This is a genomic window from Peribacillus sp. NPDC097295, from assembly GCF_044761665.1.
Lineage (GTDB): Bacteria > Bacillota > Bacilli > Bacillales > DSM-1321 > Peribacillus.
Map to the genome: position 1 here is coordinate 57672 of NZ_JBIWCW010000008.1, position 57671 is coordinate 115342.

Annotated in this window: 56 protein-coding genes (2 of these 56 cut by a window edge); all 56 read left to right on the top strand. The window is 41.7% G+C overall.

Features of this window, described 5'->3' with window-relative positions; translation table 11 throughout:
- On the top strand, window positions 1-3333 hold the 3' portion of the coding sequence (gene smc, locus ACIQXN_RS14555; protein ID WP_402967773.1) for a chromosome segregation protein SMC. The gene continues 231 nt to the left of window position 1, outside the view; only the last 3333 of its 3564 coding nucleotides appear in the window; its start codon lies beyond the left edge, outside the window; it ends in the stop codon at window positions 3331-3333.
- 26 nt (window positions 3334-3359) lie between these two features.
- Entirely contained in the window at window positions 3360-4412 is a 1053-nt protein-coding gene (ftsY, locus tag ACIQXN_RS14560; RefSeq protein ID WP_402967776.1) for a signal recognition particle-docking protein FtsY, read from the top strand.
- A gap of 134 nt (window positions 4413-4546) precedes the next feature.
- The gene (locus ACIQXN_RS14565) at window positions 4547-6928 is read left to right on the top strand and encodes a hypothetical protein (protein WP_402967779.1); all 2382 of its coding nucleotides are present in this window, start codon (window positions 4547-4549) and stop codon (window positions 6926-6928) included.
- The gene (locus ACIQXN_RS14570) at window positions 6925-7860 is read left to right on the top strand and encodes an ABC transporter ATP-binding protein (RefSeq protein WP_402967782.1); all 936 of its coding nucleotides are present in this window, start codon (window positions 6925-6927) and stop codon (window positions 7858-7860) included. The genes ACIQXN_RS14565 and ACIQXN_RS14570 overlap by 4 nt, the downstream gene beginning before the upstream one ends.
- A complete protein-coding gene (locus ACIQXN_RS14575) occupies window positions 7857-8708 on the top strand; it encodes an ABC transporter permease (RefSeq protein ID WP_402967785.1) in 852 nt (283 codons plus the stop codon). The genes ACIQXN_RS14570 and ACIQXN_RS14575 overlap by 4 nt, the downstream gene beginning before the upstream one ends.
- On the top strand, window positions 8705-10252 hold the full coding sequence (locus tag ACIQXN_RS14580) for a hypothetical protein (RefSeq protein WP_402967788.1): 1548 nt from the start codon (window positions 8705-8707) through the stop codon (window positions 10250-10252). The genes ACIQXN_RS14575 and ACIQXN_RS14580 overlap by 4 nt, the downstream gene beginning before the upstream one ends.
- A gap of 7 nt (window positions 10253-10259) precedes the next feature.
- Complete coding sequence (locus ACIQXN_RS14585) at window positions 10260-11264, top strand: AAA family ATPase (RefSeq protein ID WP_402967791.1); 1005 nt, start codon at window positions 10260-10262, stop codon at window positions 11262-11264.
- Window positions 11261-12124: a DUF58 domain-containing protein gene (locus tag ACIQXN_RS14590; RefSeq protein ID WP_402967794.1), complete on the top strand. Its 864-nt coding sequence runs from the start codon at window positions 11261-11263 to the stop codon at window positions 12122-12124. Before ACIQXN_RS14585 ends, ACIQXN_RS14590 begins: the two co-directional genes overlap by 4 nt.
- 9 nt (window positions 12125-12133) lie before the next feature.
- Entirely contained in the window at window positions 12134-13900 is a 1767-nt protein-coding gene (locus ACIQXN_RS14595; RefSeq protein WP_402967798.1) for a vWA domain-containing protein, read from the top strand.
- Entirely contained in the window at window positions 13890-16676 is a 2787-nt protein-coding gene (locus ACIQXN_RS14600; protein WP_402967801.1) for a VWA domain-containing protein, read from the top strand. The genes ACIQXN_RS14595 and ACIQXN_RS14600 overlap by 11 nt, the downstream gene beginning before the upstream one ends.
- 107 nt (window positions 16677-16783) lie before the next feature.
- Window positions 16784-17116 carry a putative DNA-binding protein gene (locus ACIQXN_RS14605; RefSeq protein WP_402967804.1) on the top strand — a complete coding sequence of 111 codons (333 nt, stop codon included), beginning with the start codon at window positions 16784-16786 and terminating at the stop codon, window positions 17114-17116.
- An 11-nt stretch (window positions 17117-17127) separates the two neighbouring features.
- Window positions 17128-18468, top strand: coding sequence for a signal recognition particle protein (gene ffh / locus ACIQXN_RS14610; RefSeq protein WP_402967807.1), 1341 nt, complete (start codon window positions 17128-17130; stop codon window positions 18466-18468).
- A gap of 150 nt (window positions 18469-18618) precedes the next feature.
- Window positions 18619-18891: a 30S ribosomal protein S16 gene (gene rpsP, locus ACIQXN_RS14615; RefSeq protein WP_053345299.1), complete on the top strand. Its 273-nt coding sequence runs from the start codon at window positions 18619-18621 to the stop codon at window positions 18889-18891.
- A 13-nt stretch (window positions 18892-18904) separates the two neighbouring features.
- Complete coding sequence (locus ACIQXN_RS14620; RefSeq protein WP_402967810.1) at window positions 18905-19135, top strand: KH domain-containing protein; 231 nt, start codon at window positions 18905-18907, stop codon at window positions 19133-19135.
- A 219-nt stretch (window positions 19136-19354) separates the two neighbouring features.
- Complete coding sequence (locus ACIQXN_RS14625) at window positions 19355-19741, top strand: YlqD family protein (protein ID WP_402967813.1); 387 nt, start codon at window positions 19355-19357, stop codon at window positions 19739-19741.
- Window positions 19742-19751: 10 nt separating this feature from the next.
- Window positions 19752-20270, top strand: coding sequence for a ribosome maturation factor RimM (rimM, locus tag ACIQXN_RS14630; RefSeq protein WP_402967816.1), 519 nt, complete (start codon window positions 19752-19754; stop codon window positions 20268-20270).
- A complete protein-coding gene (gene trmD, locus ACIQXN_RS14635; protein ID WP_402967819.1) occupies window positions 20270-21004 on the top strand; it encodes a tRNA (guanosine(37)-N1)-methyltransferase TrmD in 735 nt (244 codons plus the stop codon). The genes rimM and trmD overlap by 1 nt, the downstream gene beginning before the upstream one ends.
- 130 nt (window positions 21005-21134) lie before the next feature.
- Window positions 21135-21482 (top strand): 50S ribosomal protein L19, encoded by a 348-nt coding sequence (rplS, locus tag ACIQXN_RS14640; RefSeq protein ID WP_402868296.1) that lies wholly within the window; start codon window positions 21135-21137, stop codon window positions 21480-21482.
- A gap of 210 nt (window positions 21483-21692) precedes the next feature.
- A complete protein-coding gene (lepB, locus tag ACIQXN_RS14645; protein ID WP_402967823.1) occupies window positions 21693-22247 on the top strand; it encodes a signal peptidase I in 555 nt (184 codons plus the stop codon).
- A gap of 17 nt (window positions 22248-22264) precedes the next feature.
- Window positions 22265-23140 carry a ribosome biogenesis GTPase YlqF gene (gene ylqF / locus ACIQXN_RS14650; protein ID WP_402967826.1) on the top strand — a complete coding sequence of 292 codons (876 nt, stop codon included), beginning with the start codon at window positions 22265-22267 and terminating at the stop codon, window positions 23138-23140.
- A 206-nt stretch (window positions 23141-23346) separates the two neighbouring features.
- Window positions 23347-24129, top strand: coding sequence for a ribonuclease HII (locus tag ACIQXN_RS14655; protein WP_402967829.1), 783 nt, complete (start codon window positions 23347-23349; stop codon window positions 24127-24129).
- A gap of 21 nt (window positions 24130-24150) precedes the next feature.
- Window positions 24151-26274 (top strand): hypothetical protein, encoded by a 2124-nt coding sequence (locus tag ACIQXN_RS14660; protein ID WP_402967832.1) that lies wholly within the window; start codon window positions 24151-24153, stop codon window positions 26272-26274.
- Window positions 26271-26543: an EscU/YscU/HrcU family type III secretion system export apparatus switch protein gene (locus ACIQXN_RS14665; protein ID WP_402967835.1), complete on the top strand. Its 273-nt coding sequence runs from the start codon at window positions 26271-26273 to the stop codon at window positions 26541-26543. The genes ACIQXN_RS14660 and ACIQXN_RS14665 overlap by 4 nt, the downstream gene beginning before the upstream one ends.
- Window positions 26544-26982: 439 nt before the next feature.
- Window positions 26983-28143: an ADP-forming succinate--CoA ligase subunit beta gene (gene sucC / locus ACIQXN_RS14670; RefSeq protein WP_402967838.1), complete on the top strand. Its 1161-nt coding sequence runs from the start codon at window positions 26983-26985 to the stop codon at window positions 28141-28143.
- An 18-nt stretch (window positions 28144-28161) separates the two neighbouring features.
- Window positions 28162-29064 (top strand): succinate--CoA ligase subunit alpha, encoded by a 903-nt coding sequence (gene sucD, locus ACIQXN_RS14675; RefSeq protein ID WP_402967841.1) that lies wholly within the window; start codon window positions 28162-28164, stop codon window positions 29062-29064.
- 138 nt (window positions 29065-29202) lie between these two features.
- The gene (gene dprA / locus ACIQXN_RS14680) at window positions 29203-30078 is read left to right on the top strand and encodes a DNA-processing protein DprA (protein WP_402967844.1); all 876 of its coding nucleotides are present in this window, start codon (window positions 29203-29205) and stop codon (window positions 30076-30078) included.
- A 256-nt stretch (window positions 30079-30334) separates the two neighbouring features.
- Window positions 30335-32410 (top strand): type I DNA topoisomerase, encoded by a 2076-nt coding sequence (gene topA, locus ACIQXN_RS14685; protein ID WP_402967847.1) that lies wholly within the window; start codon window positions 30335-30337, stop codon window positions 32408-32410.
- A 391-nt stretch (window positions 32411-32801) separates the two neighbouring features.
- Window positions 32802-34124 (top strand): FADH(2)-oxidizing methylenetetrahydrofolate--tRNA-(uracil(54)-C(5))-methyltransferase TrmFO, encoded by a 1323-nt coding sequence (trmFO, locus tag ACIQXN_RS14690; RefSeq protein ID WP_402967850.1) that lies wholly within the window; start codon window positions 32802-32804, stop codon window positions 34122-34124.
- Window positions 34125-34184: 60 nt separating this feature from the next.
- Window positions 34185-35087 (top strand): tyrosine recombinase XerC, encoded by a 903-nt coding sequence (gene xerC / locus ACIQXN_RS14695; RefSeq protein ID WP_402967853.1) that lies wholly within the window; start codon window positions 34185-34187, stop codon window positions 35085-35087.
- A 20-nt stretch (window positions 35088-35107) separates the two neighbouring features.
- Entirely contained in the window at window positions 35108-35635 is a 528-nt protein-coding gene (gene hslV, locus ACIQXN_RS14700) for an HslVU peptidase proteolytic subunit (protein WP_402967856.1), read from the top strand.
- Between the two features lie 13 nt (window positions 35636-35648).
- Window positions 35649-37058: an ATP-dependent protease ATPase subunit HslU gene (gene hslU / locus ACIQXN_RS14705; protein WP_402967860.1), complete on the top strand. Its 1410-nt coding sequence runs from the start codon at window positions 35649-35651 to the stop codon at window positions 37056-37058.
- Between the two features lie 106 nt (window positions 37059-37164).
- Window positions 37165-37944 carry a GTP-sensing pleiotropic transcriptional regulator CodY gene (gene codY, locus ACIQXN_RS14710; protein WP_402967863.1) on the top strand — a complete coding sequence of 260 codons (780 nt, stop codon included), beginning with the start codon at window positions 37165-37167 and terminating at the stop codon, window positions 37942-37944.
- 1076 nt (window positions 37945-39020) lie between these two features.
- On the top strand, window positions 39021-39416 hold the full coding sequence (gene flgB, locus ACIQXN_RS14715; protein ID WP_402967866.1) for a flagellar basal body rod protein FlgB: 396 nt from the start codon (window positions 39021-39023) through the stop codon (window positions 39414-39416).
- On the top strand, window positions 39416-39874 hold the full coding sequence (gene flgC / locus ACIQXN_RS14720; protein WP_402967869.1) for a flagellar basal body rod protein FlgC: 459 nt from the start codon (window positions 39416-39418) through the stop codon (window positions 39872-39874). Before flgB ends, flgC begins: the two co-directional genes overlap by 1 nt.
- Window positions 39875-39895: 21 nt before the next feature.
- Window positions 39896-40204: a flagellar hook-basal body complex protein FliE gene (fliE, locus tag ACIQXN_RS14725; protein WP_402967872.1), complete on the top strand. Its 309-nt coding sequence runs from the start codon at window positions 39896-39898 to the stop codon at window positions 40202-40204.
- A gap of 94 nt (window positions 40205-40298) precedes the next feature.
- Window positions 40299-41900, top strand: coding sequence for a flagellar basal-body MS-ring/collar protein FliF (fliF, locus tag ACIQXN_RS14730; RefSeq protein WP_402967875.1), 1602 nt, complete (start codon window positions 40299-40301; stop codon window positions 41898-41900).
- A 6-nt stretch (window positions 41901-41906) separates the two neighbouring features.
- Window positions 41907-42932 carry a flagellar motor switch protein FliG gene (fliG, locus tag ACIQXN_RS14735; RefSeq protein WP_402967878.1) on the top strand — a complete coding sequence of 342 codons (1026 nt, stop codon included), beginning with the start codon at window positions 41907-41909 and terminating at the stop codon, window positions 42930-42932.
- Entirely contained in the window at window positions 42925-43686 is a 762-nt protein-coding gene (gene fliH, locus ACIQXN_RS14740; protein WP_402967881.1) for a flagellar assembly protein FliH, read from the top strand. Before fliG ends, fliH begins: the two co-directional genes overlap by 8 nt.
- A 2-nt stretch (window positions 43687-43688) precedes the next feature.
- Entirely contained in the window at window positions 43689-45014 is a 1326-nt protein-coding gene (gene fliI, locus ACIQXN_RS14745; protein ID WP_402967884.1) for a flagellar protein export ATPase FliI, read from the top strand.
- The gene (gene fliJ / locus ACIQXN_RS14750) at window positions 45011-45454 is read left to right on the top strand and encodes a flagellar export protein FliJ (RefSeq protein WP_402967887.1); all 444 of its coding nucleotides are present in this window, start codon (window positions 45011-45013) and stop codon (window positions 45452-45454) included. Before fliI ends, fliJ begins: the two co-directional genes overlap by 4 nt.
- Before the next feature lie 8 nt (window positions 45455-45462).
- Window positions 45463-46077 (top strand): MotE family protein, encoded by a 615-nt coding sequence (locus tag ACIQXN_RS14755; RefSeq protein ID WP_402967890.1) that lies wholly within the window; start codon window positions 45463-45465, stop codon window positions 46075-46077.
- A 28-nt stretch (window positions 46078-46105) separates the two neighbouring features.
- On the top strand, window positions 46106-47500 hold the full coding sequence (locus ACIQXN_RS14760; protein WP_402967893.1) for a flagellar hook-length control protein FliK: 1395 nt from the start codon (window positions 46106-46108) through the stop codon (window positions 47498-47500).
- Window positions 47501-47508: 8 nt separating this feature from the next.
- Window positions 47509-48144, top strand: a complete 636-nt coding sequence (gene flgD / locus ACIQXN_RS14765) for a flagellar hook assembly protein FlgD (RefSeq protein WP_402967896.1) — start codon at window positions 47509-47511, stop codon at window positions 48142-48144.
- A gap of 11 nt (window positions 48145-48155) precedes the next feature.
- Window positions 48156-48536 (top strand): TIGR02530 family flagellar biosynthesis protein, encoded by a 381-nt coding sequence (locus ACIQXN_RS14770; RefSeq protein ID WP_402967899.1) that lies wholly within the window; start codon window positions 48156-48158, stop codon window positions 48534-48536.
- 77 nt (window positions 48537-48613) lie between these two features.
- Window positions 48614-49795 (top strand): flagellar hook protein FlgE, encoded by a 1182-nt coding sequence (locus tag ACIQXN_RS14775; RefSeq protein ID WP_402967902.1) that lies wholly within the window; start codon window positions 48614-48616, stop codon window positions 49793-49795.
- Window positions 49796-49845: 50 nt separating this feature from the next.
- Complete coding sequence (locus ACIQXN_RS14780) at window positions 49846-50061, top strand: flagellar FlbD family protein (protein WP_402967991.1); 216 nt, start codon at window positions 49846-49848, stop codon at window positions 50059-50061.
- Window positions 50058-50486, top strand: coding sequence for a flagellar basal body-associated protein FliL (gene fliL / locus ACIQXN_RS14785; protein ID WP_402967905.1), 429 nt, complete (start codon window positions 50058-50060; stop codon window positions 50484-50486). Before ACIQXN_RS14780 ends, fliL begins: the two co-directional genes overlap by 4 nt.
- A gap of 53 nt (window positions 50487-50539) precedes the next feature.
- On the top strand, window positions 50540-51538 hold the full coding sequence (gene fliM / locus ACIQXN_RS14790; protein ID WP_402967908.1) for a flagellar motor switch protein FliM: 999 nt from the start codon (window positions 50540-50542) through the stop codon (window positions 51536-51538).
- Window positions 51528-52748 (top strand): flagellar motor switch phosphatase FliY, encoded by a 1221-nt coding sequence (fliY, locus tag ACIQXN_RS14795; protein ID WP_402967911.1) that lies wholly within the window; start codon window positions 51528-51530, stop codon window positions 52746-52748. Before fliM ends, fliY begins: the two co-directional genes overlap by 11 nt.
- A gap of 17 nt (window positions 52749-52765) precedes the next feature.
- Window positions 52766-53128 carry a chemotaxis protein CheY gene (gene cheY / locus ACIQXN_RS14800; protein WP_063231856.1) on the top strand — a complete coding sequence of 121 codons (363 nt, stop codon included), beginning with the start codon at window positions 52766-52768 and terminating at the stop codon, window positions 53126-53128.
- A gap of 19 nt (window positions 53129-53147) precedes the next feature.
- Window positions 53148-53822, top strand: coding sequence for a flagellar biosynthetic protein FliO (locus ACIQXN_RS14805; RefSeq protein WP_402967914.1), 675 nt, complete (start codon window positions 53148-53150; stop codon window positions 53820-53822).
- A complete protein-coding gene (fliP, locus tag ACIQXN_RS14810) occupies window positions 53819-54484 on the top strand; it encodes a flagellar type III secretion system pore protein FliP (RefSeq protein WP_402967917.1) in 666 nt (221 codons plus the stop codon). The genes ACIQXN_RS14805 and fliP overlap by 4 nt, the downstream gene beginning before the upstream one ends.
- A 14-nt stretch (window positions 54485-54498) precedes the next feature.
- Window positions 54499-54768 carry a flagellar biosynthesis protein FliQ gene (gene fliQ, locus ACIQXN_RS14815; RefSeq protein WP_402967920.1) on the top strand — a complete coding sequence of 90 codons (270 nt, stop codon included), beginning with the start codon at window positions 54499-54501 and terminating at the stop codon, window positions 54766-54768.
- A gap of 3 nt (window positions 54769-54771) precedes the next feature.
- Window positions 54772-55548, top strand: coding sequence for a flagellar biosynthetic protein FliR (gene fliR, locus ACIQXN_RS14820; protein ID WP_402967923.1), 777 nt, complete (start codon window positions 54772-54774; stop codon window positions 55546-55548).
- Window positions 55549-55550: 2 nt separating this feature from the next.
- A complete protein-coding gene (gene flhB, locus ACIQXN_RS14825; RefSeq protein WP_402967926.1) occupies window positions 55551-56633 on the top strand; it encodes a flagellar biosynthesis protein FlhB in 1083 nt (360 codons plus the stop codon).
- Between the two features lie 37 nt (window positions 56634-56670).
- On the top strand, window positions 56671-57671 hold the beginning of the coding sequence (flhA, locus tag ACIQXN_RS14830) for a flagellar biosynthesis protein FlhA (protein ID WP_402967929.1). The gene runs 1036 nt beyond the window's last position; 1001 of the gene's 2037 nt are visible here — the first part of the coding sequence; the start codon lies at window positions 56671-56673; its stop codon lies off the right edge, out of view.

Consider the following 57671-nt stretch of genomic DNA (forward strand, 5'->3'; position numbering starts at 1 on the left):
GCAGAGGTTTCTTTGACTTTGGATAATGAGACAAACACGCTTCCGATTGACTTTCATGAAGTTAGTATCACAAGAAGGGTATACCGTTCGGGTGAAAGTGAGTTCTTCATTAATAACCAAGGGTGCCGCCTGAAAGATATCGTCGAGCTATTTATGGATTCAGGTCTTGGACGTGAAGCGTTTTCCATCATCAGTCAAGGGAAAGTGGAAGAGATTCTAAGCAGTAAGGCGGAAGAAAGACGGGTCATTTTTGAAGAGGCCGCCGGTGTTTTAAAGTATAAAACAAGAAAAAGAAAAGCGGAATCAAAACTGACGGAAACACAAGATAACCTCAATAGGATTCACGACATTCTTCATGAATTAGAAGGTCAAGTGGAACCTCTCAAGATTCAATCTTCCCTTGCCAAGGAATATCTGGATAAAAAAGAGGAGCTTGAAAAAATCGAAGTGGCCTTAACCGTTTTTGAAATTGAAGAACTTCATGGCAAATGGGAAAGTCTCACCCAAGAACTCGAGAAACATAATGAGATGGAGCAGCAATTGGCTGGACGGCTTCATGAACGCGAAGCCCATCTTAAAGAGGTCCGCGAAAGCATTGCAGGACTCGAAACATCGATTAATGAGCTTCAGGGTGTGCTCTTGAATGCCAGTGAAGAACTGGAGAAGCTCGAAGGTCGTAAAGAAGTATTGAAAGAACGGAAAAAAAATGCTGCCCAAAATAAGGCACAGCTAGAAAAGGCGATTATAGAGGGCAAGGAAGCAGTTGAACGTCTTTCTTTACAAAAGGAAAGAGAAACGGTAATTCTTGACGCGTTGAATTCCGAAGTAAAAGGGCTCCAGGAACTTTTGCATGAAAAACAAAAAAGCTTGGGCCTATTCAACACCGACATCGAAGCGTTGATAGAAGTGAAGAAAAGTGACTATATCGAGTGGTTGAACAAGCAGGCTGCCGCCAAAAACGAAAAGCAATACCTTTTGCAGCAGCTTACTCAGCAGGAACATAAAAATTCCAAGCTGGATCACGAAAATGAAAAATTCCTAACGGAAAGAACGGAAATAACCGCTAAGAAACTGGAATTTTCACAGCGGATGGAAAAATTGAGCCAGCAGCTTGAAGAGCATGTCACTTCTTTCCGAAATCAACAGAACAAGTTAAATACAGCAAAAGATACGTATCAAAAACAAGAAACAACCCTTTATAAGGCATATCAATTCCTCCAACAAGCTAAATCCCGCAAAGAACTGCTTGAAGAGATGGAAGAGGATTATGCAGGCTTTTTTCAAGGTGTTAAAGAAGTGTTAAAAGCAAAAGGAACATTAAAAGGCATTGAAGGTGCAGTCGCAGAATTGATCAAGGTCCCAAAGGAATATGAAACGGCGATCGAAACGGCATTGGGCGGAGCGATGCAGCATATTGTCGTGGAGAGAGAAGAACATGCCCGTGAGGCCATTTCCTTCTTGAAAAAAAATCGTTATGGCCGTGCGACATTTCTGCCTTTATCGGTCATCAAGGGAAGAGAAGTTTCTTCAACTCAGTTATCGATGCTGAAGAACCATCCTGCTTTTGTAGGTACAGCTTCCTCGTTGATTCGCTATGATGAGAGGCATGCTTCCATCGCAGCGAACCTGCTTGGCACCGTCATTATCACCAAGGATTTAAAGGGAGCCAACGAGCTTGCAAAAATGGTGCAGCACCGTTTCCGCTTTGTAACCCTTGAAGGGGATGTTGTCAACCCAGGTGGTTCGATGACAGGTGGAACGATTAAACAAAAGTCCACATCATTGCTTTCACGGAAAACGGAGCTCGAAGAATTACATGAAAAGCTTGCCGGTATGGAAGCGAAAACGAATCAGCTCGAAAAACAGGTCAAGCAGCTTAAAGTGGATGTCGGTGTTCAGGAGCAAACGCTTGAACAAACGAGGAGAACAGGTGAAATGCTTCGCTTACAGGAGCAATCCCTAAAAGGTGAGCTTCGTGAAGTCGAGCTTCAGGAAAGAAATGTGAATGACCGTCTGCACCTTTATGATTTGGATAAAAACTCCTATTTAGAAGAGCAACAGCAAAAGAAAGCAAGGCTTGCCGAATTGGAAGAGCTCTTGAAATCTTGTAATATGGAAATTGAAGAACTTGATCGTCTGATAGCGGAAATGACAGAACAAAAACAATCCCAGCAATCGTCAAAAGAAAGTCTTGCGGAAGAAACTAGTGAGTTGAGAGTTACTCTGGCCTCAAAGCGCGGCCAGCTTCAAAACCAAAAAGAAAAGATGGAGCGGCTTGAAGCGGACTTGGCAAAAGAAACGAGTAACCTGAATGAAAATAAGGATGACTTGGGACTTTTGACAAATGAAATGACGGACAGTTCGAGTGGAGAAGAAACGCTTGAAGACTTGGCCCAACAAAGATTGCTTGATAAGAATGGAGCCATCGAAGCAATTTCCGCCAAAAAACAGGAAAAGACCGAAATGCACACTCAACTTGAAACGCTCGAAATAGCTTTGAAAGAGGAAAACCGTCTTTATAAAGGCATTGTTGAAGTGATAAAGGATGAAGAGGTCAAATTGACCCGTCTAGATGTGGCCCTGGAAAACCGTCTGGACCATTTGCGTGAAGAATACACGTTATCCTATGAAGGCGCCAAAGAAAAATATCCGCTGGTGATGCCTGTAGATGAAGCTCAGAAAAAGGTAAAACTCATTAAGCTGGCTATCGAAGAATTGGGTACGGTTAACTTAGGAGCCATCGATGAGTATGCTCGTGTGGCCGAACGGTATGAGTTCCTTCTTGGCCAAAAGGAAGATCTCCAGCAGGCGAAGGACACGCTATTCCAGGTGATTGATGAGATGGACGACGAAATGAAACGGCGCTTTTCGGAAACCTTTTATGCGATTCGTGAACAGTTCGAACAAGTCTTTAAATCACTGTTCGGCGGTGGTAGGGCAGAGTTGAAGCTGACTGATCCCGATGACTTATTGATTACGGGAGTGGATATCATTGCGCAGCCTCCAGGGAAAAAGTTACAGAACTTGAGTCTGTTGTCCGGTGGAGAACGAGCATTGACTGCAATCGCCCTGTTATTCTCCATTCTAAAGGTCCGGCCAGTTCCATTCTGTATCCTTGATGAGGTCGAGGCAGCACTTGATGAAGCGAATGTAGTCCGTTTTAGCCAATTTTTAAGGAAGTTCAGTCAAGAGACACAGTTTATCGTAATCACCCATCGTAAAGGGACGATGGAGGAGGCAGATGTCCTCTATGGCATTACGATGCAGGAATCAGGTGTTTCCAAACTTGTTTCCGTACGTATGGAAGAATCAGAGAACCTTGTTCAAATATAAATCCATGAATTAGAGGAAGTGGGACAATGAGTTTCTTCAAGAAGCTAAAAGAAAAATTCACGACACAAGAAGAAAAAGAAACATCTGTAGAAACAAAAGCAGAAGTAGAAGTTGAAAAAAAAGTAACATCCGAAATATCAATCGGGGAAAAGTTTAAGCAAGGTTTAACGAAGACGAGGAATTCCTTTACCGGAAGGGTGAATGAACTCGTTGCCCGTTACCGGAAAGTGGATGAAGATTTTTTCGAAGAACTTGAGGAGATTCTCATCCAGGCTGATGTGGGCTTCGATACCGTCATGGAATTAATCGACCAATTAAAAATGGAAGTGAAACTGCGTAACATCTCTGATACGAGAGAGGTGCAGTCAGTCATTTCCGAAAAATTGGTCGATATTTACCAAGGTGATGAAGAAGGTATGTCCAGCTTGAACATTCAGCAAGACGGCCTGACTGTCATTCTTTTTGTTGGCGTGAATGGTGTAGGGAAAACGACGACAATCGGTAAACTTGCCCATAAGTTTAAGGAAGAAGGCAAATCCGTTGTATTGGCGGCTGGTGATACTTTCCGTGCCGGAGCGATCGAGCAACTTGAGGTTTGGGGGGAACGCGTCGGTGTCAGTGTCATCAAACAAGGAGAAGGATCCGATCCTGCTGCGGTTATGTTCGATGCCGTACAAGCCGCCAAGGCACGAAAAGCGGATATCCTGATTTGTGATACAGCAGGACGCCTGCAAAATAAAGTGAACTTGATGAAAGAACTGGAAAAGGTGAAACGAGTCATTGAACGTGAAGTGCCTGGTGCACCACATGAAGTGCTTCTTGCTCTTGATGCAACAACGGGTCAAAATGCACTCATCCAAGCGAAAACGTTCAAGGAAGCAACCGATGTAACCGGAATCGTCTTAACGAAGCTTGATGGCACTGCAAAAGGCGGGATTGTCATAGCCATCCGAAATGAGCTCTCCATTCCTGTTAAATTTGTCGGACTTGGTGAAAAGATGGATGATCTTCAAGAATTCGATGCAGAAAAATATGTATATGGCCTCTTTGCCGATATTATCGAAAAAGAAGAAGTATAAAGGTAATTAATCGTAGCCGGAAGGGATTTTCCCTTCCGGTTTTTTGAGTTTTAATTAACTTTTTTTATATTTTTTGTATACTTTTACCGAATGCAATCGTCTATTAGGAGTAAAGAAAAAAAGGAGGAGTCAGATTGTTCAGAAAAATAAAGGGAGTTTCAGCTTGTTTGTTATTTTTTGCCTTATTTTTTCCTATCCATACAATTCAAGCTAAAGCAGCAGACCCGGATATAAAAATCTCGATTGAAACAGGGTTTGATGGATACATAACTAGCACGAAGGCTATGCCGATGACCGTACATATTGAAAATAAGGGGGAAGCTTTCAGCGGCACGCTGATTTTTCAATTTCAAGCCGATTATGAATTTGGAGGTTCGCAAATCTTAAAAGTGGAATTGCCAAAGGGTAGTAAGAAGACCTATTCCATTTCACTTCCGGGGTATACGGATGAAAATTACAGTTATAATGGAATGCCATTGACGAAGACAATCTATCTCTATGAGGGAGATTGGAAGAATGGTAAAGAAGTAGACTATTCAGGTCCCAAGGTATTGACACCAAAATTCTTTGATGAAAGCAAGGACTTGATTGGAGTATTAAGTGAAAAATACGACCGTTTGACTGAATTGAGAATTTTACCATCACTTCAAGCAACGATGATTGAATTGAAAAAAGAAGAACTACCAAAGCAGTCAATTGGTTATGAAATGTTCGATTATTTAATCGTTGATGAATTTGCCATTGCCGCCTTGGATGAGGCTCAGCAGAAAGCGTTAAAGAGTTGGATACAGTCTGGTGGTATGTTAATCGCCGGTGCTTCTCCGAATGGCGCTCAATTATACGGGTCCCTTTATAATCTTCTACCAATGAAGATGGATAATGAAATCAAGATGGATTCATCTTTTCTTACAGAAAAGAAAAAGGACCGCCCTTCCTTTGAACAATTGCCTGGTTTTATTGGTGAGGTAGAAAAGGGGGCAGAGATCATTGCGAAAAGCGGGGAATCACCGGCCGTTGTCAAAAAGCAATATGGAAGCGGGATGATTGTCCAGACGGCCTTTTCACTAGGAGACGAGCCACTCGCCTCTTGGAAGGGCTATGGCACCTCGTTTGAAGCGATTATAAATAAGGTGGAGTTGAATGCATTTTCCACTTCGAGAGAGTTCATGGATGGAGCAAGCTGGGAAATGAATGAGCCCAATAGTTACTTTGATGATACGACTCTATCCGTCACTCAATTGTTATTGCTGCTATTAGTCTACATTGTGATCATTGTACCGATTTTATTTTTGGTCCTGAAGAAAATGGACAAAAGGGAGCATGCCTGGTGGATCATTCCTTTGATTGCTTGTATTACGACGGTTTTGACTTTCGCCGTCGGAGCGAAAGACCGTCTTGCCAAGCCGCAACTCAATCAATTGGGAATCTATCAAGTTGAGGATAACCAAATTGTCGGCATTCAATCGAATGTCCTTCTATCCAATAAAGGCGGCGATTACAACCTGACATTCCCGAAAAATGAGTTGGTTGCGATGCCAATGACGCAGGAGGGGTTAGGTGGAAGCCTGAAACGGGCACCATTGCTTGAAGAAAAGGCAACCGATACGGAATTGACCTTTCCAAACGTCGAATATTGGTCTACCCGATCATTCATAGGTAAGGTCCACAAGGAAAATGCAGGTCAATTCAAGACAAATCTGACAGTTGAAAATAAGACCTTGACCGGTACGATTCAAAATGAGACACCATATGACTTTAAGGAATTGATGATCATGACCGGCAATGAAAAAATCAATCTCGGAACGTTGAAGAAGGGAGAACGGATCAAGGTAAACGAAAGGGTAAAGAGTGATTTCTTGTTTAAACCTTATGGAACGACTTCGTCATCTTGGAATAATGGAACTACGAGAAAAAAAATCGATCTTGAAAAAATGCGTAGGGATCAACTTCTTTATCTGACGGAATCTTATTTCTTAGGAGTATCGACAAAGTCCGACCCGGTTATCAGCGGGATAACCGACGATGAAATCGTTGATGTTACACTGCCGAAGAATCCGAAAAAGAATATAGAGAATTTAGTTTTCCAAACATTTAACGCGAAAATCATTTTTGCCGGAGAAGTGACATTGTCAAAAGAAATGTTCAAGCGCTCAGTGAATGTACTCCGCGGTTCTTTTGGGGAAGAAGAAGGATTTGGAACGTATTGGTTCGATAGGGGAGAATATGAATATATCAGTTCGATTCCTCAACTCATGAAGGACAAAACCTTCAAAACGGAAGAAATGACGATAAAGTTCGGCAAACAAAATGTTAAGTATGAACTTTATAATTTTTCAACTGGTAAGTATGAACCGATAGCTGATGAAGAACGGGAAATCACCTTCAAAGGGAAGAAGGATATCTCCGATTATATATCAAAAAGAGGGGACATCCAAATTAAGATCATTAAAGATAATGATGATGAGCCAAATGTGAGAGGGCCGCAAATCAATGTGAAGGGAGTAGTGGAGAAATGATAGAAATTTTACAGTTAACGAAGCAGTACGGCACTTTCACTGCATTGGATCACTTAGATTTGCAAATAGACAAAGGAACCGTGTTTGGCTTCGTCGGTCAAAATGGTGCAGGGAAGTCCACGACTTTTTCCATTTTGGCAACCCTGCTTGCCCCCACTTCGGGTACAGCTTATATCAATGGTTACAATATATCGAAGGAACCTAAGCAAGTCCGCAGCCAAATTGGTTATATGCCCGACTTTTTCGGTGTGTACGATCAGTTGAAGGCCGAAGAGTACCTGGATTTTTACGGGGCGAGTTATGGCATACCGCTTTCGGAACGGAGTAAGCTGATTCCACAATTGCTCGAGCTCGTGAATTTATCGGATAAAAAGGATTCCTATGTGGACCTTTTATCAAGGGGGATGAAGCAACGGCTTTGTCTTGCTAGGAGCCTGATCCACGACCCGGAAGTGCTTATCTTGGATGAACCAGCTTCCGGGCTCGATCCGAGGGCTCGTGTTGAAATGCGCGAGATATTAAAGGAACTGAAGTATATGGGGAAAACGATTTTGATTTCGTCCCATATTTTACCTGAACTTGCTGAAATGTGTGATGTGCTGGGCATTATCGATCAGGGGAAATTGAAAGCGCAAGGGTCGGTTGCTGAAATCCAGCATAAGCTGCAGGGGGAAAAAAGCCTAATCATAAAGGTTCGTGAGGATATCGAGCGATCCATCGCTTTTTTAGAAGATATTCCGGATATTACCCAGATCAATACCCATGTGGATGAAAAAACGATTCAGTTTTTATTCAAAGGAGATGCCGAGGCTCAACAACACCTGCTTAAGTCCTGTATGATGCAAGATTTACCGATTGTCTCTTTTTCGGAAATTGAGACGGATCTTGAGGATGTGTTCATGGAAATCACGAAAGGGGTTGAACTGTCATGAAGAGCTGGCTGATGAATCCTGTTTTGAATAAAGAATTTAAGCTGCGCTTTCGGTCATTTAAAAGTTTTTTAGGTGTATTATTCTATGTTCTTGCCATCGGGGCCATCGTTATCGGTATGATTTTTATCCAATCGCTTACTAGTATGGGCGGGCGTATTGACCCGGACGCAAGCCGGGGCATGTTCGTCTTTCTATCCGTTATCCAACTGGCCTTGGTCTTGTTCATTACACCTGGGCTGACGGCAGGTGTCATCTCGAGTGAGAGGGAGCGTCAGACATTGAATATTTTATTGACCACCTCCCAAAGTTCGGCAGGCATCATTTTCGGAAAATTAATTTCATCCATTTCATACTTGTTATTATTGGTGGTGGCCAGTTTACCGCTGTATAGCATTGTCTTTTTATTCGGCGGAATTTCCCCGACTCAGCTTTTGATGGTGCTAGGCTTCAATGTCTTTACCGTCATTGTATATGGCAGCATCGGGGTGCTTTTCTCTACTCTCGTTCGTAAAACCATTGCGGCGATGGTCACTACCTATGGCATGACCTTGTTTTTAGTCGGTGGAACAGCTTTGTTGACTTTGCTTTTTGGGTCCATGGCAGCCATGAATCAGGGGAATGCGGCGGCAGCGGCTGTCAACCCTTTCCCGTACTTGGCGGCCATGTTAAACACTCCCATTGTCATGATTGGTTTTCTTGAACCGACATACTCTGAGGAGATCGGTCGATTGTCGGGGATACACTTCCCGCTTTGGGCATCCCATTTGATTTGTTACACACTACTTTTTATCGGCTCCGTTTTACTCAGTGTGAAAAAGTTACGAGTCAAGATGAAGGCGAAGCGATGAATAAGGAACCAATGGATGACCAGAACCAGTTTCTCAAGCTGATTAAGCCCATTCAACGGCAACTTATCACCCAGCATGTGATGAGGGAGGGGCAGCTTTTGCTCATTGCCCTCTCTGCATGGGCGGTTTTGGTTTTTTTTGCGGCACGTATCGTGGTCATTCCCTTTGTTTTTCGATATTTTTTCATTGGAATGATCTGTTTGATAGCTTTTATTGTTTATAGAATCATTAAAAGAAAACCAGGTAACAAGACGGCTGTTTTGCTGTTTAACCAGTTTGTTCCAGATGACAGGGTCGTGACGGGATTTTCTTTTCTAGGGGAGGCCGGTGAGCTTAAATCGCTTCAGCTTAAGAACGCTATCCACCATATGAAGATCCATCAAGAGGAGGCACTTAGGCAAAAGAAAAAATGGGTGCAACCGAAATTGCTGACCCTTGCGATTTGTTTAGCAACAGGAGGGGTTCTTTTAGCAATTTTTCCAAATCAGAAAATGGATCAAGCCCGACAGGCTGAAGAAGAAATCAAGATTGTCGAGGAAGTGGAAAAAGAGCTTGAGGAAAAGGCGAAGGAAATGAAGGATCCGGCTGTCGAAAAGACATTAAAAGAGGTAAAAGAGAAAGTTGTACGTGAGAAAAAAGCCGAGAAGGCCCTTGAGGCCCTAGCCAAACAATCTAGTGAGCTACAATTAAAAGAAATGAAGGAAAAGGAAAAGCAGAAGCTTCTTGAAACATGGCAAGACGAGACAAAAAAGGCTGGCCTTACGGATTTGTCCAAGGCACTTGAACAAAAAGACATCCCACTGGTCGAAAAGGAACTGAGAAAATTAAATGAAAGGTGGGAAGAGCTTTCTGAAGAGCAGAAACGGGCACTAGAGAGCTACACAGAACAGGAAAATCAATTAAGTGAAGAACAGATGGACTCATTGATGAAGCAGTTGGGGGAGGCAATGGAATCGGGAGAACTTGCCAAGCAGTTAGCTACTGCCAATCAAGCCGTTCGTCAGGCGGGAAGCCAGCTCCAGAATAAACTGAGCCAAAATGGAACCCCTTCCTCTCAAACAGCTTTTTCTAACAGCGATGGGACACAGGGCAACCAGGCTGCCAATCAACCCCTAGGACAGCCTTCGGCTACACCCAATGCCCAGCCTAACGCCAATGCAGGGAATAATTCCGGAAGTCAACAAGGCCAAGGCCAAGGGCAAGGACAAGGCCAAGGTCAGGGTCAAGGCCAAGGAGCGAATGGTGGTGGAGGAAAAGGAGGCACGACAGGTGGAGCTGGGCAAGGTTCACGGGAAATGCTGACGATTCCCGAAAAGACCGATGGGAAGCAGAATACGGAAACCGATAACGGAAAGCTTGGTGAGGGAAGTGGCGAACAGGAGGAGGCGGACGGCCCAGTATTGCGAGGGAACCTGCGTAACTATGAGGAGGTCTATCAGCAGTATGAGAAATCCTATCGCCAAAGTACCGATCGACTTAGATTACCATCTGATTTGAATGATATCGTTAAGAATTACTATAACAAGCTTGATCCGGAAAGGTAGTGGGGAAATGAAGGAGAAAGAACAGCAATTTACTGAAGCAGCGACAATGATTGAGAGTGTGAAACGGGAGATTTCCCGTTTTATCGTTGGCCAGGAAGAAGTAATCGATCAAGTTTTATGGAGCATTTTTGCAGGTGGACACGTATTGCTTGAAGGGTTGCCGGGTCTGGGAAAGACGATGCTCGTTCGGACAATTTCGGAGTGCATGGATTTACATTTTTCTAGAATCCAATTTACACCGGATTTGATGCCTTCCGATATTACGGGAACCATGCTGTTGCAACCGGGAGAAGATGGAAAGCAGCAGTTTATCTTCCATGAGGGGCCGCTTTTTTCGAATATCGTCTTGGCTGATGAAATCAACCGGGCGACGCCGAAGACGCAAAGTTCACTGTTAGAGGCAATGGGGGAGAAAACTGTGACGGTCATGGGCGAGACGAAACAGCTTGAACAGCCGTTCTTTGTGCTTGCGACCCAGAATCCAATCGATATGGAGGGAACGTATCCTTTGCCAGAAGCTCAGATGGACAGGTTCATCTGTAAAATTCTTGTCCGTTATCCAACAAAACAGGAACTAAAGCAGATTGTCCTACGAACGACAGGCATAGACACCATTTCCATTGAAAAAGCTGCCTCCATTGAAGATGTCTTGTTTATACAGCAACTAGTGAAAGAGGTGCTTGTTTCAGATGAGATGTTGGATTATGCGGTTTCCATCATATCGAGTTCCCACCCGGATGGGGAGGAATCGCCTGACGTTGTCCGGAAATATGTCCAATTCGGAAGTGGACCACGTGGCTTGCAGAGTCTAATTAAGATGGCAAAGGCAAGGGCTTTATTCGCAGGACGTTATCATGTTTCGGCCGGTGATTTGAAGCAGACGGCCTATCCTGTGCTAAGGCATCGGATTTTACTGAATTTCGAAGCGGAAGCAAGTGGGATACTGGCTGATTCCATTATTGCCGAAGTCGTCGAGTCAGCGTACAAATTAGGAATAGGAACTTCCTTATGATGATATCTTATGCTTTTTTAGAAAGGCTCCAGAAAAAGAGATTACTAGTGAAAACGAGGAAACGCGGGCTACATAAAGGTTCGAGACGGTCTAATGCTTTTGGTTCCTCGCTAGAGTTTTCCGATTTCCGGGCCTATCAACCGGGAGATGATGTTCGGCAAATTGATTGGAATGTATTTGGCCGGACCCAGAAGCATTATATAAAAAGGTTTCTCGATGAACAGGAGCTCTCCGTAGTCATCTATTTGGATATGACCTCTTCAATGCGTGCACACCCGGGGAAATGGGAACAAGCCCGGAAGCTTGCGGCTTCGTTAAGCTTTGTCGTTCTTGCGGGTGAAGACCGTTTAACTTTTATCCCGGTCGCTACCCATTCCGCCCCCATTCGACGAAAAGGTGCGGTTCACCGTAAAGGAGTTTTTCGAGAGATAGCTGGATTAGAAGATACGGAGAGAAGCGGGGATTTTTATGAGCAGCTTGGCAAAGTGATGGCGAGGAATCAGCAGCTTGCGATTATCATCTCGGATGGTCTTGAGCCAATTGAAAAGGTGGAGGCTACATTAAGAAAGCTGTGCTCGGCCAGGCAAGAGATCTGGTTCATTCAACTGCTGGGGAATGAAGAAATTCAGCCGGTGTATGATGGGGACTTGAAATTAGTGGATAGTGAAATGGGAACAGCGGTCAATGTCAGCCTCAATCCTACGCTTATCGGAAACTATCAAAGGCGACTTGCCCAGCATAACGAGCAGCTTGAAGCTGTCTGTAGAAGGTTTGGCAGCCACTATATGCTTGTAAATGCCGATACCGATATCCAAACGATCTTGTTTCACGATTTTCCACGCCACGTGCTAATGAATTGAGGTGAAGTTATGCATATTTCCAATCCACTCTTCTTTCTATTGAGCTTTTTTATCGCTGCTGTTATTTTGTTTTATTTTTTCCGGAAGCAGTATGAAACAACAACGATTTCGTCCAATTTATTGTGGGAGCAGGTGCTGAATGAATGGCAGGCTTCTCCTTGGCTTCATAAATTACAGCATAATCTCTTATTCTGGCTTCAGTTGCTGGTACTTCTCTTTCTCATGTTTGCGTTGGTCCAACCCTTTTGGTTTCAAAAAGGGATTCCGGGTGATCATCTAATCCTAATTATCGATACTTCGGCTTCGATGAGTGCAAAAGAAGGGGAACTCACCCGTTTTGAAAAAGCCAAGCAAGAAGTGGTGGAGATGCTTAAGATGGTAGATGATCAGGAAGTGACAATCATCGCTGCCGGTCAAAAGCCTGTGCTACTTGCCAATCACGAGACAAATCGGTCTGAGTTACAAAAGCAAGCAAAAGAACTGGAACTCACATACAGTCACGAGAATATTGATAAGGCACTGAAACTGGCGGACTCTCTATCTACCGGGAAAAAATCGGTCATTCATCTTTACTCCGATTCAGTTGAAGAGGCTGACCTTAGCGGGTTATCGGACGACCTTCCGATTGATGTACATAATTTCAGTAGTCTAACTGACAATCTCTCCTTACTATCATTTGGTACGGCAAGCACGGAAGGAGGCATCACGGGGGTGGCGGTCATTGAAAATCAAACGAAGCAGAATGAAACGGTTAAATTCCAAGTAGCGAATGGACAAGACGTTCTCTTCACAAAAAAAGTAATCGTGAAATCGAATAGCGAGGAAATAATCGATATACCGGTTCTGAAAGAGAAACCTTATTACACGGCCACCATCAACGTAAATGATGACTATACCGCTGACAATGAAATGACGGCCATCCAAACGGCGGTATATGAAAAAGTCTATGCAGTGGGGGACGTGAATCCATTTTTAATTAATGGACTTGAAACAATCGGCCTTGATATTATCCAACTTGAGGATAAAGAAAAGGTCGGGAAGGATGGAATCGTGATGGCCGAAGGGGTGGAATTAGAGGAACTTGGTTCATATCCACTTCTTTTTATGAATGCAACGGAGAAGGGTAATCAGAAACTGACTGGAAAGCCAAAAGGCACCGGTGACCCCCTCCTGGACTACGTAGAAATGGAAAATGTTTATATTGAATCAGCCTCCATCCCAGTCAACAAGCAGTGGGATAATGTGCTTGCTAGCGAGGATTCTCCGCTCATTCAAAAAGGTACACATCAAGGACAACCTATCGTTGCCTTGAACTTTTCCATAGGAGATACTGATTGGCCGTTGCAGCCTGGGTTCCCCATCTTTTTATATAACTCGTATCAATGGCTGACCCAACAAACGAATTTTCTAGGTTACTATCAGCCTGGTGAGGAAAAGTGGTTGAACCTTGGGACAGAAACGGAAAAAATGTCTATATTCACAGAGTCCGGAAAGAATCTTTATTCCGTCGATATACAAGAAGAAGGCTTCCGGGCACCAAGTAAGCCTGGTACATACGAAGCGATAGCGGGAGAACAGGTATTTTCCTTTTCTGTATTACTGGATGACAGGGAAAAGGAAATTGTTTCAGCCCCATCGTTCAGGATGAATATGAAATCATCAGAGTTGATAGAAGAGGGAAGCGATACAAAACAGGATATCCTATGGTACTGGCTGGCTTGTATGGCACTTCTGCTACTGATGGCCGAATGGGAGGTATATCGACGTGGGCATTGATGTTACTTATCCACTGCTCTTTTTATTGCTCCTTCCCTGTGTAGCCCTTATTTATTTGTATGTGCTAAAATCACGTAATCAAACGAATCGAGGAGAGACGGTGGTTGTAGCAGTGCTGAGGTCATGTGTTTTTTTCCTCATAGTATTTGCACTGACCGTTCCGCAATTATTACTGCCTGTCAAAGGGTCGACAGTTGTTTTTTTAGTCGATCGTTCTGCTAGTGTCAAAGATTCGGGTACAAAAACGCTCGCTTGGATTGAGAAAAGTATGGAAGCAATGGGTAGGGATGATACGTTTGCAGTGGCCGCCTTTGGGGGGAGTGCCATTGCTGAGCAAGCGTTGACGACTAAACATACGCCCATAAGCCAGTTTAGTGGTGAATTGGAAGATGATGCAAGCCGATTGGATTCAGGCATCCAATTCGCTTCCTCGCTCATTCCGAGCTATTCAAGCGGGAGAATTGTCCTTTTTTCTGATGGGAACGAAACGTCCGGAAGTAGTGTGGAAGAGGCGAAATTGCTAAAAAATAACAACATTGAGCTTGATGTTGTCCCGTTGTCCGAATTGGCTGGCGAAGATGTTGCCCTGAAGAATGTCACGCTTCCCCCGTCTATTTACCAAGGCGAAAAAACAGAGATAGCATTGGAAGTCTATAGCAATACAGCTAAAAAAGCGACTGTCCGCATTTCACTGAATGATCAGGAAATCATCAAGAAGACAGTGGATGTAAAGGAAGGGACCAATTTATTCTCTTTTTCGCATACCGCGGAACAAACTGGTCTGCAAGTATATAAGGCTGAAATCATCACTGAAAAAGATACATTTACGGAAAATAACCAATTGCAGGCAATCACGAATGTAAAAGGCACACCAAAAGTATTAATTGTCGAGGGTGAGCCAACAGGGGATCTTGGAAATATCTTGAACGGAGGCGGGCTAATTGTCGAGACCACCGTCCCGGAAAAATTGCCGACTACTTTATCAGGTTTTTTACAATATCAATCGATTGTGTTTAATAATGTTCCAGCCACCTCCGTTTCGGAAAACCAGATGAAAATGATAGAGCAATCCGTTAAGGAATTCGGCAATGGGTTCCTGATGACAGGCGGAGAAAACAGTTTTGGGCTTGGCGGATATTTCAAGACACCGATCGAGGATCTACTTCCGGTAGATATGGACATCAAAGGAAAAAAAGAGATGCCTTCCCTTGGATTGATGATTGTTCTCGATCGATCAGGCAGTATGGATGGAAACAAGCTATCATTGGCAAAGGAAGCGGCTGCCCGCTCCGTTGAGCTTTTGCGCGAGAAAGATACGTTCGGGTTCATTGCCTTTGATGACCGACCATGGGAAATCATCAAAGCCGGGCCACTTAAGGATAAAGAAAAAGTGGTGGAGAAAATTCGCACACTGTCTTCAGGTGGCGGTACGGAAATCTACAGTTCACTTGAGATGGCATACGAAAAGTTGATGGATGCTAAGTTACAGCGGAAGCACATTATTTTATTGACGGATGGGCAGTCAAACGCTCCAAAAAATTATGAAGATCTAATCGAAGAAGGAAAGGGAAAGAACATAACCCTTTCCACAGTGTCAATCGGAAGTGATGCCGATAAGAATTTACTTGAAGAATTGGCTGATTTCGGGACGGGACGCTTTTACGATGTCACGGATGCTTCCGTGATTCCCAGTATTTTATCGAGAGAAACCGTCATGGCGAGCCGGACCTACATTGAAGATAGCCCGTTTTATCCATCCATCAAGGATAACCCGGATTGGAACACATTGTTCAAGGATGGTGTACCTAAGATGAATGCATACATCGCGACAACTGCAAAACAGCGTGCATTGTCGTCTCTGATCAGCGAAAAAGAAGACCCAGTCCTTGCCGAGTGGCAATATGGAATGGGGACGACGGCAGCTTTCACCTCGGACATTAGCGGTAAATGGTCGGGCGATTGGCCCGCTTGGGATAGGTGGGGCACATTTCTCAATCAATTGATCACAAACACGCTGCCTAAATTCGAAAGTGAGCCGTATATGCTCACACAGGATAATAGTGGCGAGAATACCGTCATTAGGCTCGAATCATCCACACAAAATCACTTGCCTGTATCGGTGAACGTACTCTCGGAAAAGGGCGAGAAGATCGATGTCAATACAAAGCTCATCGCGCCGGGGAAACATGAAGTCATCATGCCAAAACAATCAGGGATGTATTTTCTAAGTGTAGAACAAAATTCCAACGACGGAGGAACGAACCTATATCAGACAGGATTCACTGTGCCTTATTCAGATGAATACTTGCAGCAAGGCCTAAATAAGAAGCTTATTAAGGATTTATTGGCTGTTTCGGGAGGCAAGGAACTGAAGGAGGAATCTGAGGCATTCCGCAAGTTGCAAACCACGGCAAGGCAAGAGCAAAGCATCGGCTCATGGCTCCTGTTAGCGGCTTTCCTGCTTTTATTCTGTGAAATCGCGGTCCGAAGGTTTGGTTGGCAAAGAGTCTCCCGTATCTTTTCGACAAGACGTGAAAAATCAGAAACCACTTTTTCTATTCAAAACAAAAGAGTAACAAAATTGAAAAAGGTAAAACAAGCAGTTGGTAAACAAGAAGAATTAAAGAAGCAACATGTAGAAATCAAGCAAAAAAGGGAGCAGGTAAAATCAGTGCCAGCTCGCCGCCCCACGAAGGAGCCAATAAATAAATTGTCCCAATCAGAGCGCGAGGAGCAGATGAAGCGCTTGATTGAAGCGAGAAAACGAAAAAAGTGATGTTTTTTTATCAGGTGGTAAGGAGTTTAGCTTGACATGAAATATCGGACACTATACAATATAAACTTGTAAAGGGTTTTCACTTAACAGCAGGGAGGCTTGCTAATATGCTTGAAAAGACAACGCGGATTAATTATTTGTATGACTTTTACCAATCGTTGTTAACAGAAAAGCAGCAGAGCTATATGGCCCTCTACTATCTGGATGATTACTCTCTTGGAGAGATTGCCAATGAATACGAAGTCAGTAGGCAGGCAGTCTATGATAATATAAAAAGAACAGAAGCAATGCTCGAAGAATATGAAGCGAAGCTATTGTTATTTCAAAAATTTCAAGAGCGTAACCAATGGATTGCAAATGTGAAGGAACTTTTAGAGAAGGAATCCTTTTCTAAAGAGAAGTTGCTTGACGCAATTACAGCGCTTGAGAAGTTGGATTAGGAGGCGGCAATATGGCATTTGAAGGATTGGCCGACCGACTGCAGAACACGATGCAAAAGATCCGTGGAAAAGGGAAGGTCAACGAAGCAGACGTTAAAGAAATGATGCGTGAAGTTCGTTTGGCCCTACTTGAAGCGGACGTTAACTTTAAAGTCGTGAAGGAATTTGTGAAGCGTGTAAGTGAGCGTTCGGTAGGCCAGGAAGTGCTAAAAAGCTTAACCCCCGGTCAACAGGTAATTAAAGTAGTTAAGGAAGAATTGACTCAGCTGATGGGCGGCGAACAGAGTAAGATTGCCGTTGCCACCAAACCACCGACTGTCATTATGATGGTAGGTCTTCAAGGGGCAGGTAAAACGACGACCACCGGAAAGCTGGCCAATCTTCTTAGAAAAAAATACAACCGCAAGCCATTGCTCGTTGCGGCTGATATTTACCGTCCGGCGGCGATTAAGCAGCTTGAAACACTTGGCAAACAATTAAGCATGCCTGTTTTTTCCCTAGGCGATCAGGTCAGTCCTGTAGAAATTGCCAAACAGGCGATTGAAAAAGCGAAGGAAGAACATCATGATTATGTGTTGATTGATACCGCAGGTCGCCTCCATGTTGATGAAAATCTAATGGGCGAACTGAAAGATATCAAAGAATTGACCAAACCGGATGAGATCTTCCTGGTTGTCGATGCGATGACAGGTCAGGATGCTGTCAATGTGGCCCAAAGCTTCAACGAACAGCTTGGACTAACTGGAGTCGTATTAACGAAACTAGATGGAGATACCCGTGGTGGTGCGGCACTTTCTATTCGTTCCGTTACGAACACGCCGATTAAATTCGTCGGTATGGGTGAAAAATTGGATGCACTTGAAGCATTCCATCCAGAAAGGATGGCTTCAAGAATCCTCGGCATGGGTGATGTATTGACCCTTATCGAAAAAGCACAGGCCAATGTTGATGAAGAAAAAGCGAAAGAATTAGAGAAAAAGATGCGTACCGCTACCTTTACCTTCGATGATTTCCTTGAACAGCTTGGTCAAGTGCGCAATATGGGACCGCTTGATGATATTTTGAAGATGATTCCTGGTGCGAATAAAATGAAAGGGATGGATAACCTTCAGATCGATGAGAAACAAATCGGTCATGTTGAGGCTATCATCCGTTCGATGACGACACTAGAGAAAGAACATCCTGAAACCATGAACGCTTCCCGCAAGAAACGGATTGCCAAAGGCAGCGGAAGATCGATCCAAGAAGTGAACCGACTACTGAAGCAATTTGAAGAAATGAAAAAGATGATGAAACAAGTTACAAGCATGCAAAAAGGAAAGAAAAAGGGATTTAAATTCCCGTTCATGTAAGTTTTTTTCAAGGGGAATGAGCATAAAAATAGGCTGAAATTGCCCATTTAAACACTTTTTTCACCTGTTAAGAAAAAAACCTTTACAAACATACAAGACATTTGATATTATACTATCTTGTGTGAAACTATTCGGAGGTGCTTATTTAAAATGGCAGTAAAAATTCGCTTAAAACGTATGGGAGCAAAAAAATCTCCTTTCTATCGTATTGTAGTTGCAGATTCTCGTTCACCACGTGACGGACGTTACATTGAAGTAGTGGGAACTTATAACCCGGTGACTCAACCAGCTAAAGTTGACATCAATGAAGAGCTTGCTCTTAAATGGTTACAAGATGGAGCTAAACCATCTGATACTGTTCGTAACTTATTCTCAACTCAAGGCATCATGGAAAAATTCCATGTTGCAAAAAACAGCAAGTAATCGACGCTAGTTGATGAAATCTTTAATTGAAACGATTGTTTCTGCACTTGTGGATCATCCGGAAGAGGTTATTGTGACTTCGAAGGAAGAATCCGATCGGGTTGTTTATGTCCTCTCCGTTCATAGGGAGGACATGGGCAAAGTCATCGGTAAACAAGGGCGTGTTGCTAAGGCGATTCGAACTGTGGTATATGCAGCAGGATCTTCACAGCAGAAGAAAATCTATTTGGAGATTTCCGAATAAGGAGGGCTAATCCCCTCCTTTTTTTGTACTTCAAGAAAGGTAAATCCCGGGTCTGATTGCTATCTAATTGGATCGAGATTTAATTTCATCCTTTTGAGACACATCTTTTACCATTTTACGTTATACTTAAGAGAATGACCCTCATTTTTTCAAAAGGTTACCCTATCATACATATTTTTTGACCGAAATAAGAAATCATAGATAATAGGAGGTGCTGGAATGAAAATTCTCCAAAATGTAATCGTTAACCAAGTATTAACGGAATCCAGCAAGAATCAGCTCCTCAATAAGTACAAATCAAAACGACTACAACTTCAAAAAGAGAGTGAACAGCTTCGTTTTGAATTGAAAAAACTTGAAAAAACCCGTAACCTTCAGCCTGCAAGTCTCCGTGCCCACTTTGAAAAGGAAATTAATCAAAGGCAGGAAAAAATCAAACTGCTAGAATTTCAAATGGAACAGTTGGAGATCCTTCCTATTGGAAGCGAACTGAAAGAGCGGGAAGTCCAAAGCATCATAGATGTAGAAATCGGGGCAGATTGGGACGATCTTATGACAACGAAGACAATCGTCATTAAAGATGGAATCGTCTCGGAAATTCGTTAGAGGTGAAAGAATGGAAAACTGGTTTAATGTAGGTAAAATCGTCAATACACATGGTCTTCTAGGTGAAGTCCGTGTTATTTCATCAACAGACTTCCCTGAAAAACGGTACAAAGTTGGCAATACGCTGTATTTGTTCAGGGAAACAGAGAAAAAACCATTGCCGCTTACCATCAGGTCACACCGTACCCATAAAAACTTTAATCTATTGACGTTTGAAAACTACTACAACGTCGGACAGGTCGAAGTTTTCAAAAACGGGATTCTGAAAATAAAGGAATCGCAGCTAGGCAAACTGGATGAAGGTGAATTCTTCTTCCACGAAATCATTGGCTGTAAGGTATTTACGGATGAAGAAGAGGAAATAGGGGAAATCGTGGAGGTACTGACTCCAGGTGCCAACGATGTTTGGGTCATTAAAAGAACGGCAGGCAAAGATGTCCTTATACCGTATATCGACCAAATCGTAAAGGAAGTCGACATCTCCGCTAAAAGGGTTATCATCACACCAATGGAAGGACTTTTGGACTGATGAAAATCGATGTACTTTCGCTTTTTCCAGAAATGTTCGAAGGAGTACTTGGTTCGTCGATTTTAAAAAAGGCAGCAGATAAGCAGGCTGTCAGCTATCGTGTGACCAATTTCCGGGATTACGCCGATAATAAGCATTCAACAGTCGACGATTACCCTTATGGTGGTGGTGCAGGCATGGTGCTCAAGGCACAGCCCATTTTTGACGCTGTAGAAGCCATTAAAGGTCAAGGTGACCTACAACCTAGGGTCGTGCTTCTTTGCCCTCAGGGAGAGCGATACACGCAGAAAAAAGCGGAAGAGCTTGCAAAGGAAGAACATCTCATTTTCGTTTGCGGTCATTACGAAGGATATGATGAGCGCATCAGGGAGCATATCGTCACGGATGAGATATCAATAGGCGATTATGTGCTTACAGGTGGGGAATTGGGGGCCATGGTCATTATAGATAGCGTTGTCCGCTTGCTGCCGGGTGTTCTTGGAAATGTCGATTCCCCGATTCTCGATTCATATTCTTCTGGTTTATTAGAGCATCCCCATTACACTAGACCTGCAGATTTCCGGGGCATGAAAGTTCCGGATCCGCTCATATCCGGAAATCATAAAAAGATAGATGAATGGCGGATGAAAGAGTCACTACGAAGGACATGGCAGAGACGACCCGATTTGCTTGAAAGCTATGAACTCTCGGAACTCGAAAAAAAATTACTATTAGAGATTCAAAAAGAAGAATGATCCTATTGCATCATAGTATATAGTATGGTAGGATAAATCTTGTGACTTGGACAAAAGTCCGGTCTTATATCGATGTTCCGCTGCAAAACAATTTAGTATTTGCAAGAGCGTCCAGGAGGAGTTGGAATTCATGCAAAATCTTATTAACGAAATCACAAAAGAACAACTTCGCACAGATCTTCCATCATTCAGACCTGGTGACACAGTACGTGTACACGTTAAGGTTATTGAAGGAACTCGCGAACGTATTCAGTTGTTTGAAGGCGTTGTAATCAAACGTCGTGGCGGCGGAGTTAGTGAAACTTTCACAGTACGTAAGATTTCTTACGGCGTTGGAGTAGAACGTGCTTTCCCTGTTCACACACCAAAAATTGCGAAATTAGAAGTTATCCGTCACGGTAAAGTACGTCGTGCGAAACTTTATTACCTACGCGAACTTCGTGGTAAAAAAGCACGTATTAAAGAAATTCGTCGTTAATTCTTCGAATATCTCTATGCGGGTTTACCATGATCCACATAAGGTGCAAAACCAAAAAAAGGAGCCTGTTAAACAGGCTCCTTTTTTTGTAATTGAAATGAATAAAAACATCCTTAAAAAAGAAGTGAGAAGGACTCCAAACCTGCTCGCTATAGCGTCGGTAACATGTTAAAATGGTTGATGATATGCTTTTCTAAAAGGGTGGTAAGGATGGCGAAAAAGAAAAATGAATTGTGGGAATGGACGAAGGCAGCCCTTATCGCGGTGATTTCAGTAATGCTTATTCGTTATTTCCTTTTGGCCCCGATCTATGTGGATGGCTTTTCCATGATGCCGACCTTAAAGGATACAGAGCGCATGCTCGTAAATAAATTCGCTTATTCAGTTGGTGAACCAAAAAGATTCGATATCATTGTCTTTGAAGCTGCGGAAGGCAAGGATTATGTAAAACGGGTCATCGGTCTGCCGGGTGAGAAGGTGGAGTATAAAGATGATATACTTTATGTGAATGGAAAAGCATATGATGAACCATATTTGGAAGAATATAAAAAGCAATTGATTGATGGCGGACCTTTGACTGAACCTTTTACATTAAGTGATATCATTGAACAAGAAACAGTGCCAGAAGGCCACTTATTTGTTTTGGGGGATAATCGTCGCTTCAGCAAGGACAGCCGTCATATCGGTGTTGTATCGTACCGAGAAGTATTAGGCAAAACTAAATTAGTTTATTGGCCAATCAAAGACTTTCGATTGGTGGAATAGTAGGAAGGTGGATTCCATTGACAATACAGTGGTTCCCTGGCCATATGGCCAAAGCAAGACGGGAAGTAACAGAAAAATTAAAACTGGTCGACATCATATTTGAACTTGTGGATGCACGGATTCCGGCATCTTCAAGGAATCCCATGATTGATGAAATCATCCAGCATAAACCAAGGCTCATCTTATTGAATAAAGCTGATATGGCTGATCCGGTCAAAACCAATCAGTGGCTGGACTATTATAAATCACAAGGTAAAACGGCGATTGCCATTAACTCACAGGCAGGAAACGGCTTGCACCAGATTACAACGACTTCTAAAATCCTCTTGAAAGAGAAGTATGACCGGATGGAGTCTAGAGGAATCAAGCCACGTGCGATTCGTGCGATGATTGTCGGGATTCCGAACGTCGGGAAATCCACGCTGATCAATCGGCTTGCTAGGAAGAACATTGCCAAAACAGGTAACACACCTGGTGTCACGAAAGCTCAACAATGGATAAAGTTTGGTAAGGAACTGGAACTCTTAGATACGCCGGGGATTCTTTGGCCTAAATTCGAGGATCAGGAAGTCGGTTTGAGACTGGCCTTAACAGGTGCCATCAAGGATACCATTTTGAACTTGCACGAAGTTTCTCTCTACGGCCTTCGCTTCTTGGAAAAAGAATACCCGGATCGCTTGAAATCACGGTATAATCTTGATGAGATTCCGCAAGAAACGCTGGAACTTTTTGACGCAGTTGGCAAGTTCAGGGGCTGTATAGCTTCCGGAGGCTACATTGATTACGATAAGACAGCGGACCTCGTGGTACGAGAGATTCGTTCGGAAAAGATGGGTCCCCTTACATTTGAACTTCCGCCAAAAGAAGAACAAGAAGAAAGCACCCCCGAATAATTTCTGTCATGGAAATAAATTTGAAGACACAGGCCGGCTACTATTTGATAGGCTAGGCTGTGCTGTGCAACAGAATAAACACGGAGCTGGATTATAGTCATCAGTAGATTGATTCAAACCTACTGATGACTCTTTTCGGCTCCGTATTTTTGATTGAACTATAGAAATGCAGCGTCCCTGCCGATACTTATAATGATGGGTGATAAATGATGAAAACTACCATGAAAATTAATGAAATTTCTACAAGATTAAAAACCATAAGCGATCCAGAAGACCCCTTCTTACAAGAATGCCGGGAGGATACGCGCAAGGGAGTTGCCGATTTACTCAATAAATGGAACAAATCCTATGAAAAAGCTAGGCAGGTCAGGAATACTTTCTTACAAATGTCTGAGTTTGAGAGGGAGCTGCGTAAACAGGGTTTTTCGATTCTTGCAGGAATAGATGAAGTAGGGAGAGGTCCTTTGGCTGGACCGGTAGTGACAAGTGCGGTGATTCTACCGGAGGATTTTTATCTGCCAGGGTTGAATGACTCCAAGAAAATTTCGGAGTCCAAAAGGGAACAATTTTATGAGACCATTTATAAAGAAGCGATATCTATTGGGGTAGGCATCGTACATAGCGAGAAAATTGACGAAATAAATATCTATCAGGCTACGAAAAAGGCCATGATGGCAGCAGTGAACAATCTCTCGGAATTGCCGGATCATTTACTGATCGATGCGATGGAACTAGATATCCCCATCCCTCAACTTTCGCTAATAAAAGGCGACGCTAGAAGCATCACCATATCAGCGGCCTCTATCGTTGCTAAAGTGACGCGTGACCGAATGATGATGGAATATGGCGTAAAGTATCCGGAGTATGGATTTGAAAAGCATATGGGCTATGGTACGAGCCAACACTTAGAAGCTCTCGAGAAGCACGGGCTTACGCCTTGGCATAGAAGAAGTTTCGCACCTGTGAAGGAAATTGCAGCAAGAAAATAAGGAGTAAAGGAGGAAGAGGGGATGCAATCGATTACAAATGGTCAGTCTGTGTCCACGCCTACCGAGATACAGGGAAGCACGAGTTTAAAAAGTGGCCAAATTCTTTTTGGAAAAGTGAATAAGATCTTTCCGAATCAAACAGCCGAAGTGCAGATTGGCCAACAAAAAATGATTGCGCACCTAGACGTCCCACTCCAGGCAGGAGAAAGGTATTGGCTTCAAGTTCAGCCGACAGAGGGGCAGCTTGTATTGAAAGTACTTGATTCCCCGAATGTAAAACTTTCGTATGTAAAGGGAGCGTCGGCCCAACTACTGGTCCATCTCGGTGTTCAGTCAGAACCAGAGTCTGCAAAGCTGGCCGAGTTTTTACTGAGGAATCAATTCCCTGTTACCAAAGAGATTTTCTCGTCAGCTTTGCAATGGGTAAAAGCAGCGGATACAACCGAATCAGGTCTATCAGTCATTAAAACAATGTTTACCCAGCAGTTACCTTTTGTTAAGGATGTATTTTTTGCTTTGACCGAGCAAGCAAAAAATGAACCTTTCCATAAGCTGCTAAGTGGACTGCAACAGCAAATAACGGCGTATGGAACTGATACAAAGACGGTAGCGCAGTTAAAAGGCGTCTTGGAGTCCCTACATATTACCAAGCAAGATCAAATGCAACAAACTGGATTGCAAAGACTTATTGCAACTTGGCTTGATGTCAAATCGACCCCAGAAATGAAATCAGGAGCTTTTTCCTTGCTCCAAAAGACTGGGTTCGTCCCAAAAGGGATGAGCGAAATTGATTTTTTGAAAAGAACAGTGGCTGAATCGGTGATGATACCTGAAACCCTGAAAACCCCAACGGCAAATAAACTACAACAAGGGCTGCATTTACTTGCAAATGCAGCGAATGGAACGCTTGATGAAGCAGGAAATATAGAATCCAGTCTCTCTAAATTATGGGGTGGGGCGGAGATAGGAAAGACCACGTCTTCCGTTTCAACAGATGAAATGCAGCAAAAAGGCGTTTCTATAGATCATAGGTCCGGACGTAATTTCCGGTTACTTGAACGTGCTTTTGGGAGAATCTCATCGGATATGAAACCAGGGCTTCTCACTATGCTTCAAACCACTGGTAGCCAAAGGGTGAATGGAGAAACGGAGCAGGTATCAGAACCACTAAAGAGCACGAAGTCTGATACACTACAGCAGGGAATCCAACAAAAGCCAGTGTCCACAGAAGAAATTATTCATCTTACTTCCCGTTTGCTTGAACGTGCATTTGCAGAAGTATCTGTCAACGGTAAAATGGCTGCGGTCGATCCTGAAGTTGATGAACTTTTGTTTCAATTAAACAAGAATATAGGGCAGGATGTGGAGTCGAAGGGAAAAGTGGGGGAGTTTCTGCTTCAGGCTTTTAAGCAAACCCAAGTAACCTCTCATGCTAGTGACCCGGAGGAAATTGTGCTATCTCATTTGATGGATGAAGGTTTTCAATTAAATGATTTTACAAATGGCACTGCTGTGGCCCAACAACTGAAAGAATGGACGAAGATGCTGGGACTTCAATTAGAGCATGTTCTCGCCAATCAGTCCGGAGGAGGATTGGAAGCATTAACCGAGGAATTGGAGACACTCAAGCCCTTACTGCTTAAATTGTTGAATGAACAACATCCGTCAGCCGTTAAGGAAATGGCTGAACAAATATTGAATCGGCTCACTGCTCAGCAGGTTCTGTCGCAGGATAACGGCCCCATGCAAAATCTACTGCTCACACTTCCTCTGAATTTGGGATCTTCCCAAACGGATTTAACGTTGCAATTGAGCGGTAGGAAAACAAAGGATGGAAAGATCGATCCCGATTATTGTAGAATCCTGTTTTATTTAGAGTTAGAGAATCTTGATGAAACCGTCATCGATATGCAAATCCAAAATCGGGTCATCAAAGTGACTGTCATCAATGAGCAGAATGAAATGATTGAAGCGGCAGCCAGCAATTATCTGGACGTGTTGAAAGATAAACTGCAAGCAATGGATTACAAATTATCAGGAGTTTTGTTTCAGAATACGGTACGTGCAAAAAAGGTGGGTTCGAAGCAGAATTCCATTCCTTTCTCAGAGACAGGAACCTATAGTGGAGTGGATATTCGGATATGAAAAAGGAAAAGCGGAAAGAAGCGATTGCTTTAAAGTATGATGCGAAGTCTTCGCAGGCCCCTGTCGTGTTGGCCAAAGGAAAAGGCAAGACGGCGGATAATATCCTGGCAAAGGCCGAGGAGCTGAATATTCCCGTTCAAAAGGACGAAACCTTAACAGAGCTTTTAGGTCAGCTGGATATTAATCAAACGATTCCCGAAGAATTATATGGTGCGGTTGCAGAAGTATTTGCTTTTGTTTACAAATTGGATCGTGATGTGAAAAAATAAAAGATACCTTTCTTGTTTGGGTATGCATAAATCGGTCGGAATATGATGAAAATCATAAAAACTAGTAAAAAAAATTATTATACTAAAAACATACTAAACATAAGATAAAAGGATGAAGCCGACACTTTATGCTTTTATTTTTTTTTGTCTGAAAAGAAAAATTACCGATGCTCACTCAGAATGAAATCCTAAAAAATGGCTTCAAATAAGAAGATTATCCCAAAAAACACCAACACGACTATAAAAAAAACGATTATAAACAGAAGAATAATATCGTATTTTAATCCATATATTAGGTTGTTATTTAAGTATATTGTAATAATTATTTTTTGTACTCAGTAAAGAAAAAAATGCATGAATAAGAATTTTGTTGTAATATGGTAGAGAAAACACGCATCAAATTTAATTTTTGTTTTTTAGTAGATAAGGAGGATGGGAAATGAATATCCATGAGTATCAGGGAAAAGAGATTTTGAGACAATACGGGGTATCTGTTCCAAATGGCCGAGTTGCCTTTACTGTTGATGAAGCAGTTGAAGCGGCGAAGGGGTTAGGTACAGATGTTGTTGTCGTCAAAGCTCAAATTCATGCGGGTGGCCGCGGTAAAGCCGGGGGAGTCAAGGTTGCGAAGAATCTTGATGAAGCACGTACATATGCAGAAGAGATTCTTGGAAAAACGTTGGTGACCCATCAAACAGGCCCTACAGGTAAAGAAGTTAAGCGTTTACTTATTGAAGAAGGCTGCGATATCACCAAGGAATATTACATTGGTCTAGTCTTGGACCGTGCAACGGACAGTGTTGTATTGATGGCTTCCGAAGAAGGTGGAACGGAAATCGAAGAAGTGGCTGAGAAAACTCCTGAAAAAATCTTCAAGGAAGTAATTGACCCGGTTGTCGGGTTAACGGGTTTCCAGGCACGAAGAATCGCTTTCAATATTAACATTCCTGCTTCACTAATAAATAAAGCATCGAAACTGATGATCAACTTATATACAGCATTCGTTGATAAGGATTGTTCGATTGCCGAAATCAACCCGTTAGTCGTGACGGGCGATGGCAATGTAATGGCCTTGGATGCTAAATTGAATTTCGATGATAACGCAATATACCGTCATAAAGATATTTCCGAGTACCGTGATTTAGATGAGGAAGATGCCAAGGAAATTGAAGCCTCAAAACATGGACTAAGTTACATATCCCTTGACGGAAATATCGGCTGTATGGTTAATGGTGCCGGGCTTGCTATGGCAACGATGGACATCATCAAACACTATATGGGGGACCCAGCTAATTTCCTGGATGTCGGGGGCGGCGCTACAGAGGAAAAAGTAAAAGAGGCTTTCAAAATCATCCTCTCCGATGAAAAAGTAAAAGGCATCTTTGTAAATATCTTCGGAGGTATCATGAAATGTGACATCATCGCGACGGGCGTCGTAGCTGCTGCAAAAGAGCTTGGCCTGGATGTCCCACTCGTTGTCCGCTTAGAAGGTACGAATGTCGATTTAGGGAAAAAGATTTTGAAAGAGTCAGGTTTAAATATCACCGCAGCTGAATCCATGGCAGACGGAGCGCAAAAAATAGTATCACTTGTAGGATAATAGGCAGGGGGGAACATAATGAGCGTATATATTAATAAAGATACGAAAGTGATCGTTCAGGGAATCACTGGTTCAACAGCATTATTTCATACAAAACAAATGTTAGAATACGGTACGAAAATCGTTGCAGGTGTCACTCCAGGTAAAGGTGGAACGGAAGCGGAAGGGGTACCTGTATATAATACAGTTTCCGAGGCTGTCACTGAAACAGGAGCAAATGCATCGGTCATCTATGTACCGGCGCCATTTGCAGCAGATGCGATTTTAGAAGCAGTTGATGCGGAGGTTGATCTCGTCATCTGTATTACCGAGCACATTCCAGTCCTGGATATGGTTAAGGTCAAAAAATATATGCAAGGCAAGAAAACACGTTTAATTGGACCTAACTGTCCAGGCGTGATAAGCCCAGATGAGTGTAAAATCGGGATAATGCCAGGCTATATTCATAAAAAAGGTCATATCGGCGTTGTTTCTCGTTCTGGTACATTGACTTATGAAGCCGTTCATCAATTATCACAAGAAGGCATCGGGCAATCATCTGCAGTCGGCATCGGTGGGGACCCTGTCAATGGGACGGATTTCATCGATGTGCTTAAGGCGTTCAATGAAGATCCAGAAACGCATGCGGTTATCATGATTGGGGAAATCGGTGGCACAGCAGAAGAAGAGGCGGCCATTTGGGTAAAGGAAAATATGACGAAACCGGTTGTTGGGTTCATTGGTGGCCGTACGGCTCCAGCTGGTAAACGTATGGGTCATGCCGGCGCTATTATTTCTGGAGGCAAGGGAACAGCCGATGAAAAAATCCGCGTCATGAATGAATGCGGAATTAAAGTTGCAGAAACACCTTCTGTCATGGGCGAAACCTTGATATCGGTCTTAAAAGAAAAAGGTATGTACGAACCTTGTAAAACGCATTAATAAATGATGGGCCGACCTGATTTTGGTCGGTCTTATTTAATCTTTAATAATGATCCTTCGAAAGATGGCAATGACCTCGTTCGACAAGCAATACAGCTATCCCTCCATTTTATAAATCCTCAAAGGAGTGTTTCCAAAGTGAATAAAAATGAAAAATTAATCCATCTCCATCATTGTCGCGGTGCAGGCTGGAAAACGATAAAAATGATTTTGGCTACCGACCCATCCCTCACCTCCCTCTTTACAAAAACATACGCTGAATGGAAAGAGATTCTCCCCATACCCTCCAATAAGCTGCAGCTCTTTCTTGAAGATTTGCATTCCCACGATACGATTGAAAAGTTAAAACAATATGAAAATAATCAAATCCATTGTCTGACGATTTTTGATGAAGACTATCCATATCTGCTGAAACAGATATTCGATCCCCCTTGGGTGCTTTATTTAAAAGGTGATAAACAGCTTTTAGCTAAGAAGAATACGATAGGTGTCGTTGGTACACGAAATCCAACCACGTATGGGCTGGAGGCCTTAAAATCGATTTTGACGCCACTTGTAAAGAAAAAATTCGTGATTATTAGCGGAGTGGCAGTTGGAATTGATGCGATAGCCCATAAAATCACTTTGAATGAGGGCGGACATACGATAGGGGTTTTAGGCGGGGGATTGATGCAGGTTTATCCCAAAACAAACATCCCCCTTGCAAGATTAATCATTGAAAAGGGTTTGCTACTCTCGGAAACACCGCCGACGAGAAGATCGGAACCTTGGATGTTCCCTCTCCGGAATCGAATCATTAGTGGTTTATCACAGGGAATTTTCGTTGTAGAAGCAAAGGAAAGAAGCGGTTCGCTCATCACCGCGCAAGCTGCACTTGAACAAGGAAGAGATATTTTTGCACTTCCGGGAAATATAACCAGTCCTGAATCGATAGGAACAAACCAATTGATTCAAGATGGTGCTAAATTAATTTTGACATCAGCTCACATTGAGGAAGAATATAAAACAATATAATATAGAAGATATACGGAGAAGAATCCATTTTTTAAGGTGAAAAAGGTGGTTTTTTAGCTGAATAGGATAAAATATTAGACAAAAAGGTTGAAAATATTGTAAAACTGATATAAGTTTTGCAACAGGCACCTCTTGTCAAAATACCAAAATTCTGACGAATCAGCAGGATTTGAAAAGCAAAGAGGTGTTGACAAATGATTTTTGAATGATTAATAATAGTGAAGATTTATATTACCTCTTGAGGAGGATTTATTGGATGTCAGATTACTTAGTGATTGTGGAATCGCCCGCAAAGGCAAAGACGATAGAGCGATACTTGGGAAAGAAATATAAAGTTAAAGCTTCCATGGGACATGTACGCGACCTACCTAAAAGTCAAACGGGTGTCGATGTTGAACATGGCTATGAACCTAAATATATAACTATCCGAGGCAAAGGCCCGGTTTTAAAAGAATTGAAGACAGCCGCAAAAAAAGCGAAAAAAATCTATCTCGCAGCTGACCCCGACAGAGAAGGTGAAGCGATTGCCTGGCATTTAGCGCATAGCCTCGATGTCGACATTAATTCGGATTGCCGCGTCGTATTCAATGAGATTACGAAGGAAGCAATCAAAGAATCATTTAAATCACCAAGGCCGATTAATATGAAATTGGTTGATGCACAGCAGGCGAGGAGGATATTGGATCGTTTGGTCGGATACAATATTTCCCCGCTTTTGTGGAAGAAAGTAAAAAAAGGCTTGAGTGCCGGACGAGTTCAATCGGTTGCAGTCCGAATGATCATCGATCGTGAGAAAGAGATCAAAGACTTCGTTCCTGAAGAGTATTGGACAATCAAGGCTGATTTTGTAAAAGGTAAAGAACAGTTTGAAGGTTCTTTTTTCAGCCTTGCTGGCGAACGGAGTGAGTTGAAAAACGAAGAAGACGTGAAGAAGGTTCTGGATTCTTTGAGCGGTGGGGAATTTACAATCGGTACCGTGACCAAAAAGGAAAGAAAGCGTAATCCAGCTGCTCCATTCACAACTTCTTCCCTACAACAGGAAGCTGCGCGTAAACTGAATTTCAGGGCCAAGAAAACGATGATGCTCGCTCAGCAGCTTTACGAAGGAATTGAGCTAGGAAAAGAAGGCACAGTCGGGCTGATTACTTATATGAGAACGGATTCAACCCGGATCTCCGATGTGGCTAAACTTGAGGCTCACACTTTCATCTCAAATAGTTATGGTGAAGATTACGTCCAGATTGAACAGCGCAAAGAGAAAAAACAGACAAATGCCCAGGATGCCCATGAAGCGGTAAGACCGACCAGCACCCTTCGGGAACCAAGTTTAGTGAAAGAATTTTTATCGAGGGACCAATTCCGTTTATATAAATTGATTTGGGAACGATTCGTTTCAAGCCAGATGTCTTCTGCAGTCATGGATACCATGAGTATCGATTTGCATAACGGAGATGTCATATTCAGGGCAAATGGATCAAAAGTTAAATTTCCAGGTTTCATGAAGGTATATGTTGAGGGAACGGATGACTCAGTGGAGGAAAAGGAGAATACCCTTCCAGATGTGAAAAAAGGCGATCAATTCTTTTCAAAAGATGTTGAGCCTAAGCAACATTTCACGCAACCACCGCCCCGCTATACAGAGGCACGCCTTGTCAAAACGCTAGAAGAATTAGGAATAGGTCGGCCCTCCACGTATGCGCCTACTCTGGATACTATACAAAAAAGGGGATACGTTACGCTTGATAACAAACGATTTATCCCGACCGAACTCGGTGAAATAGTCCTTGAGCTGATTCGCGAATTCTTCCCTTATATCCTTAATGCAGAATTCACAGCCAAAATGGAACAGGAATTTGATGGCGTTGAGGCTGGAAGTGTCGAATGGGCCAATGTCATTGATGACTTCTACAAAGATTTTGCTGTTGATTTGGCCAAGGCCGAAGCTGAGATGGAAAAAATTGAAATTAAAGATGAGCCTGCTGGGGAAGATTGTGAAGAATGCGGTCATGGAATGGTCTTCAAAATGGGAAGATACGGGAAATTCATGGCATGCAGTAATTTCCCTGACTGTCGTAACACGAAGCCAATCGTCAAGGAAATTGGTGTGAAATGTCCAAAATGTAAAGAAGGAAACATCATTGAGCGGAAAAGTAAAAAACGCCGCTTGTTTTATGGATGTGATACGTATCCAGGGTGTGATTTCATTTCATGGGATAAGCCATTACCAAGAAGTTGTCCGAAGTGTGAAGGTACGCTGGTTGAGAAAAAACTTAAAAAAGGCGTACAAGTACAGTGTATGGACTGTGATTTCAAAGAAGTACCTCAAGCTTAAGCGAAGGTGGGCGATTACGCTCACCTTTTTCATGTTTAATTTACTAGGTTAGAGTTGGGTTTCTTCATATTTTGTTAGGTATGATATCATGTTAAAAGGGAGATTTTATCTCACAGAATATATTGGTAAAGTCATGAAACTTTTTTATTTCGGTCAAGTGTTGTAAAATTCAGTGGACAAGTGCGTTCATTTAAAGTTATAATTCCTCTTTGTGTCCATTACTGTTTTTAAAACAGTCTGACTTTACAGATTTATCCATAAGAGATGAACTTACAAAATGGTCATCAGCAGGAATGAATAATATGGAGTATACATATAAACACATCGCTAAAATGAAGATTTTGTAAAAATATTTTTAATGATAAATCTTCCTGTTTTATCATATCTATACATGGAGGTTCGAAATATGAAAGAGGCAAAAGTAAGTGTTATTGGTGCTGGGCTTGCAGGAAGTGAAGCTGCTTGGCAATTGGCTAAAAGAGGAATAAAAGTTGATTTGTACGAAATGCGTCCGGTGAAGCAAACGCCTGCACACCATACCGATAAATTCGCTGAACTTGTTTGTTCCAATTCACTTCGGGCAAATACGTTGACAAATGCTGTAGGTGTTTTAAAAGAAGAGATGCGGATATTGGATTCTGTAATTATATCCGCAGCAGACGCTTGTGCTGTTCCTGCTGGTGGAGCATTAGCCGTCGATCGACATGAATTTTCGAGTCTTGTTACGGATAGGGTGAAAAACCATCCTAATGTGACTGTCATCCATGAAGAAGTGAAGGAAATTCCGGAAGGTCCGACGATTATTGCTACAGGTCCATTAACAAGCCAAGCTTTATCGGACAGCTTAAAGCAAATAATGGAAGAAGAATATTTGTATTTCTATGATGCGGCGGCTCCAATTCTTGAAAAAGAAAGCATCAATATGGATAAAGTGTATTTAAAGTCCCGTTATGACAAAGGGGAAGCTGCTTACCTGAATTGTCCGATGACCGAAGAAGAATTCGATCGTTTTTATGAAGCGTTGATTTCTGCAGAGACGGTTCCGCTTAAGGAATTCGAAAAAGAAATCTTCTTCGAAGGGTGTATGCCTATAGAAGTGATGGCATCACGCGGGAAAAAGACGATGTTATTCGGACCGTTGAAGCCAGTTGGTCTGGAAGACCCGAAAACAGGAAAACGACCATTTGCTGTAGTCCAATTGCGTCAAGATGATGCAGCAGGAACGTTATATAACATTGTTGGTTTTCAGACACATCTAAAATGGGGCCCTCAAAAAGAGGTACTTCAACTGATTCCGGGATTGGAAAATGCCGAAATTGTCCGTTATGGTGTCATGCACCGCAATACGTTCATCAACTCGCCTAATGTGCTAAAGCCAACATATCAATTCAAAAACCGCGATGACTTATTCTTTGCAGGTCAGATGACGGGTGTAGAGGGATACGTTGAGTCTGCCGCTTCAGGATTGGTTGCCGGTATCAATGCCGCGAGAATGGTTCAAGAGATGGAGCCGATTGTTTTCCCTGCTGAAACGACAATGGGCAGCATGGCGAGGTACATCACGTCAACCAACGGGAAGAGCTTTCAACCTATGAATGCCAACTTCGGTCTCCTTCCAGATTTGGGAGTAAGGATCAAGTCGAAAAAGGAACGATATGAGGCACATGCAAATCGCGCATTAGACACAATTCAGAACTTTGTGAAAAGTTTGTAAAATCATTTGCCTGCTGTTTTAAAGTATGATACTATTTATAAGCCTTTGCGAGGTGTTTCTATGATCAATCAAAACAAGGCGTTATCTTCCTTCATTGAATATCTACAAATAGAAAAAAATAGTTCACACTACACGATTGAAAATTACAGGCGGGATATTCACGAATTTTTCTTATTCCTGAACGAACAACGGATTACCGATGTCGCGTCAGTCGAATATATGGATGTCCGGTTATATTTGACGAATTTATATGAGAAAAAACTTTCTAAGCGGACTGTAGCAAGAAAAACATCTTGTTTGCGCAGTTTTTATAAATTTCTATTGCGGGAAGCCGAAGTTAAGGATAATCCCTTTTCTCTTGCATCTTTACCTAAAAAGGAACAAAGATTGCCACGTTTTCTTTACGAGGAGGAAGTCAATCAGTTGTTTTCTTCTTTAAAAAAAGATACCCCGGCTGGAATAAGAAATGTTGCACTGTTGGAATTGCTGTATGCTACAGGCATTCGCGTAAGTGAGTGCTGTGAGATTAAAATACAGGATATCGATCTCTCCCTTGGCACCGTGCTGATCCATGGAAAAGGGAAGAAAGATCGATATGTCCCGGTGGGCAGTTATGCTCAGGAAGCGATAGATTTATACATACGTACAGCTAGGATGGAAATGTCATCGTCTGACGCTAAGGCGCATGCTTATTTATTTGTTAACTTTCGCGGAGAACCTCTTACACCAAGGGGAGTCCGATATATATTAAATGAATTGATTAAAAAATCGGCCACTGATGGAAATCTGCACCCACATATGCTGAGGCATTCATTTGCCACTCATCTATTAAATAATGGGGCAGATATACGTACGGTTCAGGAACTGCTTGGACATTCAAAAATTTCATCTACGCAAGTGTATACGCATGTAACGAAAGACCAATTAAAAAAAGTCTACAATGCATCACATCCGCGAGCTTAAAAGTTGAAAGGAGACACTTTATGACTACGATATTTGCAGTGCATCATAAAGGTGAATGTGCAATGTCCGGTGATGGGCAGGTTACTTTAGGGAATTCAGTAGTGATGAAGCATACGGCAAGAAAAGTGAGGAAAATCTTTAATGGTAATGTCCTGGCAGGATTTGCTGGGTCTGTGGCGGATGCCTTCACTCTTTTTGAAATGTTCGAAGCGAAGCTAGAGGAGTACAACGGGAATCTCCAACGTGCTGCCGTTGAAATGGCAAAGCAATGGCGAAGCGACAATGTGCTAAGAAAGCTGGAAGCGATGTTAATTGTGATGAATAAAAAAGACTTGCTTCTGGTTTCAGGTACCGGTGAAGTCATCGAGCCGGACGACGGAATTCTGGCCATAGGTTCAGGTGGGAATTATGCTCTGGCTGCCGGCAGGGCTTTAAAACGTTTTTCTAGCGAAAATTTATCGGCAAAAGATATCGCCCAATCATCTTTACAAATTGCAGCGGAAATTTGTGTATTTACCAATACGAATATAATCGTGGAAGAGTTGTAAGGAGGAGCGCACAATGTCAAAAAAAACTAATTTAACACCGAGGCAAATCGTTGAGAAACTGGATCAATATATTGTAGGACAGAGTGAGGCCAAACGAGCAGTAGCAGTAGCATTGCGAAATCGGTTCCGCCGTTCTTTACTATCAGAACAACTTCGTGATGAAGTTGTTCCGAAAAACATATTAATGATTGGACCGACCGGTGTTGGGAAAACAGAAATTGCTCGGAGAATGGCTAAATTGGTTGGTGCTCCTTTTGTGAAAGTGGAAGCGACGAAATTTACGGAAGTTGGTTATGTTGGCCGCGATGTTGAATCGATGGTGCGTGATTTGGTGGAAACTTCCGTCCGCCTCGTAAAGGAAGAAAAGATGGTGAGTGTCAGAGAACGGGCAGAGGAAAATGCTAATCGCCGTTTAATTGATTTACTAGTACCGTCCAATAAAAAGCAGAGTAATTTTAAAAATCCTCTCGAAGCATTTTTCGGAGGTGGGACCAATCAGGCTGACCAGGATTCGAATGATAATTCCGAAGATTTAAGCCTGCAGCAAAAAAGAAAGCTTGTGGCGAGTCAATTGGCTAAGGGAGAGTTAGAGAATGAAATGATCACGGTTGAAGTGGAAGAGCAGGCAGCATCAATGTTTGACATGCTACAAGGTTCGGGAATGGAACAAATGGGGATGAATATGCAGGACGCATTGGGAAGCTTGATGCCCAAGAAAAATAAAAAGCGTAAATTGAAAGTAAGTGAAGCAAGAGTGGTCTTGACCAATGAGGAAGCTGCAAAATTGATTGACATGGATGAAGTAACTTCGGACGCTGTATATGGTGCCGAGCAAAACGGGATTATTTTCATCGATGAAATTGATAAGATTGCTAGCAAGCAGTCTGGTAGCTCTTCAGCGGATGTGTCAAGAGAAGGTGTACAGCGGGATATCTTGCCAATTGTTGAAGGGTCGACAGTTGTCACAAAATATGGTTCCGTTAAGACCGATCATGTACTCTTCATTGCTGCAGGTGCTTTCCATACTGCTAAACCATCAGATCTTATTCCTGAACTGCAGGGACGCTTTCCAATCCGCGTGGAATTAAATAAATTGACCGTCGAAGACTTTGTGAAGATTTTACACGAGCCAGATAATGCTCTCTTAAAACAATATGTGGCTCTATTAGAAACTGAAGGTATAGAAATTGAATTTTCTGACGAAGCTGTTAGTAAGATAGCGGAAGTGGCTTTTGAGGTGAATCAAAACACAGATAATATTGGGGCTAGGCGCCTTCATACAATCCTTGAGCGTCTTCTAGAGGATTTATCTTTTGAAGCTCCGGACATAACGATGGAAAAGATCACGATTACCCCTCAGTATGTCGAAGATAAGCTGGGCTCCATAGCCCGTAATAAAGACTTAAGCCAGTTTATCCTATAGAATGAACCAACGGCAATAACATTGCCTAAGCAAACAACATCAAATTACGGAAATACAACTTCATAGTCAATTGTGAACCATGGTATTTTTAGGAGGAACAAGTCAGATGAATTTATTAGCAAAAACAAGAAAAATTAATGCAATGCTCCAAAAAGCAGCAGGAAAAGCAGTTAATTTCAAGGAAATGGCAGAAAGCTTAAGTGAAGTGATTGAAGCAAACGTATTCGTCGTTAGCCGCCGCGGTAAATTACTTGGAATAGCAGTAAGCCAACAAATCGAGAATGAACGTATGTACAAAATGTTAGAAGATAAGCAATTTCCTGAAGTGTACACGAAAAACTTATTTAACATTCAAGAAACATCTTCTAATCTTGATATTGAAAGCGAATATACAGCTTTCCCAGTTGAAAATAAAGAATTGTTTTCAAATGGCCTAACAACCATCGTTCCAATCATGGGTGGAGGGGAACGTTTAGGAACATTGATTCTTGCTCGTTTACAAGATAAGTTCCACGATGATGACTTAATCTTGGCTGAATATGGCGCTACAGTGGTTGGAATGGAAATCCTTCGTGAAAAATCTGAAGAGATTGAAGAAGAAGCACGTAGTAAAGCGGTCGTACAAATGGCTATTTCTTCATTGTCATACAGTGAATTAGAAGCTATTGAACATATTTTTGAAGAGCTTAAAGGGAACGAAGGTTTACTTGTCGCTTCGAAAATTGCCGATCGGGTTGGTATCACACGTTCAGTTATCGTAAACGCGCTTAGAAAATTAGAAAGTGCAGGAGTTATCGAATCACGTTCGTTAGGTATGAAAGGCACGTACATCAAAGTATTGAACGATAAATTCCTTAACGAATTAGAAAAACTTAAAAATAACTAAAATACTCTAGGGAATAGGGTTATGAAAGACAAAAAGGGTACGGAATTAACTTCCGTACCCTTTTTGTCTTTCAATTTCCCCCAGATAAAGATTTCCATACTCCAACATTTTTAACAGCATAAAGCCTAGCAACAATCTCTGAACTTAGAAAAGGACCACTACAAAAAAGCACGATATCTTATTCCTTAAGATATCGTGCTTTTTTGTAGTGATTGAGGCAGGAAGATAATTCCCCAATATAGGTGCAACGTTCTGTATATCAGCAAAAGATGTATTCTTAAACAGCAACTTTACTTACCTTCGTTCAAACTCCTAGACTGTTATCAAACAAATGGATTAGTTATAAGAGCATGTAGGGTGGTAAATGAAGGTAAAAATATAAATGAAATTTACAATTTAGGGTAATTTGAATCAAATTCCAATAAGTGGGATGAGGATAAAGAAGCGTTTATCCAAAATACAGTTAATTTTTCCTTATAAAGGGTAATTATACTGTTATAACTATCTGGATAGTTTTAAAGGGAACTTACAGAAAATGTTAATTTTTAATATGTGAAATTGATACAATGTATCCAAAAATATATTTTGAAATTTTTAGGCGTAGTATTAATGAGAAAGAATTCGAATTTAAGGATTACTTAGATATTTCGAAAAAGTCATTGGTCTTGAATATTTAAAGCAAGCCGTGTTTGGAAGAAAAAATTCTGAAAACTATTTGAGACAAGGTGTAAGATGATTTTTTTGTTAAAAATTACCTTTGATTTTATGTCGATAATTAGTACTAAAGTATCAGGTACATTAGGTTGTTATTCTGTATGATAAATAAGTATTTGAAGATAAAAAATGGATAAATTAATAAAATAATGTAATATTACGTCACAAATGACTAGTAAATTAGCTGACAAAGCTCTAAATTTGAGCAATTTGTGACATTTTTCGACTATAATAGGTCTAAAGTCTATATATTGATTGTAGACATCGTTCTAGTGTTTCTTTAAAATTAAGGATATTAGATAATGGGTTTATTTATCACTAAAGTTATTATTTGCTTGGGATGGAAAGGAAGGAGCGATAATATGGAATTATTTTCGAATACTTTTCAGTCACTGGAAAACGCTCTGAATTATTCTAGTACGAAACAAAAGGTTACTTCGCAAAATATAGCAAATTCAGATACGCCAAATTACAAGGCGAAAGATGTCTCCAATACAAAGTCTTTTCAAACAGAACTTGATGCAGCCATACAATCATATCGTACCGACGAAAGGCACTTTAGCTTTAAATCAGGCGGTAGGTCAACCTCCTCCATTGTTACACAGCAAAATGTGAATTATAACAGTAACGGTAACAGTGTGGATATTGATAAAGAAATGACGGATCTGGCTACGAACCAAATTTATTATAATGCTGTAACCGATAGGCTTTCTGGTAAATTCCAGTCATTGGAATCAGTGATTAGGGGTGGTAAGTAATGGGGATTTTTCAAAGTATTAATACGACGGGTTCAGCTTTAACTGCACAAAGGCTTCGAATGGATGTCATTTCTGCCAATATGGCCAATGCAGATACAACTCGAGCAGAGTTTGATGCGGATACGGGGGAATGGAAGCCTTATTCAAGGAAATCAGTCGTTCTGCAAAATAAGGAAGGCAGCTTTGCAAGTTTTCTGGATGCAGCCACCGGGAAAAAGGATAGCTCGGGTGACGGGGTAAAAGTATCAGGAATCTTGAAAGATGAAACTCCTTTTGAGTTGGATTACAATCCAGATCATCCAGACGCGAATGAAGATGGTTATGTAGAGATGCCAAACGTGGATCCTCTTAGAGAAATGGTTGATTTAATGAGTGCCACTAGGTCGTATGAAGCTAATGTCACTGTCTTAAATGCATCAAAGGGAATGATGATGAAAGCATTGGAAATCGGTAAATAATTTTGAATGGAGAGTGCATTTATGGAGGGGATTTCTCTTTCGAGTGTAACTAATGCAGGAAATGCATGGAAAAGTGAACAAAGTAAGACAAGTACACCATACGAAGCACAGCAAGATTTTGCGTCCGTATTAAAAGAATCTATGAATAAAGTTAATGAAGCCCAGGTTGAGTCTGACAGCCTTACATCGAAGTTAGCTAATGGAGAAGATGTTGAGCTTCATACAGTGATGATTGCATCGCAAAAAGCCAGTCTGACGATGCAGGCAACATTAGAGGTTCGGAATAAAGTGGTCGAAGCCTACCAGGAAATGATGAGAATGAGTATTTAACATTCATCTTAAAACCTCATATATAGAGAGAAAAAGTGGCTAGGAGGATAAAGTGCCTCCTTTCATAAATTCATAGACTGACCGGGGGATTTAAATGAATGATGCACTAGTGAATTTTAAAAATAAAATAACTGGTTTTTGGAGTACACGAAGTAAAAGGCAAAAAACGATCATGATTGGTTCAGCGGCATTAGTCATCATCATCATCATGATTGTATCATTTTTAACATCCCGAACTACACTAGTTCCCTTATATTCAAATTTGAAACCATCTGAAACGGGGAGCATTAAGGAGAATTTAGACAGTCAGGGGATACAAAATGAAATTGCGGATAACGGTACCACAATCAAAGTTCCACAAGAAAGTGTCGATACGCTCAAAGTGAAACTAGCCGCTGAGGGAATACCGGAGTCCGGTAGTATCGATTACTCTTTCTTCAGTAAAGGTGCAGGGCTAGGAATGACGGAAAATGAGTTTAATGTTATTAAATTGGATACGATGCAAACGGAATTATCCAATTTAATAAAGAAAATTGATGGGGTAGAGGATGCAAGCGTCATGATCACGATTCCTGACAAAGGGGTCTTTGTCAGTGAATCAGCCGGTGAGGCTTCAGCTTCCATCGTATTGAATACGAAACCGGACTATAACTTTGAAGAGAGTCAAGTTAAATCCCTCTACCATCTTGTTTCAAAAAGTGTTCCCAACCTTCCTACAGATAATATCGTCATCATGAACCAAGATTTTGAGTATTTTGACCTAAAAAGTGAAAATTCATCGTTCGGTTCCGCTTTTGAATCTCAAAATGGGATAAAGAAAGAAATAGAACGCGATATACAACGGCAAGTGCAGAACATGCTAGGAACAATAATGGGCAGAGATAAAGTGGCTGTATCCGTTACGACAGACATTGACTTCACTCAAGAAAATCGCGAAGAAAATTTAGTAGAACCCGTCGATGAAGAAAATATGGCAGGGATTGAAATCTCAGCTCAAAGAATCAATGAAACGTATAGTGGTGATGCGGCTGCAGATGGGGGTATTCCTCAAAGTGAAGACTCTGCAGATTCATTAGGCTCTAGCTACGTTGAAGGCTCCACAGGTTCAGGTGATTATGAAAAATCCGATGAAACAATAAATAGCGAAGTGAACCGAATTAAGAAGGAAATTGTCGAAAGTCCATATAAAGTCAAGGATCTAGGAATTCAAGTCATGGTAGAACCGCCTACAGCTGACGATCCAAACTCTTTATCTCAACAGAGCGTGGATGATATCACACAAATCTTAAGCACAATTATTCGAACGACTATTGATAAAAAAGCCGAGGGAGAAGAACTAACGGACGATGAATTAAATGAGAAAATTGCAATCTCCGTTCAACCGTTTAATGGAAAAATGAAGCTTACAGAAGAAGAGATTGGTTCTGACTTGCCAATATGGGTTTACATTATTGGTGGAGTATTATTGCTAATCATAATCATCCTATTAGTCTTATTCTTCCGTTCAAGACGTCAACGGGATGTGGAAGAGGAATATTTTGAGGAAGTGGAAGAAGAGGTCGAGTTAGAAGTTCCAAATCTAAACAATGAGAAAGATACGGAAGCCACTTTAAAAAGGAAGCAACTCGAGAAATTGGCTAAAGATAAGCCGGATGAATTTGCAAAACTATTAAGAAGCTGGATAGCAGAAGATTAGGAGGCCATGAACGTGACAGATAGAAAGAAAAAGGGTGGATTGACAGGTAAACAAAAAGCGGCAATCCTCCTTATTTCCTTAGGCCCGGATGTTTCTGCATCCGTATATAAGCATCTTTCAGAAGAAGAAATTGAGAGGTTGACTCTTGAGATATCAGGAGTTAGAAGCGTTGATACGCGCGACAAGGAAGAGATATTAGAGGAATTCCATAATATTGCTTTAGCTCAGGATTATATTTCACAAGGTGGAATAGGATACGCGAAACAGGTTCTAGAAAAGGCGTTAGGGACTGATCAGGCTGCAGCCATCATCAACCGTTTAACATCGTCCTTGCAAGTTCGTCCCTTCGATTTTGCTCGTAAAGCAGATCCGGGACAGATTCTAAATTTTATTCAAAATGAGCATCCACAGACGATTGCCCTGATCTTATCCTATCTAGATCCGACACAGGCAGGTCAGATATTGTCTGAACTGCCTCAAGAAGTACAGGCAGATATTGCAAGAAGGATTGCTTTAATGGATAGCACTTCGCCAGAGATTATCAATGAAGTGGAACAGATCTTAGAAAGAAAGCTTTCTGCGACCGTTACACAGGACTATACACAAACTGGTGGTGTCGAAGCTGTTGTGGATGTTTTGAATGGTGTCGATCGTTCTACGGAACGAACCATCTTGGATGCTCTTGAAATCCAAGATCCTGAACTTGCAGAAGAAATCAAGAAAAGGATGTTTGTCTTTGAAGACATCGTTACTCTGGATGGTAGAGCCATTCAACGTGTGGTTCGGGAATCTGATAATGAAGATCTTAAACTTGCACTTAAAGTGGCAAGTGAAGAAGTGAAAGATATCGTATTCCGTAATATGTCGAAACGGATGGTCGAAACTTTCCAGGAAGAAATGGAATATATGGGACCTGTTCGACTGCGTGACGTAGAAGAAGCACAATCAAGAATCGTTGCTGTTATTCGCCGCCTTGAAGAAACTGGCGAGATTGTAATCGCCCGCGGCGGAGGGGATGATATTATTGTCTAGAATTATAAAGTCCCATCAGGCAAAGCAAGAAGAAAGTAAGAAAATCGCGATTAAAATCCGCCAGTTCGACATTCATGCAACAGAAAACGATGACGGGCAAGTCACCAACCATTACCAGCCTGATGAATCCTGTTATCAAGCAAAACAAGAAGCGGATGCCATACTAATAGAAGCAAGGCGTCAAGCCGAAGCAATGGTCGAAGAAATACAACAAGCAAGGGATTATTGGGAGCAACAGGAAAAAAAACTGTACATCGAACAGGCGCAAAAAGAGGGATACCAGCAGGGGATTGAAGATGGGATTCAAAAAGGTTATAACGAGATTGCAGGGGATATCGCTTTCGCAAAAGAAGTGGTTGAGGCATCCAAAAATGATTATCAGCAGCATCTTGAATCCTCAGAATCGGTCATACTCGATTTAGCCTTAAACGTGGCCAAAAAAATTATTGGACGGCAACTGGAAAATGAGCAAGAAACTTTTTTGTCTCTCGTTAAGGGGGCAATTAAAGAAGCCAAGGATTACCGAGAAGTGCAGATTCACATTCATCCTGCACGATACCATTCCATTCTTTCTCATAAAGAAGAACTAATTTCAATCTTTCCAAAAGATACGGAATTATATATTTATCCTGACGATGAGTTGAAAGAAAGCAGTTGTATCATAGAGTCGGAGAATGGAAGAATTGATGCAAGCGTCGATAGCCAACTACAAGAGATAAAGGTGAAACTAACCGAATTGCTGGAAGGGGAATAAAAATGAAAGCGAGAGACCTCATACCCTTTATTGATGAAGTCGATACATTTAAACATTATGGACGAGTCAAGCGAGTAGTAGGGTTAATGATAGAATCTCAAGGACCTGAAAGCTCTGTAGGCGACGTCTGTTATATCTATACTGGTGTTCGAAAAAAGAAAAAACCGATACTGGCTGAAGTTGTCGGTTTCCGAGACGAAATGGTCATTTTAATGCCTTTTACAGCTGTAAGTGATATTGCACCAGGGTGCATAGTCGAAGGAAGCGGACGTAGCCTTGAAATAAAAGTTGGAAGCGGATTGATTGGGAAGGTTGTCGATCCTCTCGGGTATCCCATCGACCAATCCCTGCTTCCAAAGGGACTGGCTACTGTACCAGTCGATCAAGATCCTCCAAATCCAATGGAACGGCCGCCCATTGATGAACCAATTGATGTGGGCGTCAGGGTGATTGATAGTTTACTAACAGTGGGGAAAGGACAACGCGTCGGTATTTTCGCTGGGAGCGGTGTAGGAAAAAGTACCTTGCTCGGTATGGTGGCCAGGAATACGACAGCTGACTTAAATGTGATTGGACTTGTGGGAGAACGTGGCCGAGAGGTTCGGGAATTCATTGAGAAAGATCTTGGCCCAGAAGGATTAGCTCGTTCCATCGTTGTGGTTGCAACTTCAGATCAGCCAGCTTTGATGCGGATTAAAGGAGCGATGACAGCAACTGCCATTGCTGAATATTTCCGTGACAAAGGGTTGAATGTCATGTTGATGATGGACTCTGTTACCAGGGTGGCGATGGCTCAACGAGAAATTGGCCTCGCTGTAGGGGAGCCCCCTACTACAAAAGGGTATACACCATCAGTGTTCGCGATTCTACCAAGACTTTTAGAAAGAACAGGAACAAATAAGCAAGGTTCCATCACCGCCTTTTATACAGTTCTTGTCGATGGGGACGATATGAATGAACCGATTGCTGACGCAGTACGGGGAATCTTGGATGGACATTTCATCTTAGACCGGAGTTTAGCCAATAAAGGCCAGTTTCCCGCACTCAATGTATTAAAGAGCATCAGCCGTGTCATGAATAACATCGTTGGGGAAAGACATAAAAAGTCGGCGGAAGCACTAAGGGCGAACCTATCAACCTATATGGAGTCGGAAGATTTAATCAATATAGGAGCTTATAAAAGGGGTTCTTCGAAGGAAATAGATAATTCCATAAAGCGCTACCCGGAAATCATTTCATTTTTGAAGCAGGGCACCCATGAAAAGGCGCCTAAAGACATGAGTATAGGAAACCTCGTAGATTTGATGGAAAGAGGTGAGCAGCTATGATTTATCAGTATAAATTCGAAAAGATCTTAACTATAAAAGAAAAAGAAAAAAGGGATGCCCTTTCTAAATATAATGCTGCTCTTAAAAATTTCGAAGAGTTGGCAGGTGAATTATACAAATTTTTGAAGAAAAAAGAGGATTTACTTGCATTTCAACAGGAAAAGCTTAAAAACGGTTTGTCCATTCAAGAAATTCGGCATCATCAGTTGTTTATGGACAACCTCGAAAAGCTCATAAGCATTAGCCAGGAGGAAGTCATAGAAGCTCGCTATAAAATGAATGTACTGCAAGATGTATTGATGGAGAGAAATATTGAGGTTAAGAAGTACGAGAAAATGAAAGAAAACGATTTTCATAAATTCCTGGATATCTTGAAGGAAGCCGAGAATAAACAAATGGATGAAGTATCTATCAGGCAATTCTTAAGCAAAGGGCGTTAGGTGATAGAATGCGTAAAAAAGGTGAACCGAATGAATTGGATGAATTGGAAGAAAATAAAATAAGTAAATTTCAATGGTTTCTTGTCATCTTTATCCCTTTGGTTTTTGCGGTGACTGTTGCGTTGATCGTTTTCACTGTTGCTGGAGTTAATGTCATGGAAAAGGCTAAGGAGTTGTCCGGGAAAATCCACTTAACTGAGCTATTTCAAAAAGATGATGAAAAGGAAAAACCACCGCAGATAGGTAAGGATTCAAAAAGATTGGCAAAATTAGAAACTGAAATAAAGAGTAAGGAAAAAGAGATAGAGAAGCTCGAAAGCATCATTGATACCCGTGACAAGGCTGTCGAAAAGGCCGAGGCAGATAAACAGCAGCTACAAACACAATTGAATGAGCTAAAAGAAAGCCAAGATGGAAGTAAACGGGCATTCAAGGATATCATACGCACATATGAAACGATGGCCCCCAAAAAATCAGCGCCTATCATTACAGAGATGAATGATGAAGACGCCGTGAAGATCTTGGCAAGTATGAAAGCTGATACTTTAGCGAAGGTATTGGAGCAGATGACCACAGCAGATGCTGCCAGGTTAACGAAGAAACTAACGGAACAGAATACGTAAAGTCACATGAAAGGAGGTGATTTCAAAAGTGAATACGAACATTAATTCAATGCTAGCTTCTACATCGGTCACTCCAAAATTACAACCTAATCAAAGCCAAGGCTCAAATGCTCAATTTGGATCCGCTCTTCAATCGGCATTAACTTTGGAAACGGACTCAGTAAATATTATGGATACAGAATCTCTTACTCTTTCCGATGAAAAACTCTCCACACTTAAGGATTTGGTGGATTTCTTGAAACAAACCAGCTTAAGTGATCTTGAAGAAGGAATAGCGGATGAGGATTTGTTAATAAATGATTCTTCAAGCTCAGGAGCATTACTTTTACAGGTACTGAAAGGTCTTACCGGCGATGATTCTAGACTTGAGGATTTTTTTAAAAGTATCGATGAACTTGATTTAAATCAAGAGCAGGAAGAGGAGATATCACTCGACTCTCAAAGTCTTCTCGGTGCGAATGTCATGGAACTATACACAATCCTCAAACAAGTTGCATCTTTGAGCGAAGAAGAGTGGCAACAGCTACCCATAGAAGGGACCGCTAACCTTTTAAAACTGGTGAAAGTACAGGAACTTCTATTAGAAAATAAAGATATTACACAAGATGAGGCATCCCTCCAGAAGCAAGTGAAGAATGTGCTTGAAGGAATAACAGGAAAGCTTGAAAAATGGATGTCTAATGAGCAACAGAAAAAAAGCGGAGAAATTGATTTTTCAGTTCTAGTGGACAAAGGGCAGAATAAATCCCTTGAAACGGTGAGGAATGCATTTTCTAGAATAGTAGAGGCTGAAAAAGCAGGAAATAAACAAGGCCTGGGATTACCATTCCAAATTGTAAAGCCAACTCAGTTTAAGTTCACTCTCAGTAATAATGGACAGGCAGATGGACCTGCTGTTCTGAATACAGAGGAAAACACCAACCTAAATCCAAATGTTCCCGTTCAAATGAGCAAGATAGAACAATTGGTCTTGACAGCTTCCAAAGGTGGACAGACTGTCAATCAGGATGAATTCATCAAGCAATTTGAATCTATTTTGAACAAATCTAATTTCTCCGGAACTAATGGCGTAAATAAGCTATTAATCAGACTGAACCCTGAACATCTGGGCTCGCTCAGAATTGAATTGATTCAAAAAGATGGGATGATGACAGCAAGGATCTTGGCCGCTACAGCACAAGCAAAGGATATGCTGGACAACCAGGTTCAAGGCTTAAAGCAAGCCTTTAGCGGTCAAAACGTTCAAATTGAAAAAATTGAAATAGCACAAACCTTCAACTCTTTCAATTCAGAGAAATTCAGCCAGAAAGAGGCAGAGGATCAAAGTAGACAGCAACAAGAAAGTAAGCAAGAAAGTAAGGAAGAATCGGATGGTGAATTTACAGGTTCTTTTGCGGAAGCTCTGTTAAATATGGAAGTGTAGGTGAAGAGATGACGACAATTGACACATCATTAATGTTATCAAACTATCAAACTGAAACAAGAAAAACGGGTGACGCACTAGGGAAAGATGATTTCCTGAAATTATTGCTAACCCAGTTGCAAAACCAAGATCCTTCAAGCCCAATGGACAATTCAGAGTTTATCGCACAAATGGCCACTTTTTCATCATTAGAACAGATGGTGAATATCGGGACCAAAATGGATGTGTTGATAGGAGCTAATCAGCAAACTAGTTTAATGAATTATAACTCCTTTGTTGGTAAAGAAGTGACCTGGCATAAACTCGATGAGGGTGATGAGAACCTTGCTATTGAAGAAGGGACAGGCATCGTGGATTCAATTCAATTTAAAGGAGATAAAGTTTATTTCCTTTTAGAGGATGGGACGAAACTCGAACCGGCGAATATTTCAGCCATGAAGCAGACAGGGACTGGGGCGAACAGCCTGACGACGGCAAGCGAACTGATTGGTAAAAAGGTCAGTTGGAATGATGAAATAAACGGGGAACAGTCGGCCATCGTCACTTCGGTATCGATGAATCATGGTAAGCTGCAAATCGAAGTGAATGATGAAACAGGCACAAAATTAACTAGAGAGCAATTGATCAAAATAGCTGGCGCTTAAGGAGCGGACCAATGAATAAACTAGGCTTTCAAGTAAATTCCGCTCAAGCGACACCACTGATGAAATCACCCTTGAGACAAAGGAAAGCGACCCAGCAAGGATTTCAACAGCATTTTGAAACAGCTGTAGCCCTTGAAAAACTTACAATCAGTAAACACGCCCAAATGCGGATGAATCAAAGAAAAATAGAAATAAATCAGCAAACTTGGGACCGAATTGCCGATAAAGCAATTGAAGCCAAAAAAATGGGGGTGACCGAGTCACTCATCATCACCGATAATGCGGCGCTCGTTATCAGCACGAAAAATAACATAGTCATCACAGTCATGGACCGAGATGAAGCATCGTCTCAAATTTTTACAAATATCAATGGAACCATATTATTGGATTAATGGGCCGGCCCTAGTATAGGAAGCCTTGACTGTGGAATGACAGAAGCAGTCGCTAAAATGAAAGGGGAACGTTTAATATGCTTCGTTCAATGTACTCAGGAATCAGTGGGTTAAAAAACTTACAAACAAAATTAGATGTCATCGGGAATAATGTCGCCAATGTAAACACCTATGGTTTTAAGAAAAGTCGGGTCACTTTCAGCGATACGATGAACCAAACAATATCAGGTGCTAGTGCTGCAACAGAAAATAGGGGTGGAACCAACTCCAAGCAAGTTGGTTTAGGATCTACCATCGCAACGATTGACACGATTCATAGTCAATCAAGCTTGCAAACTACTGGGCGTGACCTTGACTTGGCTGTTTCCGGTGACGGTTATTTTGTGGTCAAGCAAGGGGATGCCTTATCGTATACTCGTGCCGGGAACTTCTATTTAGATGACAATGGAACTCTCGTAAACTCGAGTGGGTCGAAAGTGCAAGCCTACCAAGTTGATGCAAATGGAAATACTTCAAATGCTATCGGAGACGTGGCAGTAAACGTTAATGCGGTATTACCGGCAGTAAAAACTACTACAGTAACGGTGAGTGAGAATTTAGCAGCAGATGCTATTGATGGATCAGTATTCAGCCAACAAATAAAAGTCATTGATGCCAAAGGAGAAGAACAAGCAAAAACTGTTTATTTCCAAAAATCGGCTACACCGAATGAGTGGAAGGTATACCTTGATCAAGATCCAACAGATACTTCTGTCACAGCAACTCTATTTACTACTCTAACTTTTGAAAACGGCAATTACAAGACTGGTAATAAAACAGATACCACCATAAGTTATGATTTCAAAAATCTTACCCAAGTACCTGGAACAACAACAGCACTCGTCAACCCAAATGGGAATAAAGAAGGAAAACTGGAAAGCTTTAATTTCGGCTCATCAGGCGAAATTAATGGGATATACTCCAACGGGAAGATTGTAACATTGGGGCAGTTAGCAATCGCTAAGTTCTCTAACGCCTCAGGTTTAACTAAATCCGGTGGTAGCACATTCCAAGAATCGATTAACTCAGGTACGGCAAATATCGGTATTGCTGGGGATGGCCGAGGAACGATTGCATCCAATTCACTAGAAATGTCGAATGTCGATTTATCCGAGGAGTTCACGGAGATGATTGTTGCTCAGCGTGGTTTCCAATCGAATTCACGAATCATCACGACATCTGATGAAATCCTGCAAGAATTGGTTAACTTAAAACGATAGGTTAAGGGAGGGAGGAGCCAGGTGCTGATTTGCTCTGGCTCCTACATATTATTATTAAAGTCACGAGGCTGAATGGCAAAAGCTTTCATATCAATGCATTGTACATAGATACGGTCGAGTCGTTGCCGGATACAACCATCACTTTTACAAATGGCAAGAAAATTGTGGTGCTCGAGAAGGAAGAAGAAATGATTCAAGCCATCATTCATTTTTATCGGAGTGTGAATGTTCTAGGATTTCACAAAGGGGGGGAGGAAAGAGTATGAAAAAAAAGCTATTGACGATTATATTGATTATGCTGGTGGCGATTTCCCTAGTTGGCGTCATAGCGGTCGTGGTTGTTACGAAATTATCTGAACCCGCATCTACTGAGGATAAGCCCAGCATAGATGAGATTGTTGAATCTTCTGTTGAAATTCCTGAAATTACGACGAATCTAGCTGGCAATGATTATATTAAAATCTCATTTATGGTCCAGACAGATAATAAAAAGGCTAAAGAAGAGTTGGAAAAAAGAAACTTTCAGGTGAAAAATATCATCATTACCGAATTGTCTGAAATGAAAGCGCAGGAGTTAACAGGTAAAAAGGGCAAGGAAAAACTTCAGAATACGCTAAGGACTAAAATTAATGAATTAATGGAAGAAGGAAAAGTTGAAAAGGTTTATATAACCTCCTCGATTCTTCAATAAGAACACCCTGACTTCATTAAATTAAGAAGGGGAAGTTTTGGAGGTGAATGCAAATGTCCGGGGAAATATTATCACAAAATGAAATTGATGCATTACTCTCAGCCATTTCTACTGGAGAAATGGATGCGGACGATTTAAAGAAAGAGGAAATAGAAAAAAGGGTGAAAGTGTACGACTTCAAAAGGGCGCTTCGTTTCTCGAAGGACCAAATCAGGAGCTTGACAAGGATCCATGATAATTTCGCACGGCTGTTGACAACTTATTTTTCAGCACAGCTAAGGACCTATGTCCAAATATCGGTTGCTTCGGCTGATCAAATCCCCTATGAAGAGTTTATACGGTCGATACCAAAAATGACAATTTTGAATGTGTTCGAGGTCCCACCGTTGGATGGCCGCATCATACTTGAGGTCAATCCAAATATTGCGTATTCCATGATGGATCGTGTTTTGGGTGGCAGGGGTGTCAGTGCCAATAAAGTCGACAGTCTGACGGAAATCGAAACGAAAATCATGTCGAATCTCTTTGAGAAGGCTTTTGAAAATTTACAAGAGGCCTGGGAAACGATTGTCGAAATCGAACCCGTGATGACGGAATTCGAAGTGAATCCTCAATTTTTACAACTAGTTTCACCCAATGATACAGTTGTCGTCATTTCGTTGAATACCCAAATAGGTGAAACAAGCGGAATGATCAATATATGTATACCGCACGTCGTATTAGAACCGATTATACCGAAGTTATCTGCTCACTACTGGATGGAAACTTCCCAAAAAGTAAGACTGCCTGAAGAAATCAAGATTTTGGAAACGCGTATTAGGAATTCCGACCTGCCGATTATATCTGAGCTTGGAACCACTGATATTACCATTCAGGATTTTCTGCTACTCGATGTAGGTGATGTTATCGATTTAAATCAGGCAATCGATGAACCTTTACTAATTAAAGTTGGAGGCATTCCAAAATATAGTGGACAACCAGGCAAAATAGGTAAAAAACACGCCATCCAGATTCTTGATATTTTGAAAGGGGGAGACGAAGATGGTAAGTGATGAAATGCTTTCACAAGACGAAATAGATGCCCTTTTAAAAGGAACAGAAGATATAGAAGATGGGGGGAGCTCAATTTCGATTGACGATTATTTATCCGAGATGGAACTGGATGCGTTGGGGGAAATTGGAAATATCTCTTTCGGAAGCTCAGCTACTGCATTATCCACTTTATTGAACCAGAAAGTGGATATTACGACCCCAACCGTTACCATAATTGAAAAGGGTAAGATAGCTGAAGAGTTTCCACAGCCATATGTGGCCATACAAGTAAGGTACACAGAGGGATTTTCTGGAATCAATATGCTGGTCATCAAGCAAAGTGATGCAGCAATCATCGCTGATTTAATGCTTGGTGGTGATGGATTGAGTCCTTCAGATATGTTAGGTGAAATCCAATTAAGTGCAGTCCAGGAAGCGATGAATCAAATGATGGGGTCCGCTGCGACTTCCATGTCGACCATCTTCAGCAAAAAGGTTGATATTTCACCGCCAAGCGTAGATTTACTCAATTTTCTTAACGGTGAAGGCGAAGATGCCATCCCAAACGAAGATTTATTTGCAAAGATATCGTTCCGTTTGCGCGTAGGTGATCTGATTGATTCAAGTATTATGCAGTTATTGCCTTTAGAGTTTGCAAAAGGATTGGTCGATGAATTATTGAATGGGTCAGGTGAAAGTGAACCTGTTGAACTCCAAAAAGAAATGGAACAACAGGTGGCTAATAGTCAGCCACAGAGCATTCCGACACAAGCTACGGCAGAATCACAGATTCCCATTTCAAATCAGTCGGCCCATGATCCATATGTACCCTATCAGGCACAACAGACGTATCAGATGCCAAATGAACCACAGCATTTTGGTGCGCCAACCGCATCCAATGGAAAACCTGTGAATGTACAGCCAGCTAGTTTCACAAGTTTTCAGCCTTACCAGCTTCAAGAATCGGAAACGAAGAACCTTAGCATGCTGATGGACATTCCTCTTCAAGTAACAGTAGAGCTTGGAAGGACCAAACGTTCAGTCAAGGAAATCCTGGAATTGTCATCCGGTTCAATTATTGAATTGGATAAACTAGCCGGGGAACCTGTTGATATACTTGTAAACAGCCGGTTAATCGCCAAAGGTGAGGTTGTTGTCATTGATGAAAACTTCGGTGTTCGAGTTACAGATATTATGAGCCAGAGCGACCGATTAAAAAAAATTAGATAAATTTGGGGGAAGAAAAAATGGCAAATAGAATTTTAATTGTAGACGATGCAGCATTTATGAGAATGATGATTAAAGATATCCTTTCTAAAAATGGTTTTGAGATTGTAGGGGAAGCAGCAGACGGCGCCCAAGCAGTTGAGAAATATAAAGAAACCCACCCGGATCTAGTAACGATGGATATCACCATGCCTGAAATGGATGGTATTACCGCATTAAAGGAAATTAAAAAGGTGAATCCTCAAGCTAAGGTCATCATGTGCTCCGCAATGGGACAACAAGCCATGGTCATCGACGCAATCCAAGCGGGAGCTAAAGACTTCATCGTTAAACCTTTCCAGGCAGATCGCGTATTGGAAGCCATAAATAAAGCACTAAGCTAACTAAGAGGGTGTCTTCATATTGTTTGCTTTTAAAAAGTGGCTTCAAGTTTCACTAGTGTTCACCTTGTTCTTTTGCGGGGCCATGCAAGCCAGTGCCGAAAATCTGGATGACACAGTAAAGAAATTTTATGAGCCAGAAGATTCAAAAAAGGATAAAACCGATAAATCAAAAGGCTCTCATTCTAGTGACTCCCAATCTACCGATCAAACAACAAATCCTGAAAAAGTGGGGATAACGGTTTGGGAGTTCCTCAGGATGATTCTCGCTACCATATTTGTGGTTGCGCTTCTCTATATAGTATTGAGGTTTGTAGGGAAGAAAGGTAAAACGTATCAAAAAGCTAATTCGGTAGAGAACTTGGGAGGAACGAGCCTCGGGGCAAATCGATCCGTTCAACTTGTAAAGGTTGGCGGAAGGATTTTAGTTGTAGGGGTCGGCGAAAACATCCAACTGTTAAAGGAAATAGATGATCCAAAAGAATATGAACAGCTGATAGAAGATTACAATGACAAAATGGACCAGATGATCCAACCAAGAGACCTTATGGCAAAGCTGAAAAGCAAATGGCTGAAAAAAAATGAAACCGAGACTACTAGTTTTTCCTCAGAGTTCAAGAGTCAGCTCGATCAAATGTCTAAAAGCAGGAAGAAGCTGTTGAACGAGCTTGATAGGAAAGGAAGAGACAAAGAATGAATGAGTTCATGGAGTTTTTTAACAACAGTGATCCCTCTAGTGTCTCTACTTCCGTCAAGTTAGTCCTTCTGTTAACGGTTTTATCACTTGCACCGAGCATACTGATTTTAATGACATGTTTTACGAGGATCATCATCGTGCTCAGTTTTGTCAGGACATCACTAGCGACACAGCAAATGCCGCCGAACCAGGTACTGGTCGGCTTGGCTCTTTTCATGACTTTTTTCATCATGGCCCCCACGTTCCAGGAAGTGAATGAGAAAGCATTAACTCCTTTATTTAATGAAGAAATCGATTTAGAAGAGGCGTATGAGCAAGCGGCGATGCCCTTTAAGGAGTTTATGAGTGCTCATACGAGGCAGAAAGATCTGGCCTTGTTTCTAGACTATGCCAAGGTCAAACAGCCTGAAACGATACATGATATTCCCTTGACTGCCTTTGTACCAGCATTTGCAATCAGTGAGATTAAAACGGCGTTTCAAATAGGATTCATGATTTTCATCCCTTTTCTAGTGATTGATATGGTCATTGCAAGTGTCCTGATGTCAATGGGGATGATGATGTTACCGCCGGTCATGATTTCCCTTCCATTCAAGATCCTTCTCTTCATTCTTGTTGATGGTTGGTATTTAGTAGTGAAGTCGTTATTACAGAGTTTTTAAGCAGGTGAGAAAAGATGAGTGCAGATTATGTTATTGATGTAGCCGAAAAAGGGATTTATATGGTGTTGATTATAGCTGGACCGCTGATGGTGATTGCTCTGGTCGTCGGGTTGCTAGTAAGTATCTTTCAGGCAACGACTCAGATTCAGGAGCAGACATTGGCCTTCGTTCCAAAAATAGTGGCAGTTTTATTGGCGCTTATTTTACTCGCTCCATGGATGCTTAGCCATCTATTATCATATGCCAATGATATATTCGGTAATTTGAATCGATTTGTAGGTTAGAGTATGGAGGAAATATTCCCTTACTTTCCTGCATTTCTATTAATGGTAGTTAGAGTCACGACCTTTTTCGTAGCCATGCCAATTTTTTCATATCGGTCTATTCCAATACAGCATAGAGTCGGGTTGGGAGTTTTCCTGGCTTGGATCATGTACTATACCATCGATGCACCGGTACTGGCTTTGGATGTCACTTTTTATTTATTGATCATAAAAGAAGCGCTCGTAGGCCTCTTCATCGGGTTTGCTGCTTATATGATATTATCCGCGGTCCAGATTGCCGGTGGGTTAATCGATTTTCAACTGGGGTTTTCGATAGCGAATGTTATTGATCCTCAAACAGGAGCTCAAAGTCCCTTGATGGGACAATATTTATATACGATTGCCTTATTGTTTCTTCTAAGTACAGATGGTCATCATTTACTGTTGGATGGGATCTTTTATAGCTATCAATTCATCCCGATCGATCAGTTATTCGTGCCATTCGGCGATCAGTCAATAATAGAGTACTTGGCCAAAGCATTTAGTAAAGCATTTATGATTGCTTTTCAGATGGCCATCCCGGTAGTGGGAAGCATATTCTTAGTGGACGTCACGCTTGGCATCCTAGCAAGGACGGTTCCACAACTAAACGTATTTGTTGTCGGTATACCTGTGAAAATCATCGTAGGTTTATCCATTGTAATCATTGTCATGGGAATGATGATGACGGTCGTGACACAACTATTTAATTTCATTCTCCTGACGATGCGTCAGTTAATGCAACTGATCGGGGGCATATGACAATGGAAAGAGTACAGCTGGATTTACAGTTTTTCGCCGGTGAAAAAACCGAAAAGGCAACCCCGAAAAAACGTCAGGATTCAAAGAAAAAGGGACAGGTTGCCAAAAGTCAGGATGTTAATACATCGGTTAACCTAATTACCGTATTTTCGGTTCTGCTAATGATGGGACCGTTCATGTACAATCACTTGTTTGCCCTTATGAAGAAATACCTACAGGATTTCACCGTTAGCGACTTTAGTGAAGAAAGCATGCAAGTTATCTTGATTGAAATCCTTATGGAGATGGGACTTGTTTTAGGTCCTGTTTTTGTGGCAGCGGTGGTAGCTGGGGTGTTGGCCAATGTAATGCAAATCGGTTTTATGTTTTCAACGGAATCGATTCAGTTTAAGCTTGAAAAATTGGATCCCATTAAAGGATTTAAACGAATTTTTTCAATGAGGGCCATTGTTGAATTATTGAAATCCATTCTTAAGATATCATTTGTTGGTTTTGTTGCTTTTTATGTACTCTGGAACCGTATGGAAGAGATTATGATTTTATCACAGATATCTGTGGCAGATGCAATGGCAACATTGGCGGACATTACAATTAAAGTAGGGTATTATGCTGCCGTGGCTTTATTGTTCATTGCACTATTGGACTATATGTATCAAAAATATGACTTTGAAAAAAATATCCGGATGTCAAAGCAGGATATTAAGGATGAATATAAAAATTCTGAAGGCGATCCGCTCATTAAATCAAAGATTAAGCAAAAGCAACGCCAGATGGCGGCTCAGAGGATGATGCAGGAAGTGCCGAATGCGGACGTCGTCATTACAAACCCGACGCATTTTGCCATTGCTTTAAAATATGATGAAAGCAAAGCGGAAGCTCCTTTTGTCGTGGCAAAGGGTGTAGACTTCGTTGCTCAGAAGATTAAATATATCGCAAAAGAAAATGACGTAGTCATGGTGGAAAACCGACCTTTAGCAAGATCATTATATGATCAAGCCGACGTGGGGCAAGCGATACCGGAAGAGTTTTTTAAGGCGGTCGCTGAAATACTCGCCTTTGTTTATAAAACGAAAGGCAAGCTTTAAAAGGTAGATTGTTACCTGTTAGTTAGGAGAGAAGGACATGCGAGCAAGAGATTTAGTTGTCATATCAAGTGTCATCATGATTGTCGCCATGCTGGTCATTCCGTTACCAACTTGGTTGTTAAGTATTTTACTTCTTTTGAATATATCTCTTGCGCTGTTAGTTCTATTGACTACGATGAATATGAAAGAGCCACTTGAGTTTTCTATCTTTCCGTCACTGCTCTTATTATTAACATTATTCAGGCTCGGATTGAATGTGTCCACAACGCGTGCCATTCTGACATATGGCGATGCTGGCGGTGTAGTTGAAACCTTTGGCTCTTTTGTGGTCGGAGGGAATGTGCTTGTAGGGTTAGTGGTATTTATAATCTTGGTCATCATCAACTTCATTGTCATCACGAAAGGTTCCGAAAGGGTATCAGAAGTAGCGGCAAGGTTTACGCTGGATGCCATGCCTGGAAAACAGATGGCAATTGATGCTGATTTGAATGCTGGGATGATTTCGGAAGGTGAAGCACGTACAAGACGTGAAAAGATCAGCAACGAGGCCGATTTTTATGGATCCATGGACGGAGCGAGCAAGTTTGTAAAAGGTGATGCCATCGCCGGAATCATCATCGTCATCATCAACTTGATTTTTGGGATGATTATCGGTGTCATGCAACTGGACATGAGCTTTGGTGAGTCAGCCATCCATTTCTCCATGTTATCTGTGGGTGATGGGATTGTCAGTCAAGTTCCGGCGTTACTGATTTCAACTGCAACTGGGATTGTCGTGACACGTGCTGCCTCGAACGGTAATTTAGGGGCGGACATCGTTGAGCAGTTATTCCAATTTCCTAAAATGCTGTATTTGACCGCAGCTACGATTTTCCTATTGGGATTATTCACCCCGATTTCGGATGTATTCACGATGCCGATTGCAGCTTTATTGGTCGTGGGAGGGTATGTCATTTCCAAAACTCCACAGCCTGATGAAAATGAGATTCAGGAAATGGAAGAAGTATTGGAAACGGACGAAATGAAAAGCCCTGAGAG

Excerpts from the sequence above, each read along its gene's own strand:
- ftsY (WP_402967776.1), top strand. The coding sequence starts at position 3,360 with ATGAGTTTCTTCAAGAAGCTAAAAGAAAAATTCACGACACAAGAAGAA.
- ACIQXN_RS14570 (WP_402967782.1), top strand. The coding sequence starts at position 6,925 with ATGATAGAAATTTTACAGTTAACGAAGCAGTACGGCACTTTCACTGCA.
- ACIQXN_RS14575 (WP_402967785.1), top strand. The coding sequence starts at position 7,857 with ATGAAGAGCTGGCTGATGAATCCTGTTTTGAATAAAGAATTTAAGCTG.
- ACIQXN_RS14580 (WP_402967788.1), top strand. The coding sequence starts at position 8,705 with ATGAATAAGGAACCAATGGATGACCAGAACCAGTTTCTCAAGCTGATT.
- ACIQXN_RS14585 (WP_402967791.1), top strand. The coding sequence starts at position 10,260 with ATGAAGGAGAAAGAACAGCAATTTACTGAAGCAGCGACAATGATTGAG.
- ACIQXN_RS14590 (WP_402967794.1), top strand. The coding sequence starts at position 11,261 with ATGATGATATCTTATGCTTTTTTAGAAAGGCTCCAGAAAAAGAGATTA.
- ACIQXN_RS14595 (WP_402967798.1), top strand. The coding sequence starts at position 12,134 with ATGCATATTTCCAATCCACTCTTCTTTCTATTGAGCTTTTTTATCGCT.
- ACIQXN_RS14605 (WP_402967804.1), top strand. The coding sequence starts at position 16,784 with ATGCTTGAAAAGACAACGCGGATTAATTATTTGTATGACTTTTACCAA.
- ffh (WP_402967807.1), top strand. The coding sequence starts at position 17,128 with ATGGCATTTGAAGGATTGGCCGACCGACTGCAGAACACGATGCAAAAG.
- rpsP (WP_053345299.1), top strand. The coding sequence starts at position 18,619 with ATGGCAGTAAAAATTCGCTTAAAACGTATGGGAGCAAAAAAATCTCCT.
- ACIQXN_RS14620 (WP_402967810.1), top strand. The coding sequence starts at position 18,905 with ATGAAATCTTTAATTGAAACGATTGTTTCTGCACTTGTGGATCATCCG.
- ACIQXN_RS14625 (WP_402967813.1), top strand. The coding sequence starts at position 19,355 with ATGAAAATTCTCCAAAATGTAATCGTTAACCAAGTATTAACGGAATCC.
- rimM (WP_402967816.1), top strand. The coding sequence starts at position 19,752 with ATGGAAAACTGGTTTAATGTAGGTAAAATCGTCAATACACATGGTCTT.
- trmD (WP_402967819.1), top strand. The coding sequence starts at position 20,270 with ATGAAAATCGATGTACTTTCGCTTTTTCCAGAAATGTTCGAAGGAGTA.
- rplS (WP_402868296.1), top strand. The coding sequence starts at position 21,135 with ATGCAAAATCTTATTAACGAAATCACAAAAGAACAACTTCGCACAGAT.
- lepB (WP_402967823.1), top strand. The coding sequence starts at position 21,693 with ATGGCGAAAAAGAAAAATGAATTGTGGGAATGGACGAAGGCAGCCCTT.
- ACIQXN_RS14655 (WP_402967829.1), top strand. The coding sequence starts at position 23,347 with ATGATGAAAACTACCATGAAAATTAATGAAATTTCTACAAGATTAAAA.
- ACIQXN_RS14660 (WP_402967832.1), top strand. The coding sequence starts at position 24,151 with ATGCAATCGATTACAAATGGTCAGTCTGTGTCCACGCCTACCGAGATA.
- ACIQXN_RS14665 (WP_402967835.1), top strand. The coding sequence starts at position 26,271 with ATGAAAAAGGAAAAGCGGAAAGAAGCGATTGCTTTAAAGTATGATGCG.
- sucC (WP_402967838.1), top strand. The coding sequence starts at position 26,983 with ATGAATATCCATGAGTATCAGGGAAAAGAGATTTTGAGACAATACGGG.
- sucD (WP_402967841.1), top strand. The coding sequence starts at position 28,162 with ATGAGCGTATATATTAATAAAGATACGAAAGTGATCGTTCAGGGAATC.
- topA (WP_402967847.1), top strand. The coding sequence starts at position 30,335 with ATGTCAGATTACTTAGTGATTGTGGAATCGCCCGCAAAGGCAAAGACG.
- trmFO (WP_402967850.1), top strand. The coding sequence starts at position 32,802 with ATGGAGGTTCGAAATATGAAAGAGGCAAAAGTAAGTGTTATTGGTGCT.
- xerC (WP_402967853.1), top strand. The coding sequence starts at position 34,185 with ATGATCAATCAAAACAAGGCGTTATCTTCCTTCATTGAATATCTACAA.
- hslV (WP_402967856.1), top strand. The coding sequence starts at position 35,108 with ATGACTACGATATTTGCAGTGCATCATAAAGGTGAATGTGCAATGTCC.
- hslU (WP_402967860.1), top strand. The coding sequence starts at position 35,649 with ATGTCAAAAAAAACTAATTTAACACCGAGGCAAATCGTTGAGAAACTG.
- codY (WP_402967863.1), top strand. The coding sequence starts at position 37,165 with ATGAATTTATTAGCAAAAACAAGAAAAATTAATGCAATGCTCCAAAAA.
- flgB (WP_402967866.1), top strand. The coding sequence starts at position 39,021 with ATGGAATTATTTTCGAATACTTTTCAGTCACTGGAAAACGCTCTGAAT.
- flgC (WP_402967869.1), top strand. The coding sequence starts at position 39,416 with ATGGGGATTTTTCAAAGTATTAATACGACGGGTTCAGCTTTAACTGCA.
- fliE (WP_402967872.1), top strand. The coding sequence starts at position 39,896 with ATGGAGGGGATTTCTCTTTCGAGTGTAACTAATGCAGGAAATGCATGG.
- fliF (WP_402967875.1), top strand. The coding sequence starts at position 40,299 with ATGAATGATGCACTAGTGAATTTTAAAAATAAAATAACTGGTTTTTGG.
- fliG (WP_402967878.1), top strand. The coding sequence starts at position 41,907 with ATGAACGTGACAGATAGAAAGAAAAAGGGTGGATTGACAGGTAAACAA.
- fliI (WP_402967884.1), top strand. The coding sequence starts at position 43,689 with ATGAAAGCGAGAGACCTCATACCCTTTATTGATGAAGTCGATACATTT.
- fliJ (WP_402967887.1), top strand. The coding sequence starts at position 45,011 with ATGATTTATCAGTATAAATTCGAAAAGATCTTAACTATAAAAGAAAAA.
- ACIQXN_RS14755 (WP_402967890.1), top strand. The coding sequence starts at position 45,463 with ATGCGTAAAAAAGGTGAACCGAATGAATTGGATGAATTGGAAGAAAAT.
- flgD (WP_402967896.1), top strand. The coding sequence starts at position 47,509 with ATGACGACAATTGACACATCATTAATGTTATCAAACTATCAAACTGAA.
- ACIQXN_RS14770 (WP_402967899.1), top strand. The coding sequence starts at position 48,156 with ATGAATAAACTAGGCTTTCAAGTAAATTCCGCTCAAGCGACACCACTG.
- ACIQXN_RS14775 (WP_402967902.1), top strand. The coding sequence starts at position 48,614 with ATGCTTCGTTCAATGTACTCAGGAATCAGTGGGTTAAAAAACTTACAA.
- fliL (WP_402967905.1), top strand. The coding sequence starts at position 50,058 with ATGAAAAAAAAGCTATTGACGATTATATTGATTATGCTGGTGGCGATT.
- fliM (WP_402967908.1), top strand. The coding sequence starts at position 50,540 with ATGTCCGGGGAAATATTATCACAAAATGAAATTGATGCATTACTCTCA.
- fliY (WP_402967911.1), top strand. The coding sequence starts at position 51,528 with ATGGTAAGTGATGAAATGCTTTCACAAGACGAAATAGATGCCCTTTTA.
- cheY (WP_063231856.1), top strand. The coding sequence starts at position 52,766 with ATGGCAAATAGAATTTTAATTGTAGACGATGCAGCATTTATGAGAATG.
- fliP (WP_402967917.1), top strand. The coding sequence starts at position 53,819 with ATGAATGAGTTCATGGAGTTTTTTAACAACAGTGATCCCTCTAGTGTC.
- fliQ (WP_402967920.1), top strand. The coding sequence starts at position 54,499 with ATGAGTGCAGATTATGTTATTGATGTAGCCGAAAAAGGGATTTATATG.
- fliR (WP_402967923.1), top strand. The coding sequence starts at position 54,772 with ATGGAGGAAATATTCCCTTACTTTCCTGCATTTCTATTAATGGTAGTT.
- flhB (WP_402967926.1), top strand. The coding sequence starts at position 55,551 with ATGGAAAGAGTACAGCTGGATTTACAGTTTTTCGCCGGTGAAAAAACC.